At 67.5% G+C, this 57671-nt stretch carries 49 protein-coding genes (1 of these 49 running past the window's edge); 20 read left to right on the top strand and 29 right to left on the bottom strand.

What is annotated here, in order from left to right:
- The 3 genes in view from NR101_RS16130 to NR101_RS16120 are tightly spaced (at most 55 nt apart) and all read right to left on the bottom strand, a layout consistent with a single transcriptional unit that may run on beyond the window.
- Positions 1–698 carry the 5' portion of an ectonucleotide pyrophosphatase/phosphodiesterase gene (locus NR101_RS16130; protein WP_256776847.1) on the bottom strand. 571 nt of this gene lie to the left of the window's left edge, so the window shows 698 of its 1269 coding nt (coding positions 1–698); its start codon is at positions 696–698; the stop codon falls past the left edge of the window.
- A 55-nt stretch (positions 699–753) separates the two neighbouring features.
- On the bottom strand, positions 754–1245 hold the full coding sequence (locus NR101_RS16125) for a methylated-DNA--[protein]-cysteine S-methyltransferase (RefSeq protein ID WP_256776846.1): 492 nt from the start codon (positions 1243–1245) through the stop codon (positions 754–756).
- Positions 1242–2708: a DNA-3-methyladenine glycosylase 2 gene (locus NR101_RS16120; RefSeq protein ID WP_256776845.1), complete on the bottom strand. Its 1467-nt coding sequence runs from the start codon at positions 2706–2708 to the stop codon at positions 1242–1244. Before NR101_RS16120 ends, NR101_RS16125 begins: the two co-directional genes overlap by 4 nt.
- 172 nt (positions 2709–2880) lie before the next feature.
- Here NR101_RS16120 and NR101_RS16115 point away from each other — a divergent pair, with 172 nt between their 5' ends.
- The 4 genes from NR101_RS16115 to ubiM all read left to right on the top strand — a co-directional run bounded on the left by NR101_RS16115 (position 2881) and on the right by ubiM (position 6319).
- Entirely contained in the window at positions 2881–4023 is a 1143-nt protein-coding gene (locus NR101_RS16115; protein ID WP_306175585.1) for a hypothetical protein, read from the top strand.
- 59 nt (positions 4024–4082) lie between these two features.
- A complete protein-coding gene (locus NR101_RS16110; protein WP_256776844.1) occupies positions 4083–4613 on the top strand; it encodes a DUF4019 domain-containing protein in 531 nt (176 codons plus the stop codon).
- Positions 4614–4616: 3 nt separating this feature from the next.
- Positions 4617–5012 carry an MAPEG family protein gene (locus NR101_RS16105; RefSeq protein WP_256776843.1) on the top strand — a complete coding sequence of 132 codons (396 nt, stop codon included), beginning with the start codon at positions 4617–4619 and terminating at the stop codon, positions 5010–5012.
- Between the two features lie 98 nt (positions 5013–5110).
- Positions 5111–6319: a 5-demethoxyubiquinol-8 5-hydroxylase UbiM gene (gene ubiM / locus NR101_RS16100; protein WP_256776842.1), complete on the top strand. Its 1209-nt coding sequence runs from the start codon at positions 5111–5113 to the stop codon at positions 6317–6319.
- Between the two features lie 31 nt (positions 6320–6350).
- On the opposite strand, the gene NR101_RS16095 is transcribed toward ubiM, so the two are convergent.
- The gene (locus tag NR101_RS16095; RefSeq protein ID WP_256776841.1) at positions 6351–6581 is read right to left on the bottom strand and encodes an RNA-binding S4 domain-containing protein; all 231 of its coding nucleotides are present in this window, start codon (positions 6579–6581) and stop codon (positions 6351–6353) included.
- Positions 6582–6850: 269 nt separating this feature from the next.
- Between NR101_RS16095 and NR101_RS16090 the strand changes: the two genes are divergently transcribed.
- The 6 genes from NR101_RS16090 to NR101_RS16065 all read left to right on the top strand — a co-directional run bounded on the left by NR101_RS16090 (position 6851) and on the right by NR101_RS16065 (position 16320).
- Positions 6851–8800, top strand: coding sequence for a DEAD/DEAH box helicase (locus NR101_RS16090; RefSeq protein ID WP_256776840.1), 1950 nt, complete (start codon positions 6851–6853; stop codon positions 8798–8800).
- Positions 8801–9032: 232 nt separating this feature from the next.
- A complete protein-coding gene (locus NR101_RS16085) occupies positions 9033–11375 on the top strand; it encodes an EAL domain-containing protein (protein WP_256777754.1) in 2343 nt (780 codons plus the stop codon).
- Between the two features lie 184 nt (positions 11376–11559).
- Positions 11560–13185 (top strand): diguanylate cyclase, encoded by a 1626-nt coding sequence (locus NR101_RS16080; RefSeq protein ID WP_256776838.1) that lies wholly within the window; start codon positions 11560–11562, stop codon positions 13183–13185.
- Between the two features lie 45 nt (positions 13186–13230).
- Complete coding sequence (locus NR101_RS16075) at positions 13231–13953, top strand: pseudouridine synthase (protein WP_256776837.1); 723 nt, start codon at positions 13231–13233, stop codon at positions 13951–13953.
- A gap of 68 nt (positions 13954–14021) precedes the next feature.
- Entirely contained in the window at positions 14022–15092 is a 1071-nt protein-coding gene (locus tag NR101_RS16070) for a sensor domain-containing diguanylate cyclase (protein ID WP_256776836.1), read from the top strand.
- 67 nt (positions 15093–15159) lie between these two features.
- The gene (locus NR101_RS16065) at positions 15160–16320 is read left to right on the top strand and encodes an AAA family ATPase (RefSeq protein WP_256776835.1); all 1161 of its coding nucleotides are present in this window, start codon (positions 15160–15162) and stop codon (positions 16318–16320) included.
- A gap of 96 nt (positions 16321–16416) precedes the next feature.
- Here NR101_RS16065 and NR101_RS16060 read toward each other — a convergent pair whose 3' ends face one another.
- Positions 16417–17364: a DMT family transporter gene (locus NR101_RS16060; RefSeq protein WP_256776850.1), complete on the bottom strand. Its 948-nt coding sequence runs from the start codon at positions 17362–17364 to the stop codon at positions 16417–16419.
- Positions 17365–17441: 77 nt separating this feature from the next.
- On the opposite strand from NR101_RS16060, the gene NR101_RS16055 reads away from it, so the two are divergent.
- Positions 17442–18101: a Pr6Pr family membrane protein gene (locus NR101_RS16055; RefSeq protein ID WP_256776834.1), complete on the top strand. Its 660-nt coding sequence runs from the start codon at positions 17442–17444 to the stop codon at positions 18099–18101.
- A gap of 39 nt (positions 18102–18140) precedes the next feature.
- On the opposite strand, the gene NR101_RS16050 is transcribed toward NR101_RS16055, so the two are convergent.
- Together NR101_RS16050 and NR101_RS16045 are read right to left on the bottom strand one after the other, a co-directional pair.
- Positions 18141–18959 carry a DUF72 domain-containing protein gene (locus NR101_RS16050; protein ID WP_256776833.1) on the bottom strand — a complete coding sequence of 273 codons (819 nt, stop codon included), beginning with the start codon at positions 18957–18959 and terminating at the stop codon, positions 18141–18143.
- Entirely contained in the window at positions 18956–19396 is a 441-nt protein-coding gene (locus tag NR101_RS16045) for a VOC family protein (protein ID WP_256776832.1), read from the bottom strand. The genes NR101_RS16050 and NR101_RS16045 overlap by 4 nt, the downstream gene beginning before the upstream one ends.
- A gap of 130 nt (positions 19397–19526) precedes the next feature.
- Here NR101_RS16045 and NR101_RS16040 point away from each other — a divergent pair, with 130 nt between their 5' ends.
- Positions 19527–21104 carry a serine hydrolase gene (locus NR101_RS16040; RefSeq protein WP_256776831.1) on the top strand — a complete coding sequence of 526 codons (1578 nt, stop codon included), beginning with the start codon at positions 19527–19529 and terminating at the stop codon, positions 21102–21104.
- Positions 21105–21193: 89 nt separating this feature from the next.
- The gene (gene smrA / locus NR101_RS16035; protein ID WP_256776830.1) at positions 21194–23026 is read left to right on the top strand and encodes a multidrug efflux ABC transporter SmrA; all 1833 of its coding nucleotides are present in this window, start codon (positions 21194–21196) and stop codon (positions 23024–23026) included.
- A gap of 435 nt (positions 23027–23461) precedes the next feature.
- On the opposite strand, the gene NR101_RS16030 is transcribed toward smrA, so the two are convergent.
- Entirely contained in the window at positions 23462–25270 is a 1809-nt protein-coding gene (locus tag NR101_RS16030; RefSeq protein WP_256776829.1) for a DUF885 domain-containing protein, read from the bottom strand.
- A gap of 101 nt (positions 25271–25371) precedes the next feature.
- Between NR101_RS16030 and NR101_RS16025 the strand changes: the two genes are divergently transcribed.
- Together NR101_RS16025 and NR101_RS16020 are read left to right on the top strand one after the other, a co-directional pair.
- Positions 25372–25731 carry a GFA family protein gene (locus tag NR101_RS16025; RefSeq protein ID WP_256776828.1) on the top strand — a complete coding sequence of 120 codons (360 nt, stop codon included), beginning with the start codon at positions 25372–25374 and terminating at the stop codon, positions 25729–25731.
- The gene (locus NR101_RS16020) at positions 25728–26537 is read left to right on the top strand and encodes a DUF4349 domain-containing protein (RefSeq protein ID WP_256776827.1); all 810 of its coding nucleotides are present in this window, start codon (positions 25728–25730) and stop codon (positions 26535–26537) included. Before NR101_RS16025 ends, NR101_RS16020 begins: the two co-directional genes overlap by 4 nt.
- Positions 26538–26576: 39 nt before the next feature.
- Here the strand turns inward: NR101_RS16020 and NR101_RS16015 are convergent, their stop codons facing one another.
- Positions 26577–26870 carry a hypothetical protein gene (locus NR101_RS16015; protein ID WP_256776826.1) on the bottom strand — a complete coding sequence of 98 codons (294 nt, stop codon included), beginning with the start codon at positions 26868–26870 and terminating at the stop codon, positions 26577–26579.
- 72 nt (positions 26871–26942) lie between these two features.
- Positions 26943–27890 (bottom strand): LysR substrate-binding domain-containing protein, encoded by a 948-nt coding sequence (locus NR101_RS16010; protein ID WP_256776825.1) that lies wholly within the window; start codon positions 27888–27890, stop codon positions 26943–26945.
- A gap of 161 nt (positions 27891–28051) precedes the next feature.
- Here NR101_RS16010 and NR101_RS16005 point away from each other — a divergent pair, with 161 nt between their 5' ends.
- Positions 28052–28933, top strand: a complete 882-nt coding sequence (locus NR101_RS16005; RefSeq protein WP_256776824.1) for a DMT family transporter — start codon at positions 28052–28054, stop codon at positions 28931–28933.
- 172 nt (positions 28934–29105) lie between these two features.
- Here NR101_RS16005 and NR101_RS16000 read toward each other — a convergent pair whose 3' ends face one another.
- Positions 29106–30005 (bottom strand): peptidylprolyl isomerase, encoded by a 900-nt coding sequence (locus NR101_RS16000; protein WP_256776823.1) that lies wholly within the window; start codon positions 30003–30005, stop codon positions 29106–29108.
- Positions 30006–30157: 152 nt separating this feature from the next.
- Here NR101_RS16000 and NR101_RS15995 point away from each other — a divergent pair, with 152 nt between their 5' ends.
- Positions 30158–30523 carry a PadR family transcriptional regulator gene (locus tag NR101_RS15995; protein WP_256776822.1) on the top strand — a complete coding sequence of 122 codons (366 nt, stop codon included), beginning with the start codon at positions 30158–30160 and terminating at the stop codon, positions 30521–30523.
- The gene (locus NR101_RS15990; RefSeq protein ID WP_256776821.1) at positions 30520–31515 is read left to right on the top strand and encodes a sensor domain-containing protein; all 996 of its coding nucleotides are present in this window, start codon (positions 30520–30522) and stop codon (positions 31513–31515) included. The genes NR101_RS15995 and NR101_RS15990 overlap by 4 nt, the downstream gene beginning before the upstream one ends.
- Before the next feature lie 238 nt (positions 31516–31753).
- On the opposite strand, the gene phaZ is transcribed toward NR101_RS15990, so the two are convergent.
- On the bottom strand, positions 31754–33070 hold the full coding sequence (gene phaZ, locus NR101_RS15985; RefSeq protein ID WP_256776820.1) for a polyhydroxyalkanoate depolymerase: 1317 nt from the start codon (positions 33068–33070) through the stop codon (positions 31754–31756).
- Positions 33071–33167: 97 nt separating this feature from the next.
- Complete coding sequence (locus tag NR101_RS15980) at positions 33168–33764, bottom strand: class I SAM-dependent methyltransferase (protein WP_256776819.1); 597 nt, start codon at positions 33762–33764, stop codon at positions 33168–33170.
- A gap of 161 nt (positions 33765–33925) precedes the next feature.
- Between NR101_RS15980 and NR101_RS15975 the strand changes: the two genes are divergently transcribed.
- Positions 33926–34381 carry a CopD family protein gene (locus NR101_RS15975; protein WP_256776818.1) on the top strand — a complete coding sequence of 152 codons (456 nt, stop codon included), beginning with the start codon at positions 33926–33928 and terminating at the stop codon, positions 34379–34381.
- A 358-nt stretch (positions 34382–34739) separates the two neighbouring features.
- Here NR101_RS15975 and NR101_RS15970 read toward each other — a convergent pair whose 3' ends face one another.
- The 16 genes from NR101_RS15970 to NR101_RS15895 form a co-directional block, all read right to left on the bottom strand.
- Positions 34740–35699, bottom strand: coding sequence for an acetyl-CoA carboxylase carboxyltransferase subunit alpha (locus tag NR101_RS15970; RefSeq protein ID WP_256776817.1), 960 nt, complete (start codon positions 35697–35699; stop codon positions 34740–34742).
- A 113-nt stretch (positions 35700–35812) separates the two neighbouring features.
- The gene (locus NR101_RS15965) at positions 35813–36685 is read right to left on the bottom strand and encodes a hypothetical protein (protein ID WP_256776816.1); all 873 of its coding nucleotides are present in this window, start codon (positions 36683–36685) and stop codon (positions 35813–35815) included.
- A gap of 31 nt (positions 36686–36716) precedes the next feature.
- The gene (dnaE, locus tag NR101_RS15960) at positions 36717–40298 is read right to left on the bottom strand and encodes a DNA polymerase III subunit alpha (RefSeq protein ID WP_256776815.1); all 3582 of its coding nucleotides are present in this window, start codon (positions 40296–40298) and stop codon (positions 36717–36719) included.
- A gap of 921 nt (positions 40299–41219) precedes the next feature.
- Positions 41220–41879, bottom strand: coding sequence for a ribonuclease HII (locus tag NR101_RS15955; RefSeq protein WP_256776814.1), 660 nt, complete (start codon positions 41877–41879; stop codon positions 41220–41222).
- Positions 41876–43156 (bottom strand): lipid-A-disaccharide synthase, encoded by a 1281-nt coding sequence (lpxB, locus tag NR101_RS15950; RefSeq protein WP_256776813.1) that lies wholly within the window; start codon positions 43154–43156, stop codon positions 41876–41878. The genes NR101_RS15955 and lpxB overlap by 4 nt, the downstream gene beginning before the upstream one ends.
- Positions 43153–43944 carry an acyl-ACP--UDP-N-acetylglucosamine O-acyltransferase gene (gene lpxA / locus NR101_RS15945; RefSeq protein WP_256776812.1) on the bottom strand — a complete coding sequence of 264 codons (792 nt, stop codon included), beginning with the start codon at positions 43942–43944 and terminating at the stop codon, positions 43153–43155. The genes lpxB and lpxA overlap by 4 nt, the downstream gene beginning before the upstream one ends.
- 19 nt (positions 43945–43963) lie before the next feature.
- Positions 43964–44419 carry a 3-hydroxyacyl-ACP dehydratase FabZ gene (gene fabZ, locus NR101_RS15940; protein WP_256776811.1) on the bottom strand — a complete coding sequence of 152 codons (456 nt, stop codon included), beginning with the start codon at positions 44417–44419 and terminating at the stop codon, positions 43964–43966.
- A complete protein-coding gene (gene lpxD / locus NR101_RS15935) occupies positions 44416–45438 on the bottom strand; it encodes a UDP-3-O-(3-hydroxymyristoyl)glucosamine N-acyltransferase (protein ID WP_256776810.1) in 1023 nt (340 codons plus the stop codon). Before lpxD ends, fabZ begins: the two co-directional genes overlap by 4 nt.
- Positions 45439–45874: 436 nt before the next feature.
- Complete coding sequence (gene bamA, locus NR101_RS15930; protein ID WP_256776809.1) at positions 45875–48238, bottom strand: outer membrane protein assembly factor BamA; 2364 nt, start codon at positions 48236–48238, stop codon at positions 45875–45877.
- Between the two features lie 73 nt (positions 48239–48311).
- Positions 48312–49670, bottom strand: a complete 1359-nt coding sequence (gene rseP / locus NR101_RS15925; RefSeq protein ID WP_256776808.1) for an RIP metalloprotease RseP — start codon at positions 49668–49670, stop codon at positions 48312–48314.
- 34 nt (positions 49671–49704) lie between these two features.
- Positions 49705–50895 carry a 1-deoxy-D-xylulose-5-phosphate reductoisomerase gene (gene dxr / locus NR101_RS15920; protein ID WP_256776807.1) on the bottom strand — a complete coding sequence of 397 codons (1191 nt, stop codon included), beginning with the start codon at positions 50893–50895 and terminating at the stop codon, positions 49705–49707.
- A gap of 2 nt (positions 50896–50897) precedes the next feature.
- Entirely contained in the window at positions 50898–51722 is an 825-nt protein-coding gene (locus tag NR101_RS15915; protein ID WP_256776806.1) for a phosphatidate cytidylyltransferase, read from the bottom strand.
- Positions 51719–52489, bottom strand: coding sequence for a polyprenyl diphosphate synthase (uppS, locus tag NR101_RS15910; RefSeq protein WP_256776805.1), 771 nt, complete (start codon positions 52487–52489; stop codon positions 51719–51721). Before uppS ends, NR101_RS15915 begins: the two co-directional genes overlap by 4 nt.
- Before the next feature lie 5 nt (positions 52490–52494).
- Positions 52495–53052 (bottom strand): ribosome recycling factor, encoded by a 558-nt coding sequence (gene frr / locus NR101_RS15905; RefSeq protein WP_256776804.1) that lies wholly within the window; start codon positions 53050–53052, stop codon positions 52495–52497.
- 113 nt (positions 53053–53165) lie between these two features.
- Positions 53166–53897: a UMP kinase gene (gene pyrH / locus NR101_RS15900; protein WP_256776803.1), complete on the bottom strand. Its 732-nt coding sequence runs from the start codon at positions 53895–53897 to the stop codon at positions 53166–53168.
- A 125-nt stretch (positions 53898–54022) separates the two neighbouring features.
- Positions 54023–55522 carry a GGDEF domain-containing protein gene (locus NR101_RS15895; protein WP_256776802.1) on the bottom strand — a complete coding sequence of 500 codons (1500 nt, stop codon included), beginning with the start codon at positions 55520–55522 and terminating at the stop codon, positions 54023–54025.
- A 238-nt stretch (positions 55523–55760) separates the two neighbouring features.
- Between NR101_RS15895 and NR101_RS15890 the strand changes: the two genes are divergently transcribed.
- On the top strand, positions 55761–56456 hold the full coding sequence (locus NR101_RS15890; RefSeq protein ID WP_256776801.1) for an AIM24 family protein: 696 nt from the start codon (positions 55761–55763) through the stop codon (positions 56454–56456).
- Positions 56457–57671 lie beyond the last annotated feature (1215 nt).

Below are 57671 nucleotides of genomic sequence, written 5' to 3'. Positions count from 1 at the left end.
ATCGCCGCATCAACCTCGACCACCGCAGCAGCATATTCGGGCGAATCCGGGCCCTTGTCGTGACCGGCGTGATCGACCTGTTCCATGTACAGGGTGATCAGTTGCGGTGCCTGCGCATCGCGCTGCCCGGCCCAGGCCAAGACCTGGTCGACGCGGTCGGGCAGCGGCACGGTGTTGTCGTATACCCTCCATTGGCTGGGGCGCACGCCCTGGATGGCCGCTTCGCTGCCCGGCCACGACCACGTCGCCGTACGCAGGCCGGCCTTCTCCGCGCCCACCCAGATCGGCTCGCCGCCCCACCAGCGCGCATCGGTCATCGCCTCGGGCTTGCTCAGGCGGAACGTGCCCAGATGTTCGGCCTGCATGCTGTTGTGGATGATGCCGTGGTGGTCCGGACGCAGGCCGGTCACGATCGTGTAGTGGTTGGGGAAGGTCAGCGACGGATACGACGGCGTCATCCAGCGCGCACGCACACCGTCGTGGACGATGCGGGCCAGATTGGGCGTAATGCCGCGATCGAGCATGTCCGCACGCAGGCCGTCGATGGAGACCAGCAGCAGTTTCGGTCGCGCGCTCGGCGCGGCGTGCGCAGCGGCCGTGTCGAGGGCGACGGGCGCAGTGGAAGGCGAGGTGGCGCAGGCGGCCAGCGTGAGCGTGAGCGTGGCGACGAGCGCCAACGGAAGGCGAACGGAAGTCATCCGGCCATCATAGTTCGCCGTAGTGACGCCGCGAAGACAACCGATGGCACAGGCATCAGGCGAACAACGCATCGCGCTGCGCTTCCAGCTGCAGCAGCGCGGCCTTGGTCGGCAGGCCGCCACCGAAACCGGTGAGCGCACCGCTGCTGCCGATCACGCGGTGGCAGGGCAGCACGATCGGCAGCGGATTGCGCCCGTTGGCGGCGCCGACCGCGCGGCTGGCGGTGGGGTGGCCGATGTGACGCGCCAGGTCGACGTAGCTCCAGGTCTGCCCGAACGGAATATCGGCCAGCGCCTTCCACACGCGCAGCTGGAACGTCGTGCCGTGCGGTGCCAGCGGCAGGTCGAACTGCTGGCGCTGGCCGTGCAGGTACTGCAGCAACTGCGTGCGTGCATCGCGCAGTGCGTGCGCATCGTGCTGCCATTGCGCGCGCCCCTTGGCGTCGTAGCGGTTGTTCTCGAACAGGATGTGGTGGATGCCCTGGCTGTCGCCGGCCACGGTGAGGGGCCCGATCGGGCTGTCGAAGGTGTCGTAGAGCAGCGTCATGGGTTCACTCCGGAAGTGGGGGTGGACAGGTGCCACAGGTGCAGCACGGCATAGGCCCGCCAAGGGCGCCACGCCTGCGAGTGGGCTTCGGTGGCGCGCTCGGTCAGGCGGGTGTCGCCACCCAGCACCTGCTGTAGAACCAGGTCGCCGGCGGGAAACGCATCGGGCAGGGCCAGCGCGCGCAGCGCCATGTAATGCGCCGTCCACGGCCCGATGCCGGGCAGGGCCACGCAGCGTTCGACGAACTGGTCCAGGCGCTGCCCGGCCTGGAAATCCAGGCGGCCCTCGGCCACGGCGGCAGCGACGGCACGCACGGTGGCCGCGCGTGTCTTCGGTAATCCGATCGTTTCCAGCGGTGCATCGGCGAGCGCCTGCGGCGTGGGGAATTGACGGTCCAGGCCCGTCGGCATGCCCTCCAGCACCAGGCCGAAACGATCCACCACGCGGCGTGCCAGGGTGGTGGCCGCCGCGACGCTCACCTGCTGGCCCAGCACCGCGCGCACCGCCACTTCAAAGCCGTCCCAGCCGCCGGGCACGCGCAGGCCGGGGCGCTGTGCGATGCCGCGTGCCAGCAGCGGATCCTTGCCAAGCGTGGCGTGCACGATGCGCAGGTCGGCATCGAGGTCGAAGATGCGCCGTACCCGGCGCACGATCGAGGGAATCGCGCGCGGATCGACCTGGCCCAGCTGCAGCCGCAGCTCCGGGCGCTTGGGATCGGCACTGACCCGGATCACGCTGGGGCGCTCGGGCGGGCCGATCACGCGCTGGTAGCTGTCCGCGTCGATGCACTCGATGCCGGGAATGGCCCGGCGACGCAGGAAGCCGAGCATCGCGGCAAAATCCAGCGGTGGCCGGTAGCCCAGGCGCAGGCTCAGGGTGCCAGCGTCCACGCTGCCGCGTTGGCGTCGGATCGCGGTGGGTGGCATGCCGCAGCCCTCGACGAACGCGGCATTGAAGCGGCGCAGGCTGTTGTAGCCCGACGCCATGGCAACATCGGTGATCGGCAGGGCGGTTTCGGTGAGCAGCTGCTTGGCCAGCAGCAGGCGCCGGGTGGCGTGGATCTGCGCCGGGGCCGCGCCCAGCCGGGCGACGAACAGGCGCTGCAGCTGGCGCGCGCTCAGCCCCAGCCGCGCGGCCAGATCGGCCACCGGCGCATCCTGCAGGAAGCTGTCGTGGATCAACGCCAGCGCGCGCTGCAGGGTTTCACTGCTCAGCGCGTCCTGTGCCTCCGGTGCCAGTTCGGGACGGCAGCGCAGGCACGGCCGGAAGCCGGCCGCCGCCGCTGCGGCTGCGGTGGGGTAGTAGTCGACATTGCTGGGCTTCGGCGGCGGTGCCGGGCACACGGGTCGGCAATAGATGCCGGTGCTGCGCACCGCAGTGAAGAACACGCCGTCGAAACGTGCGTCGCGCGCCAGTCGGGCGCTTTCGCAGGCGGCGTGGTCCAGGGGCAGGGCGGTATCCATGGGCGCCAGTCTATGCCCGGGGCGGCGGTCGGGCTCGCCATTTTCGGACACCAATGCCATCGCGCGACGGCGTGGTTCAGGGCAGGTTGCCGCCAAGCGGGCGCTGCGCACTAGACTGTGCATTCACGTGCCGCTGCGCGCGCTCCTCTGTAGGGATACCGGGTTGTTCATGTTGCTCAAGTCGTGGTGGTTGCCGTTGTTGTGCCTGGGCCTGGCCGGTTGCAGCCAGCTGGAGAATCCGGGCAATGTCACCGCCGCCGACAAGGCGGTGCGGGCGCAGAGTGCCGACGGCGACCACATGGTGTCGATCAACGCCGCCGATGTGCCCGCCCCGCTGCCCGCGCCGCCCAAGCGCGGCGACCAGGGCTGGCCGCAGGCCGCGCTGGAAAACGGCAAGGCCTGGGTCAGTTGCGATACCGACTATGCCGGCGCGGCCGGTGATGGCATTGCACTGGAGGCGCTGGATCGCAAGAGCATCGATGCGGCGCTGGCACCGTGCGCCGAACGCGGCCTGGTGCGGGTGCGGTACGCGGGCAAGATCAACCCCGGGTTCTCCGAACTGGTCGCGCGGCTGGCGATGGTGGCCGACGCGCAGCACATCTCCAAGCGCATCCTCGACCTGGATTCCAGCGGCGGCCAGGTCGAAGCGGCGATCGTGGGCGGCGACCGCATCGGCGAATCCAACTGGACCATCTGGATCCGCGAAGGCTCGGTCTGCCACAGCGCGTGTGTGTTCGTACTGGCTGCCGGCGACAACCGCCTGGTGGCCGGCAAGGTCGGCATCCACCGGATGATGCGGATCAGTTCCAGGGCGACCTCGCGTGCCGAGCTCAACCGCGAACTCCACGAGGTCTACGACAACGTCAAGGATTACCTGCAGCGCAACGGCGTGGCGGTGGGCGTGGCCGACCTGATGATGACCGTGCCCAACCGCAGCCTGCGCCTGCTGAGCAGCGAGGAACTGCGCCAGTTCGGGCTGGACGGCACCAACGCGGTGCAGGACGACCTGGAGCGGATCAAGCAGATGCGCAAGTGCGGCGATGATTTCGTGCGTCGCAAGGACGCGTTCCTCGTCGCCTTCGACCAGGAGTGCAAGCACGACGGCAGTGAGCTGGAAGCGGTGAACAGCTGCGGGCAGACCCTCAAGCAGCGCTTCGGCTTCCCCGATGTGACCTGCCCGGACGAGAGCCCGCTGTCGGAAATCGATGTGTCCACGCTGTTGCCATCCAGCGTGACGCCGACGCGCGAGGCGCCGACCGAACGCACCGTCGGTGATGCCGGGCAGACACCGACGGAAGCGGCCGAACGCAACTGACGGACCACTCACGGGGTTCCCGTAGACTGGCCTCCTTCTTTCCAGCCAACGGTGTCCCGATGCGTGTTCCGCTGCTGCTGTCCTCGTTCCTGCTGGCCGCCGTTGCCCATGCGCAGACCTCGCCACCGGCCACGCCCGCCCCGGCCCCGGCGCGCCCGGCACCGGCCGCCGCACCGGCCGCACGGCCGGCGTTGACCCCGGCGCAGCAGGCACAGGTGCACAAGCAGGACGCCGAGTTGAGTGCCGCCGCGCTGCAGGTGGCACAGCTGGTGGACGCCAACCGCGCCGCCGAGGCCTGGAAGGGCGCCTCGGCGATCGCGAAGAAATCGGTCACCGAACAGGCCTTCGTCGGCCAGCTCACGTCCGATCGCAAGCGCCTGGGGGCATTGGCTTCGCGTGGTCAGCCGGTGGTGACCCGGGTCAAGTACGCGCCGGGCGCGACGGTGCCCGAAGGGCTCTACATCAACGTCAGTTTCCCCACGCGGTTTGCCAACAGCGCCCAGCCGGTGCGCGAACTGGTCTCCTTCCGGCTCGACGAAGATCGGGTCTGGCGCCTGGCCGGTTACAGCGTGCGTGCCGCCACTCCCTGAGGAATGCCCATGAGTATCGAGATCCAGATGTTGGCGTGGTCGATGGTGCTGGGCCTGGTGCACCTGTTTGCCGCGTCCACCGCCGTCACCCACGAGCGCGGCCTGAAGTGGAACGCCTCGCCGCGCGATGCGCAGGGTCCGCCGGTGCGGCCGCTGACCGGGCGCCTGCAGCGCGCCCAGTCCAACTTCATGGAGACCTTTCCGTTCTTCGCTGCTGCCGTACTGGCGGTGGTGCTGACCCAGCGCCAGGACAGCGCCACCGCGCTGGCGGTGCAGCTGTATTTCTGGGCGCGGGTGGTCTACCTGCCGCTGTATGCCGCCGGGGTGCCGTACGTGCGCAGCCTGGTGTGGGTGGTCTCGCTGATCGGCATCATCAAGCTGATCTTCGCCCTGCTGTAGAACACGGTGAATCCCGGCCGACCCCGCTGATCCAGATCAAGGCGGGGGTTGGGCCAACGGCGGTAAGCTGGCACCGACACGCAACCGCAGGATGGAACATGTCGGACGCAAGCCCGCAGCAGCAGTGCGCACCGGAACAGTCGGTGGATGTGGTGGTGGTCGGGGCGGGGCCGGCCGGATTGTGCTTCGCACGCACGCTCGCCGACAGCGGCCTGCGCGTCAGCCTGGTCGAACAACAGCCGCGCGCTGCACTGGCGCAGCCGGCGTTCGACGGCCGCGAGATTGCCTTGACCCACGCCTCGCGGCAGATCCTGGAAACGCTGGGCATCTGGGCGCGGCTGGACCCGGCCGAGATCTCCCCCCTGCGGGATGCCAAGGTCCTTGACGGCGGCTCGCCGTTCGCGCTGACCTTTGCCAACACCCAGCGCACCGATGGCGACCTGGGCTGGCTGGTGCCCAACCATCTGATCCGCCGCGCCGCCTGGGACAGCGTGCAGGGCCAGCGCGGCCTGCAACTGCTGGATGAAACGCGGGTGGTCGGGGTGGTCGCCGGGCCGCGCCACAGCGTGGTGACCCTGGCCGATGGGCGCCGCCTGGTCGCACGCCTGGTGGTCGCCGCCGACAGCCGCTTTTCCAGCACCCGGCGCATGCTCGGGATAGGCGCGCGCATGCGCGACTTCGGCAAGTCGATGCTGGTCTGCCGGATGCGGATCGAGGTGCCGCACCGGCACACCGCCTGGGAGTGGTTCGGCTATGGGCGCACGATGGCGCTGCTGCCGCTCAACGGCGACCAGGCCTCGGCGGTGATCACCCTGCCACCGCGCCAGATCGAGGCGTTGCTGGCGCAGGACGAAGACCGCTTCGGGCGCAGCATCAGCACCTTCTTCGAACACCGGCTGGGCGCGATGCAGCCCACCGCGCGGCCACAGGCCTATCCGTTGGTGGGGGTGTATGCCAACGCATTCGTCGGCGATCGCTGTGCCTTGATCGGCGACGCCGCCGTGGGCATGCATCCGGTCACCGCCCACGGGTTCAACCTGGGGTTGCTCAGCCAGCATCGGCTGGCCGCGATCCTGACCCGGGCAGCGGTGCGGGGTACCGACATTGCCGCCCCGGGTGGGCTGTCCGCTTACGAGCGCGGCCACCGGCTGGCGTCACGCCCGTTGTATGAGGCCACCAACGCCATCGCCGCGCTGTATACCGACGACCGCCTGCCGGCCCGGGTGCTGCGCCGGGCCGGGTTGCGCCTGGCGCAGGGGGTGACGCCGTTCCGTCGGTTGATCGCCGCGCACCTGACCCAGCGCTGAGACGTCACCACCAGCGGTCATGACCGACCGATCAGGGCGCGTCGGAATCGGCGATGACGTGGATGATGGTGTCGCCGAACTGGACCATCTGGCCCGCGCGGATCTTGCACGCCTTGCGCAGTTCCACTTCACCATCGACCAGGACCTGGCCGTCGCCGATCACGGTCTTGGCTTCGCCCCCGCTGGTGACCAGGTCGGCCAGCTTGAGCAACTGCTTCAGCTCGACGTAGTCGCGGTCCAGTTCAAATTCGAGGGTCTGCATGGAACGGGTATCCTGGGGAAGGGGCGCGGACGTTGGGGCCGGGCCGGAAGAGGGCGCGTATTGTGCGCCAGCACGCTGCAGAAGGGCATGCATACGGAAATCTGTACGCGTTGTTCAGGAACAATGCGGTATCATCGCCCCCTGAGCGAGTGAATTCTCCTCCGACCGAGCAGCGCTAGGGCACGCGATAAGAAAGGGCGCCCAAAGCGCGGACCATCCCCCTTTTTTATCTCACTGCCGCTTGAAACGGCAGTGTTTCGGAGTTTCCCATGTCCCAAGAATCCCCCGCGCCGCTGCTGTTCGCAGATCTCGGCCTGTCCGACGCTGTGATGCAAGCCGTCGCCACCGTCGGTTATGAAACCCCGTCGCCGATCCAGGCCGCCACCATTCCGGCCATGCTGGAAGGCCGTGACGTGCTGGGCCAGGCCCAGACCGGTACCGGCAAGACCGCCGCCTTCGCGCTGCCGGTGCTGTCCAACCTCGATTTCAACCAGACCAAGCCGCAGGTGCTGGTGCTGGCGCCGACCCGCGAACTGGCCATCCAGGTTGCCGAGGCGTTCCAGACCTACTCCTCGGGCATCCCCGGTTTCCGCGTGCTGCCCGTTTACGGCGGCCAGCCCTACGGTCAGCAGCTGTCGGCCCTGCGTCGTGGCGTGCACGTCATCGTCGGTACGCCGGGCCGGGTGATCGATCACCTCGAGCGCGGCACCCTGGACCTGTCCGAACTGAAGACCCTGGTGCTGGACGAAGCCGATGAAATGCTGCGCATGGGCTTCATCGACGACGTCGAAGCGGTGCTGAAGAAGCTGCCGGAAACCCGCCAGGTCGCTCTGTTCTCGGCCACCATGCCGTCGCAGATCCGCCGCATCGCCCAGACCTACCTGAAGAACCCGGCCGAAGTGACCATCGTCAGCAAGACGACCACCTCGGCCAACATCCGCCAGCGCTACTGGTGGGTGAGCGGCATGCACAAGCTGGACGCGCTGACCCGCATCCTGGAAGTGGAACCGTTCGACGCGATGATCATCTTCTCGCGGACCAAGGCCGCCACCGAAGAACTCGCCGAGAAGCTGCAGGCCCGTGGCCTGGCCGCAGCCGCCATCAACGGCGACATGCAGCAGGCCCAGCGCGAGCGCACCATCGGCATGCTGAAGGAAGGCAAGCTGGACATCCTGGTCGCCACCGACGTGGCCGCCCGTGGCCTGGACGTGGAACGCATCAGCCACGTGCTGAACTATGACATCCCGTACGACACCGAAAGCTACGTGCACCGCATCGGCCGTACCGGCCGTGCCGGCCGCACCGGTGATGCGATCCTGTTCGCCACCCCGCGCGAAAAGGGGATGCTGCGTGCGATCGAGCGCGCTACCCGGCAGCCGATCGAAGAGATGCAGTTGCCGAGCGTGGACGCGGTCAACGATACCCGCATCACCAAGTTCATGAGCCGCATCAGCGACGTGCTCGATGCCGGTGGCACCGAGTTCTACCGCGACCTGCTGCAGCGCCTGGAAGGCGAGAAGAACGTGCCGGCGATCGAGATCGCCGCCGCGCTGGCCAAGTTGCTGCAGGGCGATTCGCCGTTCCTGCTGACCCCGCCGGTGCGTGGTGCGCGCGAAGAACGTGCCCCGCAGCAGCGCAACGAACGCGGCAACGACCGTGGCGAGCGTCCGGCCCGTTTCGAACCGCGCTTCGAGCGTGGCCCGCGTCGTGAAGACGACCGTGGCCCGCGTCCGCCGCGTCCGGAAGGCGACTTCGGCAACAGCGACGGCGGCGTCGAGCGCGCCCCGCGCCGTGACATCGCCCCGCGTGGTGCCGCCGAGCCGGGCATGGAAACCTTCCGCATCGAAGTGGGCCACGTGCACGGCGTGAAGCCGGGCAACATCGTCGGCGCGATCGCCAATGAAGCCGGGCTGGAAAGCCGCTTCATCGGCCGCATCGACATCCATGACGACTTCTCGGTGCTGGACCTGCCGGCGGAAATGCCGCAGGACCTGCTGACCCACCTGAAGAAGGTGTGGGTCTCCGGCCAGCAGCTTCAGATGCGCAAGGTGGAGCCGGGTGAAGACCTGACCCCGTCGCCGCGTCCGGCGTTCAAGCCGAAGTTCGGCGGCAAGCCGCGCGGCCCGGGTGGCCCGGGTGGTCCGCGCAGCGGCCCGGGCGGCAACGACCGTCCGCCGCGTCGTGACGGCTTCAAGCCGCGTGGTCCGCGCAACGCCTGATCGCCCCCGCGGTCCAGACAACGCCAGCCCCCGGGCTGGCGTTGTCGTTTCCGGGTTTCGCACCGCCTCAACATTGCCCGCTCTAGCCTGAGTCCCTGACTTCATCGGGCTTGACACTCACTCCATGGCTCCGGGGGGATCCGCGATGCTGGCAACTGGCAGGGATGTTGGTGCAACGGCGGTACCGTATCTGACGCGGGGCCTGACCCTGCGCTTTGTTCTGCTGACCGGCATGGCGATCGGGCTGGTGGGCATTTCCGCGCTGATCCAGGAATTGCAGGCCGCCTCGACGGCGTGGATCGTCGGCCAGAGCCACTGGTCGCGGAGCCAGCAGCAGGCCAGCTTCGCGCTTGGCCGCTACATCAACTCGGGAGACCCGGCCGACCTGGCCGAAGCGCGCACGGCCTGGGCGGTGCCGCTGGGCGATCTGGCTGCGCGGCGGGCGCTGGAACAGGCCGATCCGGACCTGGCGGCGGCGCGCCGCGGTTTCGTGCAGGGCGGCAACGCGCCGGGCGACATCAACCGCCTGATCGTATCGTTCCGTTACCTGGGCCGGATGAGTTACTTCCGCGACGCGGTGCGGCTGTGGCGGCAGACCGATGCAGGGCTGCAGCAGCTGGTGCAGATCGCCGACCGCGCGGCGGCGATGCACGCCAATGGCGGCGGCACCGGACCGCAGCGGCAGGCGCTGCTGGACCACCTGCACTTGCTGGATCGTAGCCTGCAGGCGCAGGCGAAGGCATTTTCGGCGTCGTTGCTGCGCACCGCCTCGGTCGTGCGCATGACCACGCTGCTGGTGGGCGGCTTGTCGGTGCTGCTGATCACGCTGGTGGCGGTGCTGCTGTCGCGACGGGTGCGGCGTGATCTGCTGGAGCAGGAGGGACGTTTCCGCGCCGCCTTCTACCAGGCCACCGTCGGCATGCTCAAACTCGACCATGCCGGCGGGGTACTGGAAGCCAACCAGGCGATGGCCGACATCCTCGACCACCGCCGTGAGTCGATGCTCGGGATGCCGCTGCAGGATCTGCTGGTGGAAGGCGAACTGGTGCTGGATGCGCAGGGATGCATCGACTGGATACGCCAGCTGCGCCCCGGCGAGCTGCGCTTCCGGCGTGCCGATGGCGGGCTGATGTGGGGGCGCTGGAGCGGCACCGTCGTGCGCACGCCCGGGCGCGAGCCGGCCGTATTTGCCATCGTCGAGGACGTCTCGCAGAACCATGCGCTGGCGCGTGAGGTCGAACACCATGCCAGCCACGATCCGCTGACCGGGCTGATCAACCGCCGCGAGATCGAACGCCTGCTCGAACAGGCGCTCATCGACGTGCGCAGCCACGGCGGCGTGCACAGCCTGTGCTATCTCGACCTGGACTACTTCAAGCTGGTCAACGACGGACTTGGCCACGCCGCCGGCGACCAGCTGCTGCACAGCTTCGCCGACTACCTGGTCGGGGCGGTGCGCGAGGGCGACTGGGTCGGGCGCATGGGTGGGGACGAATTCGCCCTGTTCCTGGCCAATGCCGGCCAGGAGGAAGCCAAGCAGGTGCTGCAGCGGATCGTCCGCAACCTCGGCCAGGCCAGCTTCCAGCACGGCGAAGGGTCGCCGCGGCTGAGCTGCAGCATCGGCCTGGTGGAAGTCACCGACGAGACGGTGGACGTGAACTGGCTGATGAGCGCGGCCGACAGTGCCTGCTATGCGGCCAAGGAGGCCGGGCGCAACCGTGTGCACTGCTACAACGAAAGCCGCCCGGCGCTGGAGGAACGGCGGCTGGAAGCCGAACGCCTGGCGCGGGTCTCCAGTGCGATCGCCGAGAACCGCATGCTGCTCTACGCGCAGCGCATCGAGCGGGTCGGCGATCCGGCGTACCTGCATTACGAAGTGCTGGTGCGCATGCGCAGCCCCGAAGGGGTGCTGCAGATGCCGGGCGACTTCATGCCCGCCGTCGAGCGCTACGGCATGGGCATGGCGCTGGACCGGCATGTGCTGGGACTGTTGTTCCGCCACCTGCAGGTGTGCCCGGCACACGTGCAGCGGCTGGGCCTGTGCAACGTCAACGTGTCGGCGCAGTCGATCACCGAACCCAGCTTCCTGGCCTTTGTCTGCGATCTGCTCGAGCGCAATCGCGGCCTCGCCCGCAAGCTGTGCTTCGAGGTCACCGAGACGGCGGCGATCAGCAACCTGGCCCAGGCACGCAACTTCATCGAAGCGGTCAAGGCGCGGGGTTGCCGGGTCGCATTGGACGACTTCGGCTCAGGCCTGTCCTCCTTCAGCTACCTGCGTCAGTTGCCGGCGGACATGCTCAAGATCGACGGCGTGTTCGTGCGCGACATGGATATCGATCCGGTCAGCCGCGCGGCGGTACGCGCGATCACCGAGATCGGCCGCGAGCTGCACATGACCGTGATTGCCGAGTGGGTCGAATCGGACGAGGTTGCCGAGCAGCTGCAGGTGCTCGGCGTGGATGGGCTGCAGGGCTATGCGATCGAACGGCCGATGGCGCTGGAGCGGATGACCCAGCCCGCGTTATGGCCGGCGCGGAGCGGCGTGGCAGCCGACCGCCGCAGCGGCGCGCCCTGAGCGTTGGGCCGACGGCCCGGCTGAACGGCGGGGAGGGGGAAGTGGCCGGGAACTTGCGATAATCCCGGCCAGGGGCGTCACGCGGCGTGCGTGGCGGCAACATCGATGGGCGGGCAGGCGTGTGGGGCACTGGCTTGGCAGGTTCGTTGGCAAACATGCAGTAACGCTGCTGCTGGCTTGGCTGGTGCCGCCGGCGCTCGCTGCCGCCAGCGCAGTTCCCAACGCGCCGGCCCGGGCCGGCACTGACGTGCTGCTGCTGGGGGCGGCCACCGCCGAACGCACGCCGCAACGCGCCTGTTCGGCCGACGTCCTGGCGCGGCACCAGCAGGTGCTGGCGGTCCCTGCTCCGCCGCAAGGCTGGTCGGGCGAACCGCAGGCGGTGGACGTGTTCGGCGTGTTCTCGGGCGAAGTACGGATCAGCCATGGCGACCGCCAGATCTGCGGCAGCATGCACGACGCGCGCACCCGCGATTCGCGCTTCCGCGCCGGGGTGGGCATGGTGGTGGTGCCCAAGGCGGGTGAGCACGAACCTATCGTGGTGTCCTGGGCCACGCCGCTCAAACCGCGCTGGATCCCCACGGTGCAGCTCGGCGCGCCCAGCCCGGTGCAGCAGAACGACACCGCACGGCTGCTGGTGCGCGCGGCCTGTATCGCGGTGGCGATCGCGCTGGCGCTGTCGGCGTTGATCGGCTATGTCACCGCCAAGGACCGTTCCTTCCTGATCTACGTGGGCGTGTGCCTGGTGTTCGTGCTGTGGCAGGCGGTGCTGGGGGGCCTCAGCGGCTATCCCGAGCCGTGGCTGCCGGTGGGCGACCGGTCCTCGTGGTGGCTGGTGGCGCTGAGCGCGTTCACCGAGGCGATGCTGCTGCCGGTGCTGTGGCGGCTCAACGGGGGCGACCGGCTGTGGCCACGCTCGCGTGGCGTCCAGCAGGCCGTGCTGTGGACACTGGTGGTGGTGGGTCTGTGCGTGCCGTGGATGGGCCTGGCCGCGCTGACCTGGTGGGCGGCCGCGCTGGAAGACCTGTATCTGCTGGGCTGCGCGGTGTGCCTGGGGGTGGGCGTGTGGGCGCTGCTGCGACGCGACCGCTACGCCCTGGCCGGGCTGAGCGCGCTGGCACCGTGGTGGATCATGATCATCGCCGATGCGCTGCATGCGCAGTGGCTGGTGGCCTACCGGATCGAAACGCTGCAGCTGGCCGCCACCTGGTTCCTGATGATGTCCGCCTATGCGCTGAACCTGCGCCTGGGCCGCCTGCGCCAGCAGCGCGATGAAATGCGCCAGTTGGCCGACACCGACCCGCTGACCGGGCTGCCCAATCGCCGCGCCGGCCTGCGCCTGCTGGCGCAGTACCTGGAACGCGCGCGCCAGGACGAACAGCCGCTGGCGATCGGCTTCCTGGACATCGACCTGTTCAAGGACATCAACGACCAGTATGGCCACGAGGTGGGCGACCAGGTGCTGGTGGCGGTGGCGCGCAACCTGCGCGACTCGGTCCGCAACCGCGATGATGTGATCCGCATGGGCGGGGAGGAGTTCCTGGTGCTGCTGCCCGGCGCCAGCCGCGCCAGCGCCCTGGCCCGGCTGGAAATCGTGCGCCTGCAGGTGCACGCGGTCACCGCGATCCTGGCCATCCCGGGCCTGAACGTATCGGCCAGCATCGGCCTGGCGGCGATGCGCGGCGACGGCGACGACCTGCCCTCGCTGCTGCGCCGCGCCGACCATGCCATGTACTGCGCCAAGCGCGCCGGCCGCAACCAGGTCTATGACGCCGAGCAGGCCACCCCGGCCGCCGCTCCGATGACGGCATGAGTCGCCATCGCCCTGCGCGGGCCGGGTTTGCCGGATAATGGGCCCATGACTATTCGACTCAACAAGCACATCGCCGATACCGGCTTCTGTTCCCGTCGCGAAGCCGACCGCCTGATCGGCGAGCGCCGTGTCACCGTCAACGGCCATCCGGCCGGCACCGGTGCGGTGGTCGGCGAAGGCGACGTGGTCCTGGTCGACGGCCAACCGCTGCGCGCCCGCGAAGCGAAAAAGGCCGGTGGCCGCAAACACGTCTACATCGCGCTGAACAAGCCGGTGGGCATCACCTGCACCACCGAAACCTCGGTCAAGGGCAACATCGTCGAGTTCGTCGGCCACGAGCAGCGCATCTTCCCGGTGGGCCGCCTGGACAAGGATTCCGAAGGCCTGATCCTGCTGACCAGCAACGGCAACATCGTCAACCAGATCCTGCGTGCCGAGAACGGCCACCAGAAGGAATACATGGTGGCGGTGAACAAGCCGATCACCGACGAATTCCTGCGCGGCATGGCGCGCGGCGTGCGCATCCGCGACGAAACCACGCTGCCGTGCCGCACCAGCAAGCTGGCCAAGTTCGGTTTCCGCATCACCCTGCAGCAAGGCCTGAACCGGCAGATCCGCCTGATGGCCGCCGCCTTCGACTACCGCGTTACCCAGCTGCGCCGCGTGCGCATCGACAACATCAAGCTCGGTGCGCTCAAGCCGGGCCAGTGGCGCAATCTGACCGACGCCGAGCTCAAAGGCCTGCTGCCCAAGCAGCTGGAGTGGTGATGCCGTGCGTCACGCGATGACGCCGCAGCGGGGCTAGACTGCGCGGGAACACCACCACGCCTGCCCCGATGATCAAGCCGTCCAAGCCGGAGAACGAAGAACAGCGCCTGCTGGCGCTGCAGCGCTACCAGATCTTGGATACGCCCAGTGAACGGTCGTTCGAGGATCTGGTGACCATTGCCACGGCCTTGTGTGGCACCGCCATGGGGGCGGTGACGCTGGTGGACCGGGACCGCCAGTGGTTCAAGGCGCGGCGGGCGGTGGACGCCAGCGAGGCCAGTCGCGATATCTCCTTCTGTGGCCACGCCATCCTGCAACCGGACCAGGTGATGGTGGTCGAGGATGCATTGCAGGATCCGCGCTTCCACGACAACCCGCTGGTGGTGGACGACCCGCACGTGCGCTTCTACGCCGGTGCACCGTTGCTCAGCTTCGATGGATTGCCGCTGGGGACGTTGTGCGTGTTCGACGCCAGCCCTGGGCAGCTGCGCCCGGAGCAGGCCAAGGCCTTGGCCGCGCTGTCCCGGCAGGTCTCGCTGGTGATGGAACTGCGCCGCTACGCGCACGAGATCCAGCAGCACATGCGCGACCGCGCGTGGTACGAACAGCGCCTGGGCGAATACAACAACCTGCTTGAACAGCAGAATGCGGACCTGGCCGAGCAGAGCCGCACCGACCCGCTGACCGGACTGCCCAACCGCCGCGCGATGAGCGCCGCGCTGACGGCGGCGGTCTGCGATGCCGACGGCCAGCCACGGCAGACCGCGGTGGCCCTGCTGGACATCGACCATTTCAAGCGCGTCAACGATCTCTACGGCCACGCCACCGGCGACCACGTGCTGGCCGAACTGGCCCGGCTGCTGCGCGCGCACTTCGCCGGGCAGGGGCTGGCGGCGCGCTTTGGCGGCGAGGAGTTCGTGGTGCTGATGCCCGACACCGCGCTGGCCACCGCCGAGCTGCAGTGCGATGTCCTGCGCATGGCCGTGGCCGACCTGCCGCTGGGCATCCCGCTGACGATCAGCATCGGCGTGGCCGCCCACCGCCACGGCGACACGGTGGAGCAGACCCTGGCCCGCGCCGACGCGGCGCTCTACCAGGCCAAGCATCAGGGCCGCAACCGGGTGCTGCGCGCCGACTGAGGGCGCATTCGCAGGCGCTGCGACGCGGCGCTGGCATGCTGGTGTCCCGCCTGCCACCGCCCTTGCCATGCTGCAGACCCTGGCCATCGCCAACTACCGCTCCCTGTACGATCTGGTCGTGCCGATGGGACGGCTCAACCTGGTCACCGGTGACAACGGCAGCGGCAAATCCAGCCTCTACCGCGCGCTGCGCCTGCTGGCCGAGACCGCGCAGGGCGGCGTTGCCGCCGCGCTGGCGCGCGAGGGCGGGCTGGGCTCGGCGCTGTGGGCTGGGCCCAGCCGCATCGACCCGCGCATGGTACGGGGCGAGATCCCCGTGCAGGGCCAGGCGCACGCGCCATCGGTCGCGCTGCGGCTCGGGTTTGCGGCTGCCGATTTCGGATATGCGATCGACCTGGGGCTACCGGTGGGCAGCAGGTCGATGTTCGACCTGGACCCGCAGATCAAATGCGAGAGTGTCTGGGCCGGGCCATTCCTGCGCAGCGCCAACGCGCTGGTCGAGCGACGCGGCGCGCTGGTGCGGCGCAGGAACGGCCGGCAGTGGGAGGTGGTGGACGAGCACCTGTCGGTATTCGAAAGCCTGTTCACCCAACTGGCCGATCCGCAGCGCATGCCCGAGGTGCTGGCCCTGCGCGAATCGATCCGCGGCTGGCGTTTCTACGATCATTTCCGCAGCGATCCGCACGCACCGGCGCGGCAGGCGCCGCTGGCCACGCGCACGCCGGTGCTCAGCCACGACGGCCATGACCTGGCGGCGGCCTGGCAGACCATCGTGGAGATCGGCGATCCGCAGGCCTTGGCGCGCTCGCTCGACGATGCGTTTCCCGGTGCGCAGGTGTTGATCGAACCGCACGAAGGCCGGCTGCACCTGAAGTTCCAGCAGCCCGGGCTGCTGCGGCCGTTGTCGGCGGCTGAACTGTCCGACGGCACGCTGCGCTATCTGCTGCTGATTGCGGCGTTGCATACCCCGCGCCCGCCGCCGCTGATGGTGCTCAACGAACCGGAGACCAGCCTGCACCCGGACCTGCTGCCGGCGCTGGCGCGGTTGATCATTGCCGCGTCAACGCGCAGCCAGTTGTGGGTGGTGTCGCACGCCAGCCGCCTGATCGCGGCGCTGCAGGAAGACCCGGCGTGTGCGTGCATCCGCCTGCACAAGGAACTCAGCCAGACCCGCGTGGTCGGACAGGGCCTGCTGGATGCGCCGGCCTGGTACTGGCCATCGCGGTAAGCGCCGATCGTCGGCCGGGCCATTCGCATGCGGTAGCGACCGTTGGTCGGCCATCACAGCTGGTACCGGACTGCTGGCCGGTGCGCCTTGTGCCGGTCAATCGGCGATGTTGCGCGCCTCGGCGGTAGCCAGGATCTCCGGATGCTGGACCGGCTTGCGGCGGTTCAACAGGGGATGCAGGAACACCGCGCCGACGATGATTGCCACGCCGGCATAGAACAGGGGGGTCAGTTCGCGCTGCTCGCTGAGCAACACCATCGCCAGCACGATCGCGTAGACCGGTTCGAGGTTGGTCACCAGCTGCGAGGTGTAGGCACTGATGTGGCGCAGCGCGACCAGCGCCAGCGCGAATGGCAGCAGCGTGCACAGCCCGGCCAGGGTCAGCAGCAGCAGGCCATCGTGCAGGTCCGGGATCACCCACAGCGGGCTGGCCAGCGCCGGCAGCAGGAACGGCAGCGCCGGCGCCAGCAGGGTCAGGGTGAGCGTGCCAGCGCCGAGTTCCAGCGCGGTCACGGTAAGCGGGTCGGCGTGACTGACCATGCGCTTGTTGAGCGAGCCGAACACCGCCACCAGCAGCGCCGACAGGGCACCAATCAGTACGCCCAGGCGCATGCCATGCGGAACCCCGCCCACCACCAGCGCCACGCCGGGCAGCACCGCGACGCCGAAGGCGAGCTCGCGCAGCTGGAACGGGCGCCTGGCCACCCACGGCTCGATCACCGAGGTGAACACCGGTGCCAGCGCGATGCAGGTGGCCGCCACCGAGGCATTGGCCAGTTTCACCGCGCCGTAGAAGGTCAGCCAGTGCAGCGCGACCAGCGCGCCGATGCCGCAGTAGCCTGCAAACAGTGTCGGCGACAGCTGCCGCAGCCCGCGCCACACCCGTGGCAGCAACGCCAGCATCGCCACCACGAGCAGCATTCGCCACCACACCAACGGCAGCGCGGGCAGGGTGATCAGCTTGCCGAGGATGGCGGTGACGCCCCACAGCAGCACGCAGAAATGGATTTGCAGAAGCGCTCTGCGGGTATCGGTCATGGGCATCGCGGTATTGTGCGACAAGCCGGGCGCCACCGCGATCCATGCACGTCGCGTTTAGGCCGGCATGGCATCCTGCGCCGATGAACAGCGCACCGATTCCCTCACCGTCCCCGCGCGCCCGGGCCCTGGCCGGGCTCACCGGGCTCACCGCCATCGCAGCGCTGGTGCTGCAGTACGCGCTGCTGTTGCAGTCCGTCGGCGCCACGGCCGGCACCGGGCAGGCGCTGCTGCGCCTGCTCGGCTACTTCACCATCCTCAGCAACATCGGTGTGGCCGCGGTCTGTCTGGCACGGCTGCGGGGGCGCCGCGACGGCATGGCCGCGCCCGCCGCCAGTGCCGCGGTGGCGCTGTATATCGGCATCACCGGATTGGTCTACGTGCTGGTCTTGCGCGGCCTGTGGCATCCGCAGGGCGCACAGTGGTGGGCCGATACAGGGCTGCATTACATCGTCCCGGGGCTGTACCTGCTGGGTTGGCTGACCGGACCGCATGGGTGCCTGCGCTGGCGCCAGCTCGGCTGGGCGCTGCTGTTCCCGGCGATCTACCTGGGGTGGGCGCTGCTGGTCGGGCGCTGGAGCGGGCAGTACCCGTATCCGTTCCTGGACCTGGCCGCGCTCGGTGCCGCCACGGTGGCGCGCTATGCGCTGGTGGTGGGGCTGGCGTTCGTCGCGCTGGGGGCGTTGTTGTGGCGGATCGACGCGCGCTTGGGCGCGCGCAACGCCGTATCCACCCGGCGGTAGCTATCGATGGTGGGTCGATAGGCCGACCCACGATCGGCGTTATGTAGCTCCTACGCGCGCCAGCTGGTCGCGCAGCGCCATCGCCGCGCCAGGATTACGCTGCTTGGCCGCACCGATGAACAGCATGTAGACCTCGCGCGGACCGCTGGACGCTGCCTCGGCGGTCACATGGGGCAGGTCCGGATTGTCCTCGCCGCGCGCCCAGCGCATCGCACGCAGGCACCACTGCTCCAGCGCCCGTTCCGGATAGCCCGCACGCAGGTTGGCGCGCGCATGCATCAGCCGCGCATAGACGAAATCCGCGGTCGGGTCGGCAAAGCTCGGATGCTCGGTGGAGCCGCTGAACACCAAGGCCACGTTGTGCGCCCGCGCCACCGTCACTAGCTCGGGCGTCCACGCCGCCGGATTGCGCACCTCCAGCGCATGCTGAAGGCGTCGCCCATCGGCCTGCTTCGGCAGCAGCTGCAGGAAGCCGTCAAACGCCTCCGCATCGGCAGGATGGGTATCACCGAACTGCCACACCAGCGGGCCCAGCCGGTCTTCCAACGCGACGATCCCACCGACGAAGGCCTCCACCCGCGGCCCCACCCTGGTCAGGTCATGGGTCTGGGTGATGGTGCGCGGTGCCTTCGCAGAGAAGCGGAAGCCCGGCGGCGTCTGCTCGCGCCATTGCGCATAGATGGCCGGCTTCTGCGCCCGGTAGAAGGTGCTGTTGATCTCGATGCAGCCCAGCGCGGCACTGGCATGGGCCAGCTCTTCGCGCTGCGGCAGCCCGGCCGGGTAGAACATGCCACCGCGCCAGGCCGGAAACACCCAGCCGCCAATGCCGGTGCGGATACGCCCTGCTGCGGCCGTCATGCGGTGCCTGCGTGGGCGCGCCACGGATCGTAGCTGCCGAACCACCACAGGAACCCTTCGGGATCACGACAGGCGTAGCCGCGCCCGCCGTAGGGCTGGTCGGCGATCTCGATCACCACCCGTGCGCCGGCGGCCACCGCCCGCGCGTAATGCGCGTCCGGATCGGCCACGATCACACAGGCACTCTGGGTCTGGCGACCGCCGACCTCATCGGGCTGCACGCTGTGCCGACCCCACTCGCTGGTGGTGTCGACCGAGCCGAGCATGATCATGCCGTGGCCGTAGACCAGCTGTGCATGGTGGACGGTATCGCCCTCGGCATACACCGCCTGCGGCTCGAACCCGAACGCGTGCTGCAGCCAGGCGATCGCCGCCCGGGCGTCGCGGTAGCGCAGGCACGGAATGACGGTGGATACGGTATCGGCAGGCGCGGTCATGTCGGTCTCCGGAGCGGTCCTCCTTCTGGCACAGGCCAGCCTGAGCGCGCGCGCGTTACCATCGTGCGAAACCGGCGAGCGGGCCCGCGCAGGCCTCAACGTCCCCGCGACACGCACCTGGAGACACTGTTTGAACACATCCTGGATCGGAGGCATCGTGCTGCTCGCATGTGCACCTTTGGCATCGGCGGCGGTACCGGCGCAGCTGCAGCGCCTGGACAGCACGGTCGAGCGCGTCCGCAGCCAGTTCGACGTGCCCGGCATCGCCGTAGCGGTGGTCAAGGATGGCCAGGTCGTGTTCGAACGCGGCTACGGCGTGCGCGAACTCGGCAAGCCGGCACCGGTGCAGGCCGATACGCTGTTTGCGATCGCGTCCAACACCAAGGCCTTCACCGCCACCTCGCTGAATCTGTTGGCCGAGCAGGGCAAGTTGAAGATGGACGACCGGGTGATCGACCATCTGCCGGGCTTCCGCATGTCCGATCCCTACGTTACTGGCGAGATGCGCATCCGCGACCTGCTCTCGCACCGCAGCGGGCTGAGTCTGGGAGCGGGTGATCTGCTGTTCTGGCCGACCACCGGCTACAGCAACCAGGAGGTCGTGCAGCGCCTGGCCAAGGTGCCGCTCAAAGCCGGCTTCCGCGACCGCTACGCCTACGACAATATTCTCTACGCGGTGGCCCAGCAGGTGATCGAGCAGGTCTCCGGGCAGTCCTACGCCGCGTTCCTGCAGCAGCACATCTTCACCCCGGTGGGCATGGACGGCACCCGCTACAACGCCGACCACCTCAAGCCCGGCGACAACGCCGCGGTCGGCCACGCCAAGTACGACTTCAGCACGTTGCGTACCGTCGCCCCGCTGACCTGGTCCAACAACGCCGGCGCCGGCGGCATCTATTCCAGCGTGCACGACATGGCGCGCTGGATGAACGTGCAGCTGGCCCACGGCACGCTGGAGAACGGGCAGGCGCTGTTCAGCGCCAAGAGCCAGCAGGGCATGTGGCAGATGATCACCCCGCAGGTGGTGGCCGAGCCGAGCGTGCCGCAGCTGGCGGCGGCCAAACCGAACTTCGCCGGTTATGGCGAAGGCTGGAGCCTGAGCGATTACCGTGGCCAGAAGCTGGTCTGGCACACCGGCGGCTGGCCGGGCATGGTCTCGCGGGTGACTCTGATGCCCGAGCAGAAGCTGGGCATCGTGGTGCTGACCAACCAGGAAGTGGGCGCCGCGTTCAATGCGATCACCATGGACGTGCTCGATGCATACCTGCAGGCGCCACCCACCGACTGGGTCGAGGCGTATGCGGCGGCGGTGGCCAAGGCGCAGGACAAGGCCGATGAAAGCTGGGCAACGCATCAGGCGGCGCGCGATGCCAAAAGCAAACCGTCGCTGCCGTTGGCGCGTTACGCCGGCGGTTACCGCGATGCATGGTATGGCGATGTGTTCGTGGAACGCGACGGCGGCAAACTGCGCCTGCGGTTCGGCAAGACCGCCCAGCTGGTCGGCACGCTGGAACACTGGCAGCACGACACCTTCATCGTGCGCTGGGACGACCGCTCGCTCAACGCCGATGCGTTCGTCAACTTCAGCCTGGATCCGGATGGCAAGGTGCGCGACATGCGCATGCAGGCGATCTCGTCGTTGACCGATTTCAGCTTCGATTTCCAGGACTTGTTGTTCGTCCCGATCGTGGCCGACGCCAAGGGCTGAATACCGCCACCGGCCTGTGATGGAGGCGCGAGTAAAAACACAGGCCGTGGTGGGATAATCGCGGCCTGTCATGTTTTGGGTGCACTGCGATGTTCCGCTGGTTCGAGTCGCTGATTCCGGTGTTTCCGCCCCTCGACGGCCGCATGCCGCCGCGCCGGGTGGTGCCGTTCTACATCCACTATCTGCGCCCGGTGTGGCCGGTGCTGCTGGCCACGTTGATCGCCGGCCTGCTGCTGGCGCTGGTGGAAGTGGCGATGTTCGATTTCCTTGGCCGCATCGTGGACATGGTCGCCGAGCAGCCCGGCAGCGGCTTCTTCGCCCGCCATGCCAACACGCTGTTGTGGATGGCCGGCATCACCCTGATCGCGCGGCCGGTGCTGGTGTCGCTGCACAGCCTGCTGGTCAACCAGGCCATCGTGCCGGGGCTGAGCAACCGCTCGCGCTGGCTGATGCACAACTACGTGGTACGGCAGAGCCTGAGTTTCTTCCAGAACGACTTCGCCGGCAGCATGGCCAACCGGGTCATGCAGACCGGTACCTCACTGCGTGAATCGGCGGTGCAGATGGTCGATTCGCTCTGGTACATCATCGTCTACACCGGCACCGCGCTGTACCTGTTCGCGCAGGCCGACTGGCGCCTGATGATTCCGCTGGGGCTGTGGATGGCCGCCTACGCGGTGATCATGGGGTACTTCGTACCGCGCGCGAAACAGCGGGCGTGGATCGCCTCGGAAGCACGTTCAAAGGCGATGGGCCGTATCGTCGATGGCTACACCAACATTCCCACGCTGAAGCTGTTCGCCCATGGCGGGCATGAGCAGGCCTACGTGGCTGAATCGATCCAGGACCTGGCGGTCAAGCATCGTGGCCAGACCCGGGTCACCACCGGGCTGGAAGTCACCATCGCCATCGTCAACGGCTTCCTGATCGTGGGCACCTGTGGGCTGGCACTGTGGCTGTGGAACGGCGGCCACATCAGCGTCGGCGCGATCACCTTGGCCACCGGTCTGGTGATCCGCATCCACAACATGTCCGGCTGGATCATGTGGACCATCAACGGCATCTTCGAGGACATCGGCACGGTGCAGGATGGCATCACCACGATCTCCCAGCCGCTGACCGTGCAGGACCGTGCTGATGCGGTGCCGCTGGAGGTCGCACGGGGCGGGGTGCATTTCGACGATATCCATTTCCACTACGGCAAGGCCGGTGGGGTGATGGCCGGGCTCAACCTGGACGTGAAGCCGGGCGAGAAGATCGGCCTGGTCGGTCCGTCGGGCGCGGGCAAGTCGACCTTGGTCAATGTGCTGCTGCGTCTGTACGACCTGGAAAGCGGGCATATCCGCATCGATGGCCAGGACATCGCCGCCGTGACCCAGGAGAGCCTGCGTCGGCAGATCGGGGTGGTTACCCAGGACACGTCGCTGCTGCACCGCTCGATCCGCGACAACCTGCTGTATGGCCGGCCGGATGCGACCGAGGCGCAGTTGCGCAGTGCGGTGGCCAAGGCGCGCGCGGAGGCGTTCATCGAGACGCTGCGCGACGGCGAAGGACGTACCGGCTACGACGCGCACGTGGGCGAGCGCGGGGTCAAGCTGTCCGGTGGCCAGCGCCAGCGTATCGCCATCGCCCGGGTGCTGCTGAAGGACGCGCCGATCCTGGTGCTGGACGAAGCGACCTCGGCGCTGGATTCGGAAGTGGAAGCGGCCATCCAGGACAACCTGGACGAATTGATGGCCGGCAAGACGGTGATCGCGATCGCGCACCGCTTGTCGACCATCGCGCGCATGGACCGGTTGGTGGTAATGGACCAGGGTCGGATCGTGGAGACCGGTACACACGCCGAACTGGTGGCCGCCGGTGGTCTGTATGCGCGCTTGTGGGCGCGGCAGACCGGTGGATTCGTGGCGGCCGACGCGTAGGGCCGGGGGGCGGTGGGCCAGGCGCTGGGCGCCCATGCCCTTTCCGGCGAATGTCCTCCGGCGTCGGCCTGTGGCCGACACCTCCCCCTTTATTTCGCCTCCAAGGGCATGGGCGCCCAGCGCCCGACCCACCGCCGAAAGTCAGGGAAGCCTCGCTCCTGGCTTGTAACGCGAGCCGAGCCCCGTAGCGGCCGGGGGGACATTTGCACCAGGGGCCTACCGGCTGCTACGGGGCCCTAACGCGCGCGACAGCCCCGATCAAAGACAGGACCAGATCCAAACGGCGCCTGCGCACCCGGCCACCCGCGTCGCGTCCTACTCATTTGGCGGCGGGTCTTGCAACAAAACACCCCCAATCAGATGAGAGAAGGACCAAAAAAAACGGCCCGGGTCACCCCGGGCCGTTTGCCTGTCTGACGAGGAACGAGGCAGTGCTTACTCGATCGGCTGGTCCAGCATCAGCTGGCGCGCGAAACGCACCGGCGGTGCGCCGTAGGACAGCATCTGGTCGTGGTAGGCCTTCAGGTTGAACTTCGCGCCCAGCTTGTCCTGCATCGCCTTGCGCGTATCGAAGTGCTCCTGCGCACCCACGAAGTAGGTCGGCAACTGCGCCGACGTCAACTGCGCACGCACCCACTTGCCCGACGCCTCGCTTTCCTGCTGGAACGCATCGTGCGTCATCAGATGCATCGCCTGCTCACGCGACCAGTTGTCCACGTGCACGCCCTGGTCCAGGATCGCGTTGGAAATGGTGCGCAGGTAGAACTTCAACTGCACCAGATGGAACAGCGGATCGTTGTCCAGGTAACCCTGCTCCTGCATCATCCGCTCGGTGTAGACCGCCCAGCCCTCGGCGAACAGCCCCGAACGCAGCACCGCGCGCAGCGTCGAGGGGAACTTGCCCGAATGCCAGCCTTCCAGATAATGCCCCGGCGTGCCCTCGTGGATGCTCAGCAGGTGGATCATCCGGCTGTTGTATTCGCGCAGGAACGAATCGACCTGCTTGTCGCTCCAATCATCCGGAATCGGCGACACGGCGTAGAACGTCTTCAGGTTCTTGTCCAGCGGACCGGGCGAATCGCAATAGGCTACCGCCACGCCACGCTGGAACTCGGGCATCAGGATGATGTCCACCGGCGAATCGGGCAGCGTCATCAGGTCATGCTTGCGCACGAACTCGGTCGACTGCGCCAGCGCCGCCTTCGCATCGTCCACCACCTTGTCGCGCGCCGGCTTGTCGGCGTAGGCCAGCTCCAGCGCCGCCTCGATCGCCGCCTGCTGCTGGTCGTCGCTCGGGTTGGCCGGCAGTACCGGCCCGCCCGGCTTGTCCTTCAGCACCGTCTGCGCGATGCCGTACATGTCCTGGCGCACGCGCTTGAGTTCGGCACGCGCGCGTTCGCCGATCTCCGCACGCGACAGCGACGAGCTCAGCGCGAACTTCAGCTTCTGGTCGTACAGCTCCGCGCCGATGCGGAAGTCGCCCTTGGCGTTGGGCACCAGGGTCTTGTCCAGCCAGGTCTGCTGTTCTTCGACGGCCTTCTTCAGGCCATCGATGGCGGCCTGCAGACGCTTGCCGTCTTCGGCCGGCAGCTCGCCGATGTGCGGGGTGATGAACGTATCGACGATGCTGAGGATGCCGCGGTTCTGCTTGGCCACCGTCTCGGCATGAATCTTCGGCACGCGGGCCGGGTCCAGGTTTTCGCGGGCCTGGGCGAAGATCTGCGGCAGCTTCTCCATGCGCGCGGTGGCCGACTTCAGGCGGTCGGGCAGCGGGGCGAACTCACGCGCCATCAGCCCGTACAGCGCGCTGCCGGCCATGCCGTTGTAGATCTGCGGGTCCCACTTGGACGACTGCAGCACCTCGGCGCTCCAGATCTCCGACTGCAGCTGGTTGCGCAGGATCGCCGCATCCACCTGGTTCTCGCGCGAGAGCTTGCTCACATCGATCCGGTCCAGGTCGCCGACCAGGCCTTTGTAGGCGGTCAGCACCTTCTGCTGGCCGGCCGCGCTGAGGTCGTCGATCTCGCTGTCGTAGCGGTGGTCGCCGATCTGGGTGGCGCTGATCGGGGACAGCTGCATCCAGGTGTCCAGGGCGCGCTTGGACAGGTCGGCGAACGCGGCATCGACCGCGGCGTCGCCGGCGGTGGCCGGGGCCTGCGTGCCGGTGGCGGCGGGCGGGGCGTCGACCTGCTGGCAGCCGCCGAGGGCGGCGATCAGGGCGAGGGCGAGAAGATGCTGGCGCATCGGCGATCCTGTGCTGTGGTCAATCCCCGAGCATAGGCCCAGCGGCGCGGCCGTGCCCGTGCCATTGGATTACCATGGCCCTTTCATCGGGAGGGTGCGCCATGCAGTACGAAGGGAGCTGTCATTGCGGGCAGATCGCGTTCGTGGTGGATGCCGACGCCCCGATCACCGAGGTGCTGGACTGCAACTGTTCGCTGTGCCGCCGCCGTGGTGGCCTGCTGTGGTTCGGCCCGCGCGAGGCCCTGCGGCTGGGCACCGATGCGGCTGACGTGGCGACCTACCAGTTCAACCAGCACCACCTGGAACACCACCATTGCCGCACCTGCGGGATCGCCCCGTTCAGTGAGGGCGTGGACCCGCGCAGCGGACAGAAGATGGTCGCGGTGAATGTACGTTGCCTGCCCGGGGTGGACCTGGACGGGCTCAAGATCAATCGATACGACGGAGCGGGTAAACAGTGAAAAGGACGACGTGGCGCCTGACGGGCGCCCTGGCAGGGACGCTGGCGCTGGCCCTGGCCGGCTGCAGCCAGAATCACGCTGCCGCCGATGCCGGGGCCGGTGCGGCGGGCGCGGTGGCCTCGCCGGAAGGGGCCGCGCTGGCGTACGAGCACGACATCGAGATCCAGCTGGAGGCGGCGCAGATCGGTCCGCGCGTGAAGCAGATCGCCGATGCCTGCCAGTCCGCGCGCTTTGGCGACTGCGCCGTGTTGCAGGTCGGTCAGCAGGGCGGCGAGTACCCGACCGGTTCGATCCGGGTGCGGATCGCGCCCAAGGGCGTCGAGCCGATCATCGGGCTGGCCGGGCAGGGCGGGGAAGTGTCCTCGCGCAACACCCATGCCGAAGACTTGGCCCAGCAGGTGGCCGACACCGCGCTGACCAAGGCACGGCTGGAGAAGGAACACGAACGCCTGCTGGCCTATGAGGACGGCAAGGACGTCAAGATGGCCGACCTGCTGGTGATCACCCAGCGCCTGTCGGAGATCGAGGCGGGCGTCGAGCAGGCCAACAAGGATGCCGCGCAGCAGCGTCGGCGGATCGACACCCAACTGGTGACGGTGCAGTTCCACACCCCGGCCGGGCAGCGCAGCCGCAGTGAAATTGGCGAGGCCGTGCGCGAGTCTGGCGCGATCCTCACTTCCAGCGTGGCCTTCCTGATCCGCGCGGTGTCCGCGCTGCTGCCGGTAGCCCTTGTGCTGTGGCTGTTCGGCTGGATCGGGTTGAAGCTGTGGCGCCGCCGCAAGCGCCGCAACGCCAACAACGCCTGATCGACCGGGCGGTGCCGGGTTGCCCGGCACCGCGGCGGCTCAGCCTTCGTCGTGCTCGTATTCGACGAACACATCCAGTTCCAGCGCCAGTTCCTGCACGGCGTCGCGCACGCGCTGGGCGCCGAGGGCATTGCCCACTTCCACTTCCAGTTCGTGGATGCCCGGGCCGATGTCGTCGGACAGGCCGGCCGAGCTGGAGTCGTCGTCGTCCATGTGCGGCATCAGGTCGTCGGTTTCCTCGACATGCTCGATACCTTCGATGCTCTGCAGCAGGTCGGTGATGGCACGCGTATCGTCTTCGCTGCCGGTGATTCGGAGTCGCAACAGGGCCATGGAATGCGCCTTGGGGGAAAGGAGCTCCAGCCTAGCCAGCGCGTGGAAAAGACGGGGTGAGGATGGCGTGCGCTAGCGTGGCGGGGACGGTGCGGGTCGGCCCAGCAGTTCGTCCGGCAACGCCGGTATCGGCGTGCGTTCGTCCAGCGCCTCGCGCTTGAGCCAGTCCATGAACGCCAGCGCGGTCGGGCTGAGCGATCGGTGTTCGGCATGCACCACGTAGTAGGCATAGCGCGCCTTGAGCGCCGGCCCGGGCAGGCGCACCAGTTCGTAGCGCTGCAGGTAGGGCTGGGCGATGTGCTTGCGCGCCAGCACCGCCCCGATGCCGTACACCGCCGCGCGCATTGCATCGGTACTGTCGCTGAAGGAGTGCACCGAGGGCAGTTCCAGCCCGCGCACCCCGGCGGCACGGAACCAGTCGCGCCAGCCCTGCGGTGACATGTCGCTGATCAACGGCAGCGCGGCGATCTGCACCGGCTCGCGCAGCGCGGCCACGCCGGCCAGCGCAGGCGAGGCCACCGGCTGCAGTTCGTCGTCCATCAGATGATGCGCGCGCAGTCCCGGCCATTGCCCCAGCCCGTAGCGGATGCCCAGTTCCGGCCCGTTCTCGTCGAAGCGCACCAGCTCGGTGCTGGTCTGCAGTTCGATCCGTACCTGCGGATGCTGGGCGGTGAAGCGCGCCAGCCGCGGTACCAGCCAGCAGTAGGACAGCGAGCGGATGGTGGTGACCCGCAACGGCACGATGTCTGCCTGCGGGTGCAGGTTGCCGGCGACCGCGTTCAGATCGCTCAGCGCTCCGGCGGCCGCATCGGCCAGCTGGCGTCCTTCGGCGGTCAGGCGCACCCCGCGCGCGTGGCGCTGGAACAGCACCGTGCCGAGCACGTCTTCAAGCTTGCGCACATGGTGGCTCACCGCACTGGCGGTGAGGTGCAGTTCTTCGGCGGCATGGGCGAAATTCTGGTGGCGCGCGGCAACCGCGAACACCCCCAGCGCAGGCAGCAGGGCGGGGCGCAGGATCATGCTCGAGACCCAAACTAGATTTGTGGCTTGCCCGGATACTACGCGCTTGTGGGCCTCTGCCGGTAGGCGGATGCTGTGTCCCTGTCCCCCGGAGCCACCCCCATGTTGCCGTCCGCGCACGCCGCCCAGCCACGCATCTGCCTGTTCACTGGAGGCTTGCGATGAGCGGCGCCCCGATGGCCAGCGCCGCAGTCGAGCGCGACTGGCGCACCCCGCTGGAGTTGACCGTGCTCGGCGCGATCTGGGGCTGCTCGTTCCTGTTCATGCGTGTGGCGGTCCCCAGCTTCGGCCCGTACGCGCTGGTCGAAGTGCGCCTGCTGCTGGGCGCGCTCGTGCTGCTGCCGTTCCTGTGGCAGGCCCGCGCCCAATTCCCGGCCCGGCGCTGGCTGTGGCTGGCGCCGATCGGGGTGATCAACTCGGCGATCCCGTTCGTGCTGTTCGCCTGGGCCGCACAACGTGCCCCGGCGGCGATCGGCGCGATCTGCAACGCGATGACCGTGCTGTTCGCGGCGCTGATCGCATTCCTGTTCTTTGGCGAGAAGATCGGCATGCGCCGCGCCATTGCGCTGCTGGTCGGCTTCGCCGGCGTCGTGGTGCTGGCCACGGCCAAAGTCTCCGGACTGAGCATCGGGGCGGCGGTGATCGCCGGCGCGCTGGCTGCCTTGCTGTACGGCCTGGGCGTGAACCTGGTCAAGCGCCACATGACCGGGCTGCCGCCGGCCGCCTCCGCGGGCGCCACCCTGGGCTGCGCGGCCATCGCCCTGCTGCCGATGGCCCTCACCCACTGGCCGACCGCCCCGATCCCGGCCCTGTCCTGGACCTGCGCGATTGCCCTGGGCGTGGTCTGCACCGGCCTGGCCTTCCTGATGTTCTACCGCCTCATCGCCCGCATCGGCCCGGCGCGCGCCTCCACCGTCACCTACCTCGTTCCGATGTTCGGCGCGTTGTTCGCCTGGTTGTTCCTGGGCGAACCGGTGACCGGGGCGATGGTCGTGGCCGGCGCCTTGATCCTCGGCAGCGTCGCGGCGTCGCAGAAGCGCTAAGCCCGGTTGGTCCGCGTGCAGCCACCCATGGGTGGCTCTACCAAAAGCCCGCAGCACGGTAGAGCCGAGCCACGCTCGGCTGCTCTTGCTCTTGCTCTTGCTCTGCTCTCCGCCAACCGCCTGCCTCAAGCGCGGACAATCAACACGCCACAGTGCGCGGCCAAACCTCGCTTTACCGCACCGGCACCGCAATATTGCAAAGATCGATATGCCCTGCCGGCCGCTTGTAGAAATCATCCACCCGGTTGCGCCGCGCCTCCACCACCTCGGCGAACGTCTTCGACTCGGTACGCAGCACCTCCAGCTTCGGCCGCTGCGCCTCCGGCACATCGGTTGCCCGCTGGATCGAGGCGATCGGTGTGCGCTGCGCCGCATCGGCATAGAAGCCCATCGGCGCCGGCCCGCGCGGCAACGCGCTCAACAGTTCCATTCCCTGCAGCACCCGACCGACCACCGTGATGTTGCGATCCAGCTGCCGTGGCGACTGCCCCGTCACCACATACAGCTCCGCGCCAATGCTGCTGTCTTCCTCGTTGCTGCGGCCCGCGCCCAGCGTGCCGTAACAGTGCGCCAGCCAGGTCTTGCCATCCTTGCGGTCCTGGCCCACCGCGAAACCGTCCACAAACCCGGTCTGGTCGGCCCAGCCATCGCGATCGGGCAGTAGGCTGACCTTCAGCCCGGCGCTGTCGCGCTGGAACTCGGCCGGTAGTTTGCGCTTGGCCGTGCGCAATGGCTTGGCCTTGGCCGCGTCGTCGGCATCGATATCGCCGAACTGCACCACGAAATTGTCCTGCACGCGGTACACGGTTTCGCCGTCCCAGAAGTGCTCGTGCGCCAGCGTCTGGATATTGGCCACATGCTGCGGCGCGAACGCCGGGGCCAGTTCGATGATGACCTGGCCTTTGTCCAGATTCATGTACAGCAGGTTGGCCGGATCCGGCGTGCGCCAGTCGCTGGCCGGCGAGGCGTCCAGGATCTGCTGCGGGCTGCGGTAAGGCGTGGCTGCGCTGGCGGCCAAGGGCAGCGCGCAGGCCAGGGCGAGGGCGAGCAGGGCAGGACGACGTGGCGACATGGCAAACCCGTTCAGGAAGTGTCCCCGGATTGTGCGCGAAGCCCCGACGGATCCGCCAGCGGTCGGGGCTGCCAACCGGCACGGTGACTAACGACACATTCGCTATAGCTGACTTCACACTAGTGTTGACTCCACGCTAGCTGGAGAAGCCCATGAGCGACCACGAGGCCCACCTCAAGAAGTTCCAGAAAGAGCTCAGCGCCGGCACCGTCTCGCTGGCCCTGCTGGCGGTGCTGGCCAAGGCCGGCGAGCCGCTGTACGGCTACCTGATAGCCAAGGAGCTGGAGCGGGTCGGGGAGGGCGTGCTGAGCGGCAAGCAGAGCGCGCTGTACCCGGTGCTGCGCAACCTGGAAGGGGCCGGGTTGCTGGAAAGCCATGTCGAACCGTCGATGGCCGGACCGCCGCGACGCTACTACCGCATCAACGAACGCGGTCGCCAGGTACTGGAGCTATGGACCCAGGCCTGGCGCGCCACCCGAGATTCCGTCGATTCCGTGTTGGAGGGGGTACTGCAATGAACGACCAGACCACGACGGGCAGCCAGCTGCCCGCCACCATTCCGCAGTACCTGGCGCAGTTGCGCGCGGCCCTGCACGATGCCGACCCGGCGATGGTGCAGGACGCCCTCTACGACGCCGAGGAATACCTGCGCTCGGAGCTGGCCGCGCAGCCCGGCCGCAGCGAGGCCGAGGTGATCGCCGATGTCGCCGGCAGCTACGGCGCGCCGGAAGAGGTCGCCGAGATCTACCGCGAAACCGAAATCACCGTTACCCGTGCGCTGCGCACGCCCAGCGCCGGTGCGGCGCCGTTGCGCCGGGCGACGGTGGGCGGTGCGGGGGGGGCCAGCGTTGGTAGCGGCGTAGCGCCGACGGCACCGGCGCCGGTCAAGCCGCGCGGCGTGCTGGCGCGCTTCTTCGGTGTCGCCCTGGAGGCACGCACCTACGGCGCGCTGTTCTACATGCTGCTGTCGCTGGCCACCGGCACGTTCTTCTTCACTTGGGTGGTGACCGGCCTGTCGTTGTCGCTGGGGCTGATGGTGCTGATCATCGGTATCCCGATCGCGGTGCTGTTCTTCGGTTCGGTGCGCGGCCTGTCGCTGCTGGAAGGGCGTCTGGTGGAAGCCCTGCTCGGCGAGCGCATGCCGCGCCGGCCGACCTATTCCGACCGCAGCCGCACCTGGCTACAGCGGATCGGCGACATGTTCACCGACGGCCGCACCTGGCTGACGCTGTTGTACTTCATGCTGATGCTGCCGCTGGGCATCGTCTACTTCACCCTTGCCACCACGCTGTTGTCGGTGTCGCTGGCCTTCATCTGGGCGCCGGTGGCAGCGTTGATCTCCCCGGATTACGTGGGGATCCATATCGACGGCAGCCAGATGCTGCCGCTCTGGGTGACCCCGCTGCTGGCGGTGGTCGGCGTGCTGCTGCTGTTTGCCACCCTGCACCTGGCGCGTGGCATCGGGCACCTGCACGGGATGATGGCCAAGCACCTGCTGGTGCGGCTGTAAGGCGTCCTTGACGCGACGCAGATCCAGGGTAGTGCCGGCCGCTGGCCGGCTCCTGGCGATGCAGATCCAGGGTAGTGCCGGCCGCTGGCCGGCTCCTGGCGATGCAGATCCAGGGTAGTGCCGGCCGCTGGCCGGCTCCTCGCGATGCAGGATGAAAGAGCAGCCGGCCAGCGGCCGGCACTACCCGGATGGCAAGAGCAGCCGGCCAGCGGCCGGCACTACCGTAATTGCGTTGGCTTCAGCCTGCTTTACGTCGCAGCGGGGTCACGTTGCTGGCGATCTTGGCCGCTTTCTTCGGCTTGGCATTGGCCGGCTGCGCATGCGCAGCGAAGAAGTCCCGCACCTTCGGGTACACGGTTTCGCGCCAGCGACGCCCGCTGAAGATGCCGTAATGGCCGGCGCCCTCGACGATGAAATGCTCGCGATGCTCGGCCGGAATACCGCTGCACAAGGCCTGCGCCGCTTCGGTCTGGCCCAGCCCGGCGATATCGTCCAGCTCGCCTTCGATGCTCAGCAGCGCGGTGCCGGTGATCGCCGAAGGATCCACGCGTTCGCCGTTGACGAACCACTCCCCGCGCGGCAGCAGGAACTGCTGGAACACCACTTCAATCGTGTCCAGGTAGTACTTGGCCGGCATGTCCAGCACGGCGTTGTACTCATCGTAGAAACGACGGTGCACATCGGCATCTTCCATGTCGCCCTTGACAAGGTCGGCATAGAAATCCCAGTGCGAACTGAAGTGCCGGCTCGGGTTCATCGACAGGAATCCCGCGTGCTGCAGGAAGCCCGGATACACCCTGCGACCGGCGCCGGGGTAGGTGCCCGGCACGGTGTGGATGACGTTGTTCTCGAACCACGACAACGGGTTCTGCGTGGCCAGGTTGTTGACCGCCGTCGGGCTGCAGCGCGCATCGATCGGGCCGCCCATCATCACCAGCGTGCGCGGGGTTGGCTCGCCACGACTGGCCATCAGCGACACTGCCGCCAGCACCGGTACGGTGGGCTGGCACACGCTCACCACGTGCAGTTTTTCCGCGCCGAGATGGCGGATGAACTCCTGCACGTAGGCGATGTAATCGTCCAGGCCGAACTCGCCCTCGCTGCCCGGCACCATGCGCGCATCGACCCAGTCGGTGACATACACGCGGTGGTCGCGCAGCAGCGTGCGCACGGTGTCGCGCAGCAGCGTGGCGTGGTGGCCCGACAACGGCGCCACCACCAGCACGAAGGGCTGGTTGAGCATGGTGTGCAGCTGTTCGGCTTCGTTGCTGTGGCGCTTGAAGCGCAGCAGCTTGCAGAACGGCTTGCTCACTTCCTCGTGCACCACGATCGGCACGCGCTCGCCATCGACCTCGATTTCGTTGATGCCCCACTCGGGCTTCTCGTAATCCTTGCCGATGCGATGGAACAGCTCATTCACCGCGGACAGGCGATCAGCGCCAGGCATCTGCGACCACCAGTGTCCCTGGTTGGCGAAGAACTTGACGTTGGCCTGGGCCTGGTGCACCCACGGGGCGAGCATGTTGCGGGTCAACTCATGCAGCTGATAGAGCATGGCGTCCGAATATGTATGGTCTTATGTTGCCGCGCAGCATAACGCACAGGCGGGATCGGCGCCTTAATACGGGGTCTGTCTCATTAGTTGTGGAGATTCAGCGGTTTGCGCGTTCCAGGGCCGCCGCATGGCCGGCAAGGGCGGGCGACAGCCAGCAGTGCGAGCCCAGCGCGGTGAAGCCGGTCTTCGTGAGATGGCTCCGGTACCAGCGCGACGGGCGGGGCTGGAAGCCCTCGTGGTCGCCGTCGAAGGCATCTTCGGCGCTGAATGCTTCCAGGAACGCCACGCCGCCGGTGAGCTCGGCGAAGCCGTCCAGGGCAGGGCGCAGCTCGCGGCTGGGCACGTAGTGCATCACATCCGAGCAGACCAGCAGATCCACCGGGGCGCACGGCCGCAGCCAGGCAAAATCGCCGACCTTGGCCAGGTGCAGGTTGCGGCTGCGACCGAAGCGCTGCACCGCGTACTCGCTGCTGTCGAAGCCCAGGTACTGCACGCGCGGCCGCAGCTTGAGCAGCGGCGCGCGCCATGCGCCTTCGCCACAGCCGATATCGAGCACGCTGCGGATCGGGCGTTCCAGGTAGTACTCGGCGCTGGCTACCGCGAGAGCGACCTTGCGTGCCAGGCGCGCGGCGCCGCCGGTCTGGTCGGCCTGGTACCAGCGCTGGAAATAAGCGGCGTCGTAGGTCTTGTCCATGGGCTTGGGGGCAGTCGTGAAAACGGCGCCTATCGTACGGCCTGGCGCTGCGGGATGCGTGGCGCTGGTGCGGCGATGGGTCGCGGCGGACACCCATGCGGTGGCTCCACCGGGGCATGCGAGAATGGCGGCCACCTTACGCCAGCCGCCGGAGCAAGCGCATGCAGTCCTACTACTGGGTAAAAACCTTCCATCTGCTGTTCGTGGTGGCGTGGATGGCGGCGGTGTTCTACCTGCCGCGGATCCTGGTCAACCTCAGCGAGACCGCCGGCCAGCTGCCGGTGACCGAGCGCCTGCAGCTGATGGGCCTGCGCCTGTACAAGTTCGGCCACATGATGTTCGGCCTGGCGCTGATCCTGGGGCTGCTGCTGTGGCTGGGCTACAAGGTGATTCCCGATTTCCCGACGATGGTCGCACCCGGTGCGGCCGGCTGGCTGCACGCCAAGCTCGGGCTGGTGGTGCTGCTGCTGGTGTATTACACCTGGACCGGGCGCCTGTTGAAGGGCAGCCTGCGCGGCAGGCGGTTGCCGTCCTCGCGTGCGCTGCGCTGGTTCAACGAGCTGCCGCTGGTGCTGTTCATCGGCGTGGTGTGGCTGGTGCTGGCCAAGCCGTTCTGAGGGGGCGGCCGGGGCGGTAGCGGCCGCGCTCGTGTAGGGCCGGCGGCTGGCCGGCTCTCCCCAAGGTGTCCAGCGGTATCGGGAGCCGGCCAGCGGCCGGCACTACCGGGAGGGTAACGGCCGCTGGTGCTGTGCATCGGCGTGGTGTGGCTGGTGTTGGCAAAGCCGTTCTGAGGGGGCGGCCGGGGCGGTAGCGGCCGCGTTCGTGTAGGGCCGGCCGCTGGCCGGCTCTCCCCAACGTGTCCAGCGGTATCGGGAGCCGGCCAGCGGCCGGCACTACCGGGGAGGTGGTTGCAGCGGCAGCCGCAACGGCAGCCGACCAACGGTCGGCTCTACCTTTTGCCGATCGAGCCGCGGCTCAGACCGTCTCGTAGGTGCCGTAGCTGCGCAGGCGCGTGTAACGCCTGGCCAGCAGTTCGTCCACCGACAGCTTCTGCAGTTCGTCCAGTTCGTTGAGCAGCACGGCCTTCAGGCGCTTGCCCATCTGGTTCGGGTTGCGGTGGGCGCCGCCGGTCGGCTCGCGCACGACCTTGTCGATCAGGCCCAGGCCCTTCAGGCGCGGGGCGGTCATGCCCAGCTGCTCGGCGGCGTCCTTGGCCTTGCCGGCGTCCTTCCACAGGATCGAGGCGCAGCCTTCGGGGGTGATGGTGGAATACACGCTGTATTCCAGCATCACGGTGCGGTCGCCCACGCCCAGCGCCAGGGCGCCACCGGAGCCGCCTTCGCCGATCACGGTGCAGATCACCGGCACCTTCAGCTCGGCCATTTCCAGCAGGTTGCGCGCGATCGCTTCGGACTGGCCGCGCGATTCGGCGTCGATGCCCGGCCAGGCGCCGGCAGTGTCGATCAGGGTCAGCACCGGCAGGCCGAAGCGTTCGGCCATCTTCATCAGGCGCAGCGCCTTGCGGTAGCCCTCCGGCTTGGGCATGCCGAAGTTGCGCTTGATCTTTTCCTTGGTGTCGCGGCCCTTCTGGTGCCCGATCAGCATCACCGACCGGCCACCGATGCGGGCCAGGCCGCCCATGATGGCCTTGTCGTCGGCGAAGGCGCGGTCGCCGGCCAACTCCTGGAACTCATCGCAGAAGATGCGGATGTAGTCGGCGGTGTACGGGCGCGAGGGGTGGCGGGCCAGCTGCAGGATCTGCCACGAGGACAGGTTGCGGAAGATCTGCGCGGTGCGCACGCGCAGCTTGTCCCGCAGGGCATGCACCTCGGCCTCGACATTGACCGCAGGGCCTGCGCTGGCACTGCGCAGTTCCTGGATCTTCGCCTCCAGATCAGCGATGGGTTGCTCGAAGTCGAGGTAGTTCGGATTCATCGGAAACCGTCGTGAAGAAAAGAGGGAAAGTGTAGCCGAATGCGCCGAAAAGCCCCGTACGCCCTCGTCTGGAAACCGACGGTAGCGCAGCGGGACGGGGCGCGCCAGTCAGCTCAGGGCACCACCAGCGCGGCACTGCCCATCAGGGTGCTGCGGGTGTCGACGAAGGTGTTGTAGGCCTTGTTGGCGTCGACCGGCAGGCCCGAGCCCAGCGCGGCGGTGGCGACGGTGAAGGCGATCTGCGCCTGCAGCGCCTCCTGCTGCAGCTGCAGCTGGGCGTCGGCCGTGGTGGCCCGGAGGTAGCGCGCGTACAGCTCACGCAGGGGGCCGGCATGGGCGTCGAAGACCGGGTCCAGCGGCGGCAGCGTGGTCGGGGCGGCCTCCAGCGTGTAGTGCGGGGGCTGGTAGCCGGCCGGCTGCTGGCGTCGGTAGGCACCGGGCTGGCCGGCGGTGGCTTCGGCGTAGGCGATGAAGTCGGCGGCGGTGAAGATCTTGGTGCTGATCCGGCCGCCGCTCTCGTCCACATGGGCCACGGTCTGTTCGTCCGGGAACGGCTCGCGCACGCCAAACGTCCAGGCCTGGTCGATGAACAGCGCATGGGTCGTGCTGTACGGACCGTCGAAGCCGACCCCGCCCAGTTCGATGTGGTTGCCGGGGGCGCCGAAGTGCTTGAGCTTGTCTTCGTCGGTGACGTAGATCTCGCTGGCGATCACGTACTCGCCCAGGGTCGGGTTGATCAGACCGCCCTTGCCACGCGCGTACACGATGAACCGCACATCGCCCAGCGCCGGGGTCTGCAGGCGGTGTTCGCCGGGCTTGAGCTTGACCGGGCGCGAGGCGTGCGCGGCGATCGGCAGTTCGTTGCCGTCGATGCGCAGGGTCAACGGTGTATCGCCCGGGTTGTCGATCTCGAAGGTCTGGGACGGGCTGGAACAGCCGGTGACGGCAACGGCTGCGAGCAGCAGCACGGTCAAACGCTTGATCAAAACAAAGTACCTGTAGTGCGGAGGGCGCGGGTCAGTTGGCCCACGGCGGGCTGTAGCGCACCTTCAGGGTGCGCACGGCGGGATCGGCGCGCAGGGCGTCGACCAGGTGGCTGTCCACGCGCACGGCGGTATCGCCGGCCACGTCGAGCATGCCGGCCACCGGTCCCTGTTCGGAACCGAGCAGCAGATCCAGGCGCAGCGGTGTGCGGCCGGGGCGGTGACGATCCAGCAGCGCGTTGATGCGCGACCACGCCGGGTCGCCCTGGCGCAGGTCAAGGCGCAGCGACAGACGCGTGGCGTAGTTGGCGCACACCTCGTCGTAATCCCAGCACTGGCGCAGGCGCAACGCGTAGCCGCCGTTGAATTCGTCTTCGCGCAGGCCACCCTTGACGATCAGGATGCGGTCCTTGGTCATCAGGTGGCCGAATTCGGCCAGGCCGTCGGTGAAGGCACTGCACTCCACGCGGCCCTTGCTGTCTTCCAGCTGCATGAAGACCTGGCTTTCGCCCTTGCGGCGCACGCCGACCACCTGGCCGGCCAGGATCACCGGGGTTTCCTGGCGCCACGCGCGCTTCTCCCCGTCCTTGCTCGGGCGCGCCGGCGGGATCAGGCGTTCGAGCATGCCCAGGTCGGTGCCGACCAGTTCCTTGACGTCCTCGGCGTAGGGATCGAACGGGTGGCCGCTCAGGTAGAAGCCGAGCGTGTCGCGCTCGCCATCGAGGAGCTGGCCCAGTGCCCATTCCTTGGCTTCGGGCAGGTCCAGCTGCATCGCGGTGCTCTTCGGGCTGGGCGCGCCGAACAGCGAATTCTGCCCGGAGGCCTTCTCGCGGGTGATCTGGTCGGTGGCCTTGAGCACTTCAGGCAACTGCAGCATCAGCGAGGCGCGGTTCTTGCCCAGGCCGTCCATCGCGCCGCAGTTGATCATCGCTTCGAGCGTGCGCCGGTTGAGCTTGCCCGATTCGGCGCGCATGCAGAAATCCAGCAGCGATTCATACGGACCACCGCGCTGGCGCTCTTCCACCACCGCTTCGCATGCGCCCTGGCCGACGCCCTTGATCGCGCCGAGGCCGTACTGGATGGTGTCGGCGCTGGACGCTTCGAACATGTAGGCGGACGCGTTGACCCGCGGCGGCAACACGGTCAGGCCGAGGTTGCGCACCTCTGCCAGGAAGCCGACCACCTTGTCGGTGTTGTCCATGTCCGAGGACAGCGTCGCGGCCATGAACTCGGCCGGGTAGTGGCGCTTGAGCCAGGCGGTCTGGTAGCTCACCAACGCGTAGGCGGCGGCGTGCGACTTGTTGAAGCCGTAGCCGGCGAACTTCTCCATCAGGTCGAAGATCGCGTCGGCCTTGGCCTCGCTGACCCCGTCCTTGGCCGCACCTTCGCGGAAGATCTCGCGGTGCTTGGCCATTTCGGCCGGCACCTTCTTGCCCATCGCGCGCCGCAGCAGGTCCGCGCCGCCCAGCGAGTAACCGCCGACGATCTGCGCCATCTGCATGACCTGCTCCTGGTACACCATGATGCCGTAGGTGTCTTTCAGGATCGCTTCGGTGCGCGGATCGGGATAGATGATTTCTTCCTGCCCGTGCTTTCGCGCATTGAAGGAGGGAATCAGGTCCATCGGGCCGGGGCGGTACAGCGACACCAGCGCGATGAGATCTTCGAAGCGGTCGGGGCGCGCGTCTTTCAGCAGGCGGCGCATGCCCGAGGATTCGAACTGGAACACCGCGCCGGTATTGCCGTTGGCGAAGATGTCCTTGTAGGTGGCCGCGTCGTCCAGCGGTAGCGCGGTGATGTCCACCGGCGGAATGCCCGCGCGCTCGTGGCGCTTGTTGATCGCCTTGACCGCCCAGTCGATGATCGTCAGCGTGCGCAGGCCGAGGAAGTCGAACTTGACCAGGCCGATTTCTTCGACGTCGTTCTTGTCGAACTGGGTGACCGGGTTGCGGCCGCGGCCGCCTTCGTCGTGTTCGGCGAACAGTGGGCAGAACTCGGCCAGCGGTTCGGGCGCGATCACCACGCCACCGGCGTGCTTGCCGGCATTGCGGGTGAGGTCTTCGAGCTGGCGGGCCAGGTCGATCAGGTCGCGGACATCGTCTTCGTTCTGGTAGCGCTGGATCAGCTCCGGCGAGGCCATTTCCGAATCCTTGCCTTCGCCCATGGCGTCCTTGAGCGAGATGCCCAGGATGTTGGGGATCAGCTTGGAGACGCCGTCGACCAGGCCATACGGGAAGCCGAGCACGCGCCCGGAGTCGCGCACCACGGCCTTGGCGGCCATGGTGCCGTAGGTGATGATCTGGCTGACGCGGTCGCGGCCGTACTTGCGCGCGACGTAGTCGATGACTTCGTCGCGGCGGTCCATGCAGAAGTCGATGTCGAAGTCGGGCATCGACACGCGTTCGGGGTTGAGGAACCGCTCGAACAGCAGGTTGTACGGGATCGGGTCCAGGTCGGTGATCTGCAGCGCCCAGGCCACCAGTGAACCGGCACCGGAACCGCGGCCGGGGCCGATCGGGATGCCCTGGTTTTTGCCCCACTGGATGAAGTCGGCCACGATCAGGAAGTAGCCGGGGAAGCCCATCTTGATGATGGTGGCCAGTTCAAACTCGAGGCGTTCGACGTAGTCGGCGCGGGTCTTGCCTTCGGCCAGCGGGTTCTTTTCGAGGCGCGCGTCCAGGCCTTTGCGCGATTCGCTGCAGATCCAGCTGTCGAGCGTTTCGTTTTCGGGCACCGGGTAGTTGGGCAGGAAGTAGGTGCCCAGGCGCATTTCGATGTTGCAGCGTTCGGCCAGCGCGATCGTGTTGTCGATCGCGTCGGGAATGTCGGCAAACAGCGCGCACATGTCCTCGGCCGACTTGAGGTACTGCTGGTCGCTGTAGTCGCGCGGGCGCTTGGGATCATCCAGGACACGGCCGGAGGAGATGCAGACGCGCGCTTCGTGGGCGTTGAAATCTTCCGGCTGCAGGAAGCGGACGTCATTGCTGGCGATCACCGGCAGGCCACGCTGGCCGGCGGCCAGCAGGGCAAACTGGTTGAAGGCTTCTTCGCCGTCACGCCCGGTGCGGGTCAGTTCGAGATGCAGGCCGTCGCCGAACACGCGCTGCCAGTCGGCGAGCTGCTGCTCGGCCAGGTCGTGGCGGCCTTCGTTGGCCAGGCGGCCGGCGAGGCTGTCGCGGCCGGCCAACGCAAACAGGTTGTGGCAGCCGGCCTTGAGCCAGTCCGGATGGACAGCGACGCCGCCTTCGGGGCGGTGGCCTTCCATCCACGCGCGGGTGAGCAGGCGGGAGAGGCTGAGGTAGCCTTCGCGGTCGCGGCAGAGCAGGGTCATGCGCCAGGGGGTCATGCCCTCTTCGGCGATCATGATGTCGGCGCCGGCGATGGGCTTGATGCCGACGGTTTCGGCGGCCTTGTAGAACTTGACCAGGGCGAACAGGTTGTTCAGGTCGGTCACTGCCAGGGCAGGCAGTTTCAGTTCGACAGCGCGGCTGAGCAGGTTGGCCTGCTTGGCTTTCTTCGGGTCAGCCTGCTCCGGCTTCGCCGGGACACGGATGGTCGAATCCGCCAGCGAAAACTCGGTGTGGACGTGGAGATGTACGAAACGGGAAGTGGACATGCCGGGCCAATGTAATGCCCGGTCAGGGTAGCGGCGCGGGCGTGGACGGACAAGGCTTGACAGGGGTGTTACAGGGGGAGGGGTGGGTTGCTTTGTTCAGGTAGTGGGTGCTGGTGGGTGGGTGATGACTTCAACGGCAAGTGCCAAGGCAACGGCAACGGCAACAGCAACAGCAACAGCGAGGGCAACTACAACGGCGATGCGGGTGTGCGGGTGATGAAGGGCCGGGGTGGCGGGGGCAGGGTCGCGGGACACGCCGTAAACCCATCCCTGGGGGCTCGGTGTTGCCATCCATGGCAACACACGGTCCCGCGACCCTACCCCCGCCACCCCCCGACAGTTTTCCGGTGTGCATGGGATAAGCCGGAGCATGAGCAGGAGCAGGAGCAGGAGCAGGAGCAGGAGCAGGAGCAGAGGCCTAGGCGTGAGGTGGGTCGGATACAGGAAGGTCACACACGCCGCAATGGGGGGAGAGGGTAGTGCCGAGCCATGCTCGGCACCTACAACCCAAAACCCCGATCAGCTGTCACTGCACTGGAACCGAGCAGCCCCGCTCTCAAATTCCGGTGAGCATCAGCCAACCGTCGGAGGGGGGAGGCGGGTCGGTTGGCGGGGCTTGGGAAAGGGTAGTGCCGAGCCATGCTCGGCACCTACAACCCAACCCCCCGATCAGCTGTCATCGCACCGGAACCGCGCAGCCCCGCTGTTGAATCCCGGCGGCACCCGCCAACTGTCGGAGGGTGGTCCGGGTGGGTTGGCGGGACCGTGTGTTGCCATGGATGGCAACACCGAGCCTCCACGTACGGATTTACGGCGTGTCCCGCCAACCCACCCGCACCGCCCTGCACCGCAAGCAGCCAGCACACCGCTTTGGCTCTTGCTTCAAAGCTTCAAAGCTTTAAAGCTCCAAAAAAACCCCAATCACCCCGCCACCGCCACCGCATCGTCAAAACACGCGCGGACCGGGGCGAAACTGCGGCGGTGCTGCGGACAGGGACCGTGCGAACGCAACGCCGCCAGATGCGCCGGCGTCCCGTAGCCCTTGTGCTGATCGAAACCGTACTCGGGATGCTGCTCGTGCAGCGACAGCATGAAACGATCGCGGCTCACCTTGGCCAGGATCGAAGCCGCCATGATCGCCCGGTCCAGCCCGTCGCCGCCGACCAGCGCCTGTGCCGGGCAGGGCAGGCCCTTGGGCACCACATTGCCGTCGATGCGCGCAAACTGCGCCACGTGCGCCACGCCTTCCACCGCGCGCCGCATGCCCAGCATCGTCGCCTGGTAGATGTTCAGCGCATCGATCTCGCCCACCTCCACCATCACCACGTGGAAGGCCAGCGCGCGGTCCAGGATTCTGTCGAACAACTGATCGCGTCGCGCGGCAGTCAACTGCTTGGAATCGTCCAGCCCGTTCAGACGCGGGCGATCCGGACAGAACACCACCGCCGCCACCGCCACGGGCCCGGCCAGCGGGCCGCGACCGGCTTCGTCCACGCCGGCCACGTACCGGGGAGCCACCGTCGCCAGCGCCGCCCCATCAAACAGGGCCATCGATGCGGCCGCCGCGTGCCGCCGGCTCATGCCGCCGCCCCGCCTGCCACGCGCTTGCCCAGCAGCTCGGCCACCGCGTCGGCCGCACGTGCCGAGGCATCCTGGCGCAGCTGCAGATGCAGCTGCCGGTAGGTGTCCTGCAGGTCGATCGCGCGCTGTGGATGGTCGAACCACTGCAGGATCGCCGCCGCCAGCTTGTCCGGCGTGCAGTCGTGCTGGATCAGCTCCGGTGCCAGGTCCTTGCCTGCCAGAATGTTGGGCAGGGCGAAACGATTCACCTTGATCAGCCCCAGCGCCTTCACGATGCGGTAAGTCAGCTCGGCCACGCGGTAGCCAACCACCATCGGGCGCTTGACCAGCATGGTCTCCAGCGTGGCCGTGCCCGAGGCCAGCACCACCACGTCGGCGGCGATCATCGCGTTGCGCGCGTCGCCATCGAGCAGGTGCGAATAGGCCACCGGCAACGCCGACCGTGACAGCTGCTCGCTGAGCAGCTGGCGGCAGGCAGGATTGGCCGCCGGTACCACCACATGCAGGCCCGGAATGCGCTCGGACACCTGCCAGGCCGCCTCGAAGAACGCCTCGCCCAGTTTGCCGATCTCACCCAAACGGCTGCCTGGCAGCACGGCCAGCACCTTCGCGTTGGGCGGCAGGCCCAGGGCCATGCGCGCCGCGTCGCGATCACTCTGCAGCGGAATATCGTCGGCCATCGGATGCCCCACGAAACGCGCATCGATGCCGTGGCGGGCGTAGATCGGCGGCTCCATCGGGAACAGGCACAGCACCAGGTCCGCGCTGGCCCCGATCTTCTCCGCACGCTTCTCGCGCCATGCCCACACTGACGGGCTTACGTAATGCACCGTGGTGATGCCGCGTTCCTTCAGCCAGCGCTCCACGCCCAGGTTGAAGTCCGGCGCATCGATGCCGATGAACACGTCCGGCTGCCAGTCCAGCGCGCGCGTGCGGAACTGGCCGCGCAGCTTCAACAGGCGCGGCAGGTGGCGCAGGATTTCGGTCAGGCCCATCACCGCCAGTTCGCTGGCATCGAACCAGGTCTGGCAGCCGGCACTCCGCATCGCATCGCCACCGATCCCGGCGAACTCGGCGTTGGGAAAACGTGCCTTCAGTTCGCGCACCAGGCCCGCACCCAGCAGGTCGCCAGAGGCCTCGCCGGCGACCAGTGCGATCCGCACCGGTCGGTCCGAGGTGTGCGCCAGGTTGGCCTGGCCGAGGGCATCGGCGACCACCGCCAGCTCGATGATCTGCGCGGTAGTGCCGGCTGGGAGGTGCCCGCCCGGAGCCGTCATCGCAGCAGCGGCCTCTCGGCGTGCTCGATGAAGTCCAGCAGGTCCTTGACGTCAGGGCTGTGCTCGGCCTGTTCGGCCAGCTGCACCTTGGCCTCGGCCAGCGGCAAACCGGCCACGTAAAGGGTGCGGTAGGCGCGCTTGATGCTGGCGATGCGCTCGGCATCGAAGCCGCGACGCTTGAGGCCTTCGCTGTTGATCCCGCGCGGCCGGCCGAGCGAGTCGCTGCCGACCATGGTGAACGGCGGCACGTCGCCGTTGGTCAGCGCGCCCATGCCCAGGAAGGCGTGCGCGCCGATCCGGCAGAACTGGTGCGCACCGGCGAAGCCGCTGATGATGACGTAATCGCCGACGGTGACATGGCCGGCCAGCGTGGTGTTGTTGGAGAACACGCAGTGGTTGCCGACGTGGCAGTCATGGGCGACGTGCGTGTAGGCCAACATCCAGTTGTCGTCACCGACGGTGGTGATGCCGCCGCCGCCTTCGGTGCCGCGGTTGATGGTGACGAATTCGCGGATGACGTTGTCATCGCCGATCACCAAGCGGGTGCGTTCACCCTTGTACTTCTTGTCCTGCGGCTCGCCACCGATCGCGGCATGGCCGATGAAGCGGTTGTTGCGGCCGATCCGGGTCGGGCCATGGATCGAGCAGTGCGGTCCCACTTCGGTGCCGGCGCCGATCTCGACGTCGGCGCCGATCAGGCAGAACGCACCGACGCGTACATCCGCAGCCAATCTCGCCGACGGGTCGATGACCGCGGTGGGGTGGATGAGGGGAGCGTTGTCGTTCATTGCAGGTCTCCTGCCCGGGTCATTCGCGGGTGCCGGCGCACAGCACTTCGGCGCAGGCGACCACTTCGCCGTCGACCTTGGCCACGCAGTCGTACACCGCCATGTTGCGGATCACCCGCTTGATCTCCACGTGCATTTCCAGCACGTCGCCGGGCACCACCTGCTTGGTGAAGCGGGCCTTGTCGACCTTCACCATGTAGAACAACTTGGACTGGGCATCGCGGCCCAGGGTCAGCTGGGTCAGCACGCCACCGGCCTGGGCCATGGCTTCGATGATCAGCACGCCGGGCATGATCGGCTGGCTGGGGAAGTGGCCCTGGAAGAACGGCTCGTTGATGCTGACGTTCTTGGTGGCGATGATCGTGCGCTTCTCGTAATCGATCGCGACAACCTTGTCGACCAGCAGGAACGGGTAGCGGTGGGGGATCAGTGCCTGGATCTGGGTGATGTCAGGCAGCTTCTGGTCGTGGCTCATTCCTTCTCCTTGCTCACAGACAGGATGCGACGGGCCAGGGCATCAAGCTGCTTGAAGCGCGCGGCGTTCTTGCGCCACGTGCGATTGTCGGTCAACGGGGTACCAGACGAGTACTCGCCCGGCTCATGGATGGAGTTGCGCACCACCGACTTGCCGGTGATGACGACCTTGTCGCAGATTTCGAGGTGGCCAACGACGCCCACGTGCCCACCCAGCAGGCAGTAACGGCCGATCTTGGCGCTGCCGGCGATGCCGGTGCAGCCGGCGATGGCCGAGTGGGAGCCGATCTGGACGTTGTGGGCGATCTGGACCAGATTGTCCAGGCGCACGTCGTCGTCGAGCACGGTGTCTTCCAGCGCGCCGCGATCGACGCAGGTGTTGGCACCGATTTCGCAGTCGTTGCCGATGCGCACGCCGCCAAGCTGGGGCACCTTGATCCAGGCACCCGCGTCCATGGCCAGGCCGAAGCCGTCGGCACCGAGCACGGCGCCGGGATGCACGCGCACGCGCTTGCCGAGCCTGACGCGGGTGACCAGGGTGACGCGGGCGATCAGTTCGCAGCCGGTATCCAGGTGACAGTCTTCGCCGATGATGCTGCCGGCGCCGATGATGCAGTTCTCGCCGACGCTGCTGCCGGCGCCGATGCTGACGAATGGGCCGATGTGCGCGCTGGCGGCAACCTGGGCGCTGGGGTCGATGACGGCGCTGGGGTGGATGCCAGGCGGTCGCGCGGGGGCGATGTCGAACAGGGCCGCGATCTTGGCGAAGGTGGTGTAAGGGTCTTTGGCGATCAGCGCGGTGCCGGGGGCGGCATCGGCATCCTCGGCGCGCAGCACGACGATCCCGGCCTGGCTGTCGGCCAGGTGGGCGCGGTAACGCGGGTTGGCGAGGAAGGTCAGCTGGCCGGGGCCGGCATGGGCAAGGGTGGCCACGCCATGGATGGCAGTGCTGCCATCGCCATGGACCTGCAGGCCAAACTGCTCGGCGAGTTGCTGGGCGGTATGGGTAGGAGTATTCACGGCGGAAGTTTACCGTGTGGCGCCGGATCGGTCATGCAGGGTGGGGTTTTGGGCCGGGTCGGTTTGTTGCGGCGTGGCGATTGGGTTGCTGTCGCGCGGGTTCGTGGGGGTAGCCCTGTCCAGGACACGCCGTAAAAACCCATCCTTGGGGGCGCGTGGGCTGCATCCTGCAGCCCAACGGTCCTGGCCAGGGCTACCTGCCACGACCCTGACGGTTCAACGCCAGCGCGGACAGGTAGTGCCGGCCGCTGGCCGGCTCTCGATCCCCCATCCGTCCCAACCCAAAAACGAAAACGCCGGGCAAAGCCCGGCGTCTCGTAGCGCATCTGGTGCAGAGCCCCCTTCTTGTTGAAGGGGGCGCGCCGACAGGCGCGGGGTCAAGGAGGCAGGACAGGCCCCAAGGTTTGCAACGCAAACCTTGGGTTACCTTCGACGGTCAGAACTGACCGCCGAAGGTAAATTGCAGGCGCTCGACTTCGTCGCCGTCTTCCTTCTTTAGCGGGAAGGCGTAGCTGATCGAGATCGGACCGACCGGGGCGCGCCACAGCAGGGCCACACCGGTGGACACGCGTAGCTCGTTGGCCTTGAAGTTGTCCACGCCGTTGTACACGTTACCGAAGTCGACGAAGGCCGAGATGCGCGCCGACGGGCTGTCGAACAGACGCGGGAAGTACGCTTCCACCGAGCCGACGGTCTTCAGCGAACCACCCAGCGGCTGGCCGTTCGGGTAGCCCCGGGTCACTTCGCGCGGGCCCAGGGTGTTGTCTTCGAAGCCACGCACCGAGTTGGTACCGCCGGCGTAGAAGTTCTCGAAGAACGGCAGGCCCGAGGCGGTCACTACGCGGGTAGTGCCGTCCGGCTCGGTGACCACGGCGGACATGTCCTTGCCATAGCTGTCGCCGTAGCCGATTTCAGCGCGGGTGTTGATGACCAGCGACGGGATGATCGGCCAGTACTTGGAGAACTGGTAGTTCAGCTTGTAGTACTCGACGGTCGAGCCGGGCAGGGTGGTTTCCAGGCCGACACGCTGGTAGGTACCGCGGGTGGGCATGAAGTAGTCGTTGCGGGTATCACGTGCCCAGCCCAGCTCGCTGCGCCAGGAGTGGAACGTCTTGCGGCCGACGGCGTTGATGTAATCGATGATCGACGCCGGAGTCGAGCCTTCGTACGTCGTGATCTGGTTGCTGTCGATGCCCACCATCAGCGAGACGGTGTCGTTCTCGGTGATCGGCACGCCGAACACCACCTGCGCGGCACCGTTGGTGCTGTTGTACTGCGCGGTGTTGAAGTCGGAGTAGTCCAGCTCGCGCCAGGACAGGTTGTAGCCCAGCGAGACGCCGTCGTCGGTGAAGTACGGGTTGGTGTAGCTGAAGCCGTAACGCTGCAGGTAGCTGCTGCGCGACGCTTCCACCGACACGCGGTTGCCGCCGCCGAGGAAGTTGTTCTGCGACAGCTGCACCGAGGTGGTCATGCCGTAGGACTGCGAATAGCCCAGGCCGAACACGAAGCTGCCCGAGGTGGTTTCCTTGACGTTGTAGACCACGTCGACCTGGTCATTGCTGCCGGTGACCGGCGGCGTTTCGACGTCGACCGACTCGAAGTAACCCAGACGCTGCAAGCGGATCTTGGAACGGTCGATGGCCGCCTGCGAGTACCAGCTGTTTTCGAACTGGCGCATTTCACGACGGAGCACTTCGTCGGAGGTGCGGGTGTTGCCCTTGAAGATGATGCGGCGCACCGACACACGCGGGCCGGGAACGACCTGCATGTTGATCGCAACGGTCTGCTCGGCGCGGTTGCTCGTCGGGATCGGGTTGACCTTGGCGAAGGCGTACCCGATGTTGGATAGCGAATTGGTGATCGCATCGGAGCTGAACTCCAGCAGCGCGCGCGAGAACGTGTCGCCGGACTTCTGGATCACCATGCGCTCGACATCGGCCTGCGGCAGGATCGTGTCGCCGGTGACCTTGATGTCGGAAATCTTGTACTGCTCACCCTCGGTCACGCCGGCGGTGATGAACATGTCGCGCTTGTCGGGGCTGATCGAGACCTGGGTGGAGTCGATGCTGAAGTCGACGTAGCCGCGGTCCAGGTACCAGCCGTTCAGCTTTTCGAGGTCGCCGGACAGCTTTTCCTTGGAGTACTGGTCATCGCGGCGGTACCACGAGGCCCAGTTGTGCTCCTTGGATTCCCAGGTTTCCAGGATGTCTTTGGCGGCGAACTTCTCGGTGCCCACCAGGTTGACGTGCTGGATCTTGGCGGCCTTGCCTTCCTTGATCGCGATGGTGATGTCCACGCGATTGCGGTCCAGCGGGCTCACCGTCGGGGTGATGTCGACGTTGTACTTGCCACGGTCGTTGTACTGGCGGCGAAGTTCCTGGGTCACCCGGTCCAGGCTCAAGCGGTCGAAGGTGCCGCCCTCGGTCAGGCCGATGTCGCTCAGACCCTTGAGCAGCTGGTCGCTCTTGATGTCCTTGTTGCCGGTGACGGTCAACTTGTTGATCGCCGGGCGTTCCTTGACCGTGACCACCAGGATGTTGCCCTGGCGGTCGATCTGGACGTCTTCGAAGAAGCCGGTCTTGTACAGGGCACGGATGCTCTCGCCGACCTTGCTGTCGGTCAGCGTCTCGCCACGTTCCACCGGCAGGTAGGTGAACACGGTACCGGAGGTGATGCGCTGCAGACCATCGACACGGATGTCGCTGACGGTGAAGGGCTCGGCTGCCTGGGCCAGGGCGGGCGCGCCGAAACCGGCGGCGAGTGCGAGGGCAAGCAGGCGGCGATTGGGGAGTCGCGTCATGTCACGTCCGGTTGGAGTCGAATGCAATGTTGCGGGATGCCGGCGCATAAGACGACGACAAAAGGGAAAAAGTTCATCGCAGCGGCAGGCTGAGGATGTCGTTGTAGAACGCCAGTCCCATCAGCCCGGCCAGCAGCGCCAGGCCCACATACTGCCCGGCGGCCATGGCACGCTCGCTAAGCGGGCTGCCCTTGACCAACTCAATAAGGTAATACAGCAGGTGCCCGCCGTCCAAGATGGGGATGGGCAGCAGGTTGATGATGCACAGGCTCAGCGACAGCAGGGCCAGGAAATACAGGAACCAGTCCGCCCCGCGCTGGGCCGAGACATTGGCCACCCGGGCAATGGTGACCGGGCCGGAAATGTTCTGCAGTGAGGCGTTGCCGGTCACGATGCGGCGCATCATGCCCAGCGAGTCGCCGGCCATCCGTGCCGTTTCGCGCAGCGCCACCGGTACCGCGGCCAGCGGACCGTACTGCAGCTTGGCGTCATAGACCGGGGCGCTGGGCTGGGCAAAGCCGATCCCGATCTGCCAGACCGGCGCGCCCTGTGCGTCCTTGCCCTGGCGTGGGGTCAGCTCCAGGGCCAGGCGTTCGCCGCCGCGCTGGACTTCGATCATGCCGGGGCCGCCGCGCTGGCCCAGCGCACGGATCTGCGCCGGCACCTGGTCGGCCCCGTCGATGCGCTGGCCGTCGATGGCCACGATCAGGTCGCCGGGCATCACCACGCCCTGCGCGGCGGAATCGGGCAGGACCTTGTCCACCTGCGCCGGTTGCAGCGAGGACAGCCAGCCCACGCCGGACAGCGACAGCACCTGGCGCTCGTTGAAGCCGGTCGGCAGCTGCGACAGCGGCAGGCTGCGAGTACGGGTCTGGTCCAGGCTGTCGAGCACCTCGACGCGGGCGTCGTGGCGGTCCATGGCGGCGGTGGTGAGGGCCATGCTGGCTTCACCGGCGGTGGCCACCGCGCGGCCATCCACGCTCAGCACGCGGTCGCCGGCCTGCAGCCCGGCGGCCTGGGCCATGCCGGTGGTGCGGCCGATGGTGGCTGAATAGTCCTGGCGGCCGAGCACGAACATCGCCCAGAGCAGGGCGATGCACAGCAGCAGGTTGGCGATCGGGCCGGCGGCGACGATGGCGATGCGTTGCCAGACGGTCTTGTGGTTGAAGGCCAGGCCGCGCTCGTGCGGGTGTACCTCGACCTCGCGCTCGTCGAGCATCTTCACGTAGCCGCCGAGCGGAATCGCGGCGATCGCGAACTCGGTGCCGTCGCGGTTGCGGCGCATCCACAGCGGTCGGCCGAAGCCTACCGAGAAGCGCAGCACCTTCACCCCGCAGCGGCGGGCCACCCAGTAATGGCCGAACTCGTGAAACGTCACCAGCACGCCAAGGCTGACGATCATCCACCAGACAGATCCGATGAACTCACCCATGGTGAACAGTGCTGGAGGACGGCGGGAAGGGCATTCAGGCGTGGTCGATGGCGGTCTGGGTGATCAGGCGGGCACGCTGGTCGGCGGCCAGCAGGACCTCAAGTGTATCGGCGGACTCGACCGACAGTGTTGAAAGAGCGTTAGCCACCAGCGCCGGAATGGCAAGGAAAGCGACCTGACCCTGAAGAAACGCTGAAACCGCCACTTCATTGGCGGCATTGAGGATGGCCGGCGCCGTGCCGCCGGCGGCCATCGCCTGCCAGGCCAGGCCCAGACAGGGAAAAGCGTCATTGTCGGGCGCCTCGAAATCGAGCCGGCCCTGGGTCAGCAGGTCCAGTCCGCCGACGCCCGAGTCGATCCGCTGCGGCCAGCCCAGGCCCACGGCCAGGGTGGTGCGCATGTCGGGCAGGCCCAGCTGGGCCAGGGTGGAGCCGTCGATGAACTCGACCAGCGAGTGCACCAGGCTCTGCGGATGCACCAGCACCTCGATGCGCGCGCCGGGGACGTTGAACAGGTGGTGGGCCTCGATGACTTCCAGGCCCTTGTTCATCAACGTCGCCGAATCGACCGAGATCTTCGGGCCCATCGACCACTTCGGGTGGGCCACGGCCTGCGCCGGGGTGACCTCGGCCAGCTGCGCGCGGCTGCGGCCACGGAACGGACCGCCCGAAGCGGTCAGCAGGATCCGGCGTACACCGGCGCCTTCCAGGCTGGCATCGCGCGAGCGCAGGCACTGGAAGATCGCGCTGTGTTCGCTGTCGATGGGGATGATTTCGGCGCCGCCGGCGGCGGCTTGGCGCATCAGCAGTTCGCCGGCCAGCACCAGCGATTCCTTGTTGGCCAGCAGGATGCGTTTGCCGGCCGCGGCCGCGGCCAAGGTTGAGGACAGTCCCGCCGCGCCCACGATCGCCGCCACCAGGGTGTCGCACTGGTCGCTGGCAGCCAGCGCATCCAGCGCGGCCGCGCCGGCATGGGCCTGGGTGGCCAGGCCGGCGTCGCGCAGGCCATCGCGCAGCGCGGTGAACAGCACTTCGTCGGCGATCACCGCATGCGCGGGCCGATGCGCGGCGCACAGCGCGACCAGCGCCTGCACCTGGCGGCCGGCGGCCAGGACGGTGACCTGGTAGCGGTCCGGATGGCGCGCGATCACATCCAGCGCGGATGCGCCGATCGAGCCGGTGGCGCCAAACACGGCGACCCGGCGGGGGCGGTTGACAGCGTCCATGATCAGAATCCGAAAATTTCCTTGCCCAGCGCGAACACCGGCAGCGCGGCAAGGACGCCGTCGATGCGGTCCAGCACGCCGCCGTGGCCGGGAATGATGTGGCCCGAGTCCTTGGCGCCGGCGTGGCGCTTGATCAGGCTCTCGTACAGGTCGCCCAGCACCGAGGCGAACACGGTGACCACGGCGGTGACGATCAGGCCGACCACGTGGCCGCTGTCGACACCGGCGAGCCAGCCGAAGCCCAGCGCCACGATCAGGCCGGCGACCATGCCGCCGCCCAGGCCTTCCCAGGTCTTGTTGGGGCTGATCCGGGGCGCCAGCTTGGTGCGGCCGAAGGTGCGGCCGGCGAAGTAGGCACCTGAATCGGCCGCCCACACCACCGCCAGCGCGGTCAGCAGCCACAGGTGGCCGTTCTCGCCGGTGGCATGGATGAGCACCAGCGAGGCCCACGCCGGGACGATCGCCAGGGTGCCGGCCAGCAGCTTGAGCGCACGCGCCGGGCTGCTCGGGCTGGCCCCGAAGGTGAAGAAACGCAGCCACAGCAGGGCCATCAGCCACCAGCCGATGCCGACCAGCGCCGCGATCTGGTACAGCACCAGCGAGCCGTCGCCGGCCCACACCATCAGCACCATCAGCAGCAGGTTCAGGACCAGCAGCACGGTGCGGGCGAGGGTGTCGTCCACGTCGGCCAGCTTCAGCCATTCCCACAGCCCGATCAGGAACACGGCGGCGGCGGCGGCGGCCAGCCACTGGGTGGGCAGCATGAGGATGGCGAGGATGGCGACCGGCGCCATGATCAGCGCGGCGATGACTCGGGTTTTGGTCATGGGGTGGAGCTCTCGGTGGCCAGGGCGGCGATCTGGGCGCTGGTCAGGCCGAAGCGGCGCTCACGTGCGGCGTAGGCGTCGAGCGCCTGCTGCAGGACGGCGGCGTCGAACTCGGGCCACAGCACGTCGGTGAACCACAGTTCGGTGTAGGCCAGCTGCCACAGCAGGAAATTGCTGATACGGGTATCGCCGCCGGTGCGGATGAACAGGTCCGGCGGTGGCAGGTCGGCCAGGGCGACCCGGCTGGACAGCATCGCTTCGTCGATCTGTTCGGGCAGCAGTCGGCCGGCGGCAACCTCGGCGGCCAGTTCGCGCGCGGCGCGGGCGATGTCCTGGCGGCCGCCGTAGCTGGCGGCAATGCTCAGGGTCATCGCACGGTTGTCGGCGGTGCGTTGTTCGGCCAGCTGCATGCGGCTGACCAGCCCGGCGCCAAAGCGCTCGCGTTCGCCGATGAAGCGCACGCGCACGCCACGCCGATGCAGCTCGTCCACTTCGCGGTCGAGGGCATTGAGGAACAGTTTCATCAGCGCATCGACTTCGTCCTGCGGCCGGCCCCAGTTTTCACTGGAAAAGGCGAACAGGGTCAGCGCGGCGACGCCACGCTCCAGGCAGAAATCGATGGTGCGGTTGACCGCCCGCGCGCCGGCACGATGGCCGATCACGCGCGGACGGCGTCGCTTCTGCGCCCAGCGCCCGTTGCCATCCATGATGATGGCAACGTGGCGCGGGATCGGCGCGGGGGTGCTGGTGGTCGGGGCCTGGGACATGGGGCTCAGACCGCCATCAGTTCCTTTTCTTTCTCGGCCACGACGCTATCGACATCCTTGATGGACTTGTCGGTCAGCTTCTGGATGTCGTCTTCGCCGCGCTTCTTGTCGTCTTCGCTGATCGCCTTGTCCTTGATCAGCGCGGCGATCGCCTTGTTGGCGTCCTGGCGGATGTTGCGGATGGCGATCTTGGCGCCTTCGCCTTCCTTCTGCACCTGCTTGCCCAGCTCCTTGCGGCGCTCTTCGGTCGGCGGCGGCAGGTTCAGGCGGATGACGGTGCCGGCCACGTTCGGGGTCAGGCCGAGGTCGGAGGCGTAGATCGCCTTCTCGACGTCCTTGATCATGCCCTTGTCGAACAGGGTGATGACCAGCGAGTGGCCTTCGGAGACGCTGATCGAGGCCACCTGGTTGAGGGGGGTGTCGGTGCCGTAGGCCTTGACGGTGATACGGTCCAGCAGGGCCGGGGACGCACGGCCGGTGCGGATGGAGGTGAGGGTGTGCTTCAGAGCATCGATGCTCTTTGCCATGCGCGTCTGCGCGTCCTGCTTGATTTCGTTGAGCATCGCCCGAATCCTGGATCTAACCGGTAATCGGGCGATTATAGGCGAATAAGGGGTCTGGCCGCCTTATCGACGCCGCCAGCGGCCGCTCCACGGGGGAGCGGCGCGTGCCTCGTTCAGGCAGCCTGGTCGCGGCCCTTGACCAGCGTACCGATGTTTTCGCCGTGCAGGATCTTCAGCAGTTCGCCCGGCTGGCCCATGTCGAACACGCGCAGCGGCAGGTCGCTGTCGCGTGCCAGGGCAAAGGCGGCGGTGTCCATCACTTCCAGGCCGCGACGGATCACTTCGTCGTAGGTCAGGCTGTCGAAGCGGACCGCATCGCTGTACTTGTTGGGGTCCTTGTCGTAGACGCCGTCGACCTTGGTCGCCTTCAGCAGCAGGTCCGCGCCGATTTCGATCGCGCGCAGGGCCGCGCCCGAGTCGGTGGTGAAGAACGGGCTGCCGACGCCGGCGGCGAAGATCACCAGGCGGCCCTTTTCCAGGTGGCGGATGGCACGGCGGCGGATGTAGTCCTCGCACACGTCGTTGATCTTGATGGCGCTCATCACGCGCGCCTTGGCGCCGAGCTTCTCCAGCGCGTCCTGCATGGCCAGCGCGTTGATCACGGTGGCGAGCATGCCCATCTGGTCGCCGGTCACCCGGTCCATGCCGCCAGCGGCGAGACCGGCGCCGCGGAAGATGTTGCCGCCGCCGATCACCAGCGCCACTTCGGCGCCGGCCTGCTGGGCTTCGATCACTTCGCGGGCAAGGCGGTTGATGACCTTCGGGTCGATGCCGTAGTCCTCATCCCCCATCAGTGCCTCCCCGGAAACTTTCAGCAGGATGCGACGATAGGAAAGATTGGACATGGTGGCCTCTGGGTGCGTGGAAAACGCGCAAATTCTACTGGAAGCCGGGCCCGTCCGTGGAGAAATCTTGCTGCACTGCGGCGCAGGTCCGGTCCGGTCCCCGCCGTCACTGGGACCGACCCGGCTCAGGCCGGGGCGGTCCCCGGCGAGCGAGCGATGACGCGGTTGCGCCCGAGGTTCTTGGAGCGGTAGAGCACGTCGTCGGCGGCCTTGAGCAGGTCCTGAACATCGGCAAAACGCTCGTAGCCGCCCTGAGTGGCCACGCCGGCGGAGAAGGTCACAAACAGCGGACCGTCGGCCACTTCGGCCATCGGGGTGTTGACGATGCTGGCTAGCACCCGGCGCACCACTTCCAGGGCGACCGGCTCGGTGGTGTTGGGCAGCAGGGCGATGAATTCCTCGCCACCGAAACGGGCCACGGTGTCGCTGGTGCGCAGCTGCTCCTGCAGCTTGCCAGCGAAGGCGCGCAGGACCTGGTCGCCCATCAGGTGGCCGTGGGCGTCATTGATCTTCTTGAAGTCGTCCAGGTCGATGAAGGCCACCGACAGTGGCCAGCCGTGGCGGGTGGCGCGCAGGAATTCCTGTTCCAGCACGGCCTCGAGCTGGCGGCGGTTGAGCACGCCGGTGAGCGCATCGCGGTGGGCCTGTTCGGCCAGCCGGTTGGCCCGGGCCTCGAACTCATCGGCACGCTGCCGGGCCATGGCCGCGTCCTGCATTTCGCGCAGGTTGCGCAGCGTGGCCAGCTCCTGGGCGTGGTCGATCAGCTGCTGCACGCGCGAAGGGGAGATCAGGGTGGTTTCGAACAGGGCGCTGATATCGGGCAGGGCCTCGCCGATCCGGGCCAGGACCTGGTCGAACTGGGCGCTGTCCAGCTGCAGCCGCTCGTTGACCAGCTGCAGGGCGTGTTCGCGCGCGGCATCGGCATCGGCGCTGAGCCAGATGTCGGCCACGGCGCCGGACAGGGCCACGCAGGTCTGGAAGTTGTCTTCGGCGTCGGCCGGCGATTCGCTGCGGGCGATGCTGTCCACCAGGTAGCGCGGCAGCTGCCACTGGTCGGCCATCCAGGCGCCGACCTCGGCGTGGCTGGACTGCAGGTGTTCGCGTTCGAGTGCGACCAGGGCGTCGTTGTCCCTGGCTTGGCGCAGCAGCGGCAGGTAGGTGTCCGGCTGCGACTGGGCCAGCACGAGGATGCCCAGGTCCTGCAGCAGGCCGGCCAGCATCAGCTCTTCGGCCTTGCGCAGGCCGCGGGCCTGGCCGAGCAGGCTGGCGGCCAGTGCACTGAGAATGCTGCGCCGCCATGCGCGTTCGCGCAGGTCCTGGCCTTGCCCGGGGCTGGTCAGGCCCTGGGTGACGGTAAAGCCCAAGGCAAGGCTGACGGTGGCATTCAGGCCCAGCATGGTCAGCGCCTGGCCGAGGTTTTCGATGCGCCGGCGGCTGGCATACAGCGGGGAATTGGCGATGCGCAGCATGCGCGCGCTCAGCGCCATGTCGATGGCGATGATGTCGGCGGCGGTGGTGATGTCCGCTTCCGGGTCCTGGGCCAGCTCGATGATGCGCAGGGCAATACCGGGCGGCGAGGGCAGGTTGCGGCAGAGCGCCAGGGCGGCTGTCAGCTCGGGAGGCATGGCGGGGCTACTGGTGTGTTGAGGCAAGAATACATGGAGTCCGTCACAGATTTGAGCGTTGATTCTTGCGGTGGTTTTTCGATTGGCGTTGGCGGCATCGTGGGTAATGCGCCATGCGCTGCAAAACCAGTGGGCAGATCGCGGCGGGTGTGTTCATCGCGCTCTTGGTAACACATTCACCGGCGGAGGGGGAGGTCCGCTACCATTCGCGCTCTTAATCACAAGGATGACGCAACAGATGGCCGTCAAGTCGCTGCATGAGTTTCTGTCCACCACCCAGGAAAAGGACGTCAGTGCCGATGCGTTCGAGCTGGAAAGCCCGCACATGCTGGAGGTGCGCGTCGATGGGATGGTGTGGGCGAAGGCCGGTTCGATGGTGGCCCGCAAGGGCGGGGTGAAGTTCACCCGTCAGGGGCTGCTGGAGCAGGGTCTCGGGACGCTGCTGAAGAAGATGATGACGGGCGAGGGCCTGCAGTTGATGAAGGTGGAGGGGCAGGGGCGTGTGTACCTGGCCGATGCGGGCAAGCAGGTGACGCTGGTGCGGCTGGCCGGGGAGTCGATTTTCGTCAACGGCAACGATGTGCTGGCCTTCGAGACCGGGATCGAGTCGAAGATCACGATGATGAAGAAGGTGGCGGGGATGCTGTCCGGTGGTCTGTTCAACATCAAGTTGAGCGGTCACGGGATCGTGGCGATGACGTCGCACTACGAGCCGTTGACGCTGCCGGTGACGGCGCAGGGCGGTCCGGTGTTCACCGATCCGAACGCGACGGTGGCCTGGTCGGGGTCGCTGGTGCCGGAGATCGTGGCGGATATTTCGCTGGGGACTTTGGTGGGGCGTGGCTCTGGCGAGACGCTGCAGATGCGTTTTGCGGGCGAGGGCTGGGTGGTTGTGCAGCCTTATGAGGAAGTTACGTTCCAGGCTAAGGGGTGAGGGGTTGGGGGTGCGCTGGCGCGCTTTGGCTTTTTTAGCAGCAAGAGCGACGGCAACTGCCAGTGCAACTGCAACTGCAACTGCAACTGCAACGGCGGCGCTGCGGTGCTGCGGGTTGGGTCGGTGCGGGTGGGTTGGCGGGACACGCCGTGAACCCATCCATGGGGGCTCGTGGGCCGCATCCATGCGGCCCAACGGTCCCGCCAACCCACCCGCACCGACCCCCGACAGAGTGCGGGGGCGTTGGGGGGAGGCAACAGCCGGTGGTTGGTGGGCTGTCGGGTTGCTGTTGGTTGATGGCCGGTGGGTTGGTCGGCGGGTGAGTTGATGGATTGGATGGGATGGGATGGGATGGGATGGGATGGGATGGGATGGGATGGGGATTGGGATTGGGTAGGGGTTGGGATTGGGTAGGGATGGTTTGGGAGATGGTGTGGAGAGGGTAGAGCCGACCCATGGTCGGCTGCTTGTAACCGCGCCTGGATCCCGCTCCACATCAACACCCAATAGCTGGTCAACATCCATCCCAGCCGATCAGCCTTCCAACCAATCAGGGTGTGGAGAGGGTAGAGCCGACCCATGGTCGGCTGCTTGTAACCACGCCTGGATCCCGCTCCACATCAACACCCAATACCTGATCAACATCCATCCCAGCCGATCAGCCTTCCAACCAATCAGGGTGTGGAGAGGGTAGAGCCGACCCATGGTCGGCTGCTTGTAACCACGCCTGGATCCCGCTCCACATCAACACCCAATACCTGATCAACATCCATCCCAGCCGATCAGCCTTCCAACCAATCAGGGTGTGGAGAGGGTAGAGCCGAGCCATGCTCGGCTGCTTGTAACCGCGCCTGGATCCCGCTCCACATCAGCACCCAATACCTGATCAACATCCATCCCAACCGATCAACCGTTCAGCCAACCAATCATCCATCCAACCATCCAACCAACCATCCAACCAACCATCCAACCAACCATCCAACCAACCATCCAACCTTTCACCCTTCACCCTTCACCCTTCACCCTTCACCCTTCACCCTTCACCCTTCACCTTTCACCCTTCACCTTTCACCCTGGCGAACCGAAATCACCACCCGGCGAAGCGTCACGGCTGTTCACATCCATCCGCTCGCGACACCACGTCGGGGCTGGCAGGCTTACCCCCTTGCCGGGACCGTCGGGCGCCATGGATGGCGCCCGCGAGCCCCCAGGGAT

Source organism: Stenotrophomonas sp. Ste86, assembly GCF_024519465.1.
GTDB lineage: Bacteria > Pseudomonadota > Gammaproteobacteria > Xanthomonadales > Xanthomonadaceae > Stenotrophomonas.
Note: the sequence above shows the minus strand (reverse complement) of the source record. Positions and strands in the feature narration are given on the sequence as shown.

Coding starts and splice junctions, on each gene's coding strand:
- NR101_RS16025 (WP_256776828.1), top strand. CDS start 25,372: ATGCAGTACGAAGGGAGCTGTCATTGCGGGCAGATCGCGTTCGTGGTG.
- bamA (WP_256776809.1), bottom strand. CDS start 48,238: ATGACGCGACTCCCCAATCGCCGCCTGCTTGCCCTCGCACTCGCCGCC.
- NR101_RS16000 (WP_256776823.1), bottom strand. CDS start 30,005: ATGTCGCCACGTCGTCCTGCCCTGCTCGCCCTCGCCCTGGCCTGCGCG.
- NR101_RS15970 (WP_256776817.1), bottom strand. CDS start 35,699: ATGAATCCGAACTACCTCGACTTCGAGCAACCCATCGCTGATCTGGAG.
- NR101_RS16050 (WP_256776833.1), bottom strand. CDS start 18,959: ATGACGGCCGCAGCAGGGCGTATCCGCACCGGCATTGGCGGCTGGGTG.
- NR101_RS16065 (WP_256776835.1), top strand. CDS start 15,160: ATGCTGCAGACCCTGGCCATCGCCAACTACCGCTCCCTGTACGATCTG.
- dxr (WP_256776807.1), bottom strand. CDS start 50,895: ATGGACGCTGTCAACCGCCCCCGCCGGGTCGCCGTGTTTGGCGCCACC.
- ubiM (WP_256776842.1), top strand. CDS start 5,111: ATGTCGGACGCAAGCCCGCAGCAGCAGTGCGCACCGGAACAGTCGGTG.
- NR101_RS16075 (WP_256776837.1), top strand. CDS start 13,231: ATGACTATTCGACTCAACAAGCACATCGCCGATACCGGCTTCTGTTCC.
- fabZ (WP_256776811.1), bottom strand. CDS start 44,419: ATGAGCCACGACCAGAAGCTGCCTGACATCACCCAGATCCAGGCACTG.
- NR101_RS15990 (WP_256776821.1), top strand. CDS start 30,520: ATGAACGACCAGACCACGACGGGCAGCCAGCTGCCCGCCACCATTCCG.
- NR101_RS16005 (WP_256776824.1), top strand. CDS start 28,052: ATGAGCGGCGCCCCGATGGCCAGCGCCGCAGTCGAGCGCGACTGGCGC.
- NR101_RS15890 (WP_256776801.1), top strand. CDS start 55,761: ATGGCCGTCAAGTCGCTGCATGAGTTTCTGTCCACCACCCAGGAAAAG.
- smrA (WP_256776830.1), top strand. CDS start 21,194: ATGTTCCGCTGGTTCGAGTCGCTGATTCCGGTGTTTCCGCCCCTCGAC.
- dnaE (WP_256776815.1), bottom strand. CDS start 40,298: ATGTCCACTTCCCGTTTCGTACATCTCCACGTCCACACCGAGTTTTCG.
- NR101_RS16030 (WP_256776829.1), bottom strand. CDS start 25,270: ATGCGCCAGCATCTTCTCGCCCTCGCCCTGATCGCCGCCCTCGGCGGC.
- NR101_RS16060 (WP_256776850.1), bottom strand. CDS start 17,364: ATGCCCATGACCGATACCCGCAGAGCGCTTCTGCAAATCCATTTCTGC.
- NR101_RS16090 (WP_256776840.1), top strand. CDS start 6,851: ATGTCCCAAGAATCCCCCGCGCCGCTGCTGTTCGCAGATCTCGGCCTG.
- NR101_RS15995 (WP_256776822.1), top strand. CDS start 30,158: ATGAGCGACCACGAGGCCCACCTCAAGAAGTTCCAGAAAGAGCTCAGC.
- pyrH (WP_256776803.1), bottom strand. CDS start 53,897: ATGTCCAATCTTTCCTATCGTCGCATCCTGCTGAAAGTTTCCGGGGAG.
- NR101_RS16070 (WP_256776836.1), top strand. CDS start 14,022: ATGATCAAGCCGTCCAAGCCGGAGAACGAAGAACAGCGCCTGCTGGCG.
- lpxB (WP_256776813.1), bottom strand. CDS start 43,156: ATGACGGCTCCGGGCGGGCACCTCCCAGCCGGCACTACCGCGCAGATC.
- NR101_RS16095 (WP_256776841.1), bottom strand. CDS start 6,581: ATGCAGACCCTCGAATTTGAACTGGACCGCGACTACGTCGAGCTGAAG.
- NR101_RS16055 (WP_256776834.1), top strand. CDS start 17,442: ATGAACAGCGCACCGATTCCCTCACCGTCCCCGCGCGCCCGGGCCCTG.
- NR101_RS16125 (WP_256776846.1), bottom strand. CDS start 1,245: ATGACGCTGCTCTACGACACCTTCGACAGCCCGATCGGGCCCCTCACC.
- uppS (WP_256776805.1), bottom strand. CDS start 52,489: ATGTCCCAGGCCCCGACCACCAGCACCCCCGCGCCGATCCCGCGCCAC.
- NR101_RS16120 (WP_256776845.1), bottom strand. CDS start 2,708: ATGGATACCGCCCTGCCCCTGGACCACGCCGCCTGCGAAAGCGCCCGA.
- NR101_RS15980 (WP_256776819.1), bottom strand. CDS start 33,764: ATGGACAAGACCTACGACGCCGCTTATTTCCAGCGCTGGTACCAGGCC.
- lpxA (WP_256776812.1), bottom strand. CDS start 43,944: ATGAACGACAACGCTCCCCTCATCCACCCCACCGCGGTCATCGACCCG.
- NR101_RS16010 (WP_256776825.1), bottom strand. CDS start 27,890: ATGATCCTGCGCCCCGCCCTGCTGCCTGCGCTGGGGGTGTTCGCGGTT.
- frr (WP_256776804.1), bottom strand. CDS start 53,052: ATGCTCAACGAAATCAAGCAGGACGCGCAGACGCGCATGGCAAAGAGC.
- phaZ (WP_256776820.1), bottom strand. CDS start 33,070: ATGCTCTATCAGCTGCATGAGTTGACCCGCAACATGCTCGCCCCGTGG.
- NR101_RS15895 (WP_256776802.1), bottom strand. CDS start 55,522: ATGCCTCCCGAGCTGACAGCCGCCCTGGCGCTCTGCCGCAACCTGCCC.
- NR101_RS15975 (WP_256776818.1), top strand. CDS start 33,926: ATGCAGTCCTACTACTGGGTAAAAACCTTCCATCTGCTGTTCGTGGTG.
- NR101_RS16085 (WP_256777754.1), top strand. CDS start 9,033: ATGGCGATCGGGCTGGTGGGCATTTCCGCGCTGATCCAGGAATTGCAG.
- rseP (WP_256776808.1), bottom strand. CDS start 49,670: ATGGGTGAGTTCATCGGATCTGTCTGGTGGATGATCGTCAGCCTTGGC.
- NR101_RS16110 (WP_256776844.1), top strand. CDS start 4,083: ATGCGTGTTCCGCTGCTGCTGTCCTCGTTCCTGCTGGCCGCCGTTGCC.
- NR101_RS15955 (WP_256776814.1), bottom strand. CDS start 41,879: ATGAGCCGGCGGCACGCGGCGGCCGCATCGATGGCCCTGTTTGATGGG.
- NR101_RS15915 (WP_256776806.1), bottom strand. CDS start 51,722: ATGACCAAAACCCGAGTCATCGCCGCGCTGATCATGGCGCCGGTCGCC.
- NR101_RS16015 (WP_256776826.1), bottom strand. CDS start 26,870: ATGGCCCTGTTGCGACTCCGAATCACCGGCAGCGAAGACGATACGCGT.
- NR101_RS16045 (WP_256776832.1), bottom strand. CDS start 19,396: ATGACCGCGCCTGCCGATACCGTATCCACCGTCATTCCGTGCCTGCGC.
- NR101_RS16105 (WP_256776843.1), top strand. CDS start 4,617: ATGCCCATGAGTATCGAGATCCAGATGTTGGCGTGGTCGATGGTGCTG.